Raw genomic sequence first — 57,671 nt, 5'->3', positions numbered from 1 at the left:
ATTATCAGCCGCTTCATGTAAAGAGAGAGAATTTAGAAGCAGCTGTAGCTGGACTTAAGGCAGTGGGAATTGAAGGTTTTAATGTGACAGTGCCTCATAAAGAAGCCATCATGCCATATTTAGATAAGATTGATCCATTAGCTAAAGCGATTGGCGCCGTCAATACCGTTGTGAACGAAGGCAGCGAGCTTGTTGGTTTTAACACGGATGGCAGTGGCTATGTAGAAGGTTTGAAAAAAGATCTGCCATGCTTTAGTGAAAAGCGTACGCTGATAGTTGGTGCTGGTGGAGCAGCAAGAGGTATTTATTATACATTGGCTGAAGCTGGTGTAGAGCATATAGACATTTGCAACCGCACTGTACAAAAGGCCATGAGGATGGTGGATGAATGTCCTTACTCTGTTCAATCCAAGATTTTATCCATCGATGAAGCGGAAGAACAATTATCTCGTTATGAGTTAATCATACAGACAACATCTATTGGGATGCACCCAAATATACAGGCAGTTCCACTGTCTCTAAGGAATTTAAGTGGAAATGCTTTTGTCAGTGATATTATTTATAATCCATCTGAAACAATCTTTTTGCAAGAAGCCAAACAAAAAGGTGCTTCTATCCAAAATGGTTTGAGTATGTTTGTTTATCAAGGTGCTTTAGCTTTTGAAAAATGGACAGGAATCATGCCAGACAGCGATAGAATGAGAGAAAATGTGTTAGAACAACTAGGAGGAAAATCATGTTAAAAGGTAAACAAAAACGTTATTTGCGTTCACAGGCGCATCATCTAAATCCTATTTTTCAAGTAGGTAAGGGCGGCGTGAATGAAAATATGGTAAAGCAAATAGGTGAAGCTTTAGAAGCGCGCGAGCTTTTAAAGGTTAGCATTCTACAAAATTGTGATGTAGATAAAAATACAGTTGCAAGTGAGATAGTAAAAGGAACAAGAGCTGAGCTGGTTCAAATCATTGGCAACATGATCGTTCTTTACAAAGAATCAAAGGAAAATAAACAAATTAAATTGCCATAACCTGTATATGAGGGGGAAGAGCCATGAAAAAAGTCGGGATTCTAGGCGGAACATTTGACCCGCCTCATATCGGTCATTTAATGATTGCCAATGAAGTGTTAAATGGGCAAGCGTTAGATGAAGTATGGTTCATGCCAAATCAAGAGCCTCCTCACAAAGTGAAATCGAATGCCATAAAAAATGAAGATCGGCTGGAATTATTAAAACTGGCCATATCCAGCCATCCTCGCTTTAAGATAGAGCAGATTGAGTTGGAAAGACAAGGTCCATCGTATACTGCGGATACAATGAGCATTTTGAAGGATCGCCATAGAGAGATAGAGTTTTTCTTTATAATTGGTGCAGATATGGTAGAGTATTTGCCGAAGTGGCACCAGATTGATCAATTGCTTAGTATGGTACGCTTTATTGGTGTAAAGAGACCGGAGTTTCATTTGCATTCAGACTATCCCATAATGTATATGGATGTACCTGAAATCGGGGTTTCATCAAGCATGATCCGGAACCGGATAAAAGAGGGGAAGACGATACGATATTTAGTGCCTGAGCAAGTGCGGGAATATATGGAGGAGAATCACTTATATGAATCGTGATCAAGCATTAGAAATCGTAAAAGAACAATTAACAGACCACCGTTATAAGCATACAATTGGGGTGATGGAAACAGCCATCTGGTTAGCTGAGCGATATGGGGCGGATCCAAAAAAGGCCGAGCTTGCTGCTATTTTCCATGATTATGCAAAGTTCCACCCTAAAGAGCAAATGAAGCAAAGAATCATTGAAGAGAAGATGCCAAGTGATTTGCTTGAATATAGCAGTGAACTATGGCATGCACCGGTAGGCGCCTATTTTGTAGAAAAGCTTATAGGTATACAAGATGAGGATATATTGAATGCAATTAAATATCATACATCTGGCAGAGTCGGTATGACCTTGCTAGAAAAGGTAGTTTATTTAGCGGATTATATGGAGCCGGGACGCCATTTTCCAGGTGTGGATGAAGTCAGGGAGCTTGCTGAAAGTGATCTGCATTCGGCATTAGTTAAATCTGTGCAAAACTCGATTATTTTTTTACTTAAAAAAAGTCAGCCGGTGTATCCGGTTACTTTTGATATGTATAACGATTTAGTGATGAATGGGAAGGATTGATTAGATGAGTGAAAAACAATTATTATTAACAGCGGTAAAGGCAGCGGATGACAAGAGAGCAGAAGATATTGTTGCATTAAACATGAAGGGTGTTTCCCTTATTTCTGATTACTTTGTTATTTGCCACGGGAATTCCGACAAACAAGTACAAGCAATTGCTAGAGAAATAAAGGATAAAGCTGAAGAACTTGGCCATGAAGTTAAGCGTATGGAAGGCTTTGATGAAGCTCGATGGATCCTAGTTGATCTTGGTGATGTTGTAGCCCATGTTTTTCATCGTGATGAAAGAAGCTATTATAATTTAGAGCGCTTATGGGGAGATGCACAATTGGAAGATATCCAAAGTGAGCTTCAGCAATGAGCTATCAGCAATTTGCGTACCTGTATGATCAACTAATGATCGATGCTCCGTATGATGAATGGGTGCGCTTGCTTGAAACGAAAGCTAAGGAATATGGTATGACCTCTGATAAGACGCTACTGGATCTCGCATGCGGTACTGGTGAGCTTTCCGTACGGCTCGCTCAAGGTGGTTTTGATGTGGTCGGTGCAGATTTATCAGAAGATATGCTTTCTGTTGCTCAAGCAAAGGCTGCAAAGAATCATGTTGCAATCCAATTTTTTCAGCAGAACATGGCTGAATTGGAAGGTTTAGGGCAATTTGATATCATAGGTATTTTTTGCGACTCATTGAATTATCTTGAAACAGAGGATGAGGTCATCCAAACATTTAAAGGTGTATTCGGGCATCTTAAAGATGAGGGTTTATTTATTTTTGATGTTCATTCTTTATATAAAATGTCAAATATCTTTATGAACCAGACATATGCTTTAAATGAGGATGAAATTAGCTATATTTGGCAAAGCTTCGCAGGCGAATATGAACACAGTGTGGAGCATGAGCTCTCCTTCTTTGTACTTGATGAATCCTCGGGACGTTATGACCGTTATGATGAGCTCCATGTTCAGCGGACTTACGCTCCTGAGATTTATCAGGCATGGCTCTCTGAATGTGGCTTTGAGGTACTTGAGATTTGCGCGGATTTTAAAGCTGGTCCAGTCTCGGAAGATGCTGAAAGAGTTTTTTTTATTTGTAAAAAGAAATAAGAAAAAGCCAATCTCAATGTCGGGATTGGCTTTTTGTGCAGGAAAACGATGAGGAAAGAGAGAATTAAATATGTGTATATTGCTTCTTTACATTTTCTAGATCTTCATTAAATTTTGCGTGTGTGGCCTGAAATAAATGTTCAAACATTTTTCCGATTTCTGCCTCTAAAACTTTGATCCCTTCACCTGTAACTCCACCTTTAACACACACTTTTTCCTGTAAAGTCGGCAAGGTGTAATGTCCTTGCCTCAGTAATTCTCCCATACCAATTAACATTTCACTTGCCAGCTTTGTTGCAGTTTCTTGATCAATTTCAGTTTCAGATACAGCTGCATTAATAAACCTTTGGGTCAAGTAACTGAAAAATGCAGGTCCGCAGCTTACAATATCCGAAGCGACTCTTGTGATATCCTCCTCTATTTGAATTGGAATAGATATATTTTCAAAAAGTAATTTTAAATGATTCACCCAATTCACATCACATTTATCTCCAAATGAAAGTAAAGATACCCCTGCTAACGCTCGATTGGTAATACTTGGAATAACCCTGGCCGATGAACAAGTGATAACAGATTCAAGCTGTTTGACGCCAATGGGACTTGTTATCGATACTACACATTTCTCATCAGATAGATAAGGTGTAATCTTTTTAATGACTTCATACACATCATGAGGTTTAACACAGATGAATATTAAGGATGCATTTTTTGCTGTGGTTGCTGCATCCACAGCCACATTCACCTCGCTGTAGTTTCTCTTTATTTCGATTGCCTTCTCTAATGTTCGATTAGTAATCGTCATGGAAGAAGGGGATATGGCTTTGCTGTCCAGCATTGCTTCCGCCAAAATCCTTCCCATGTTGCCTGTGCCAATTATGCCGATTTTCAATTGTTTTTTCCCTCCTTCACAAGCAAGTATTTCTCCTATAAAAGTATGAACAGTACAACTAAATTATGCTAAAAGAAAGGAATCGATCATGTTCGTTGAATGGATGAAAAAGAATCAATTATTTATTGCAGGCGGAATAGTAGGGGTGAGCGTGTTATTATTTTCATTTTGGCCAGAGGAGAAAGATGAAGCAGCAATTCAAAATGAATGGCTCTTCGAAGAACAGCAAAAACCACATGAAGAAGAGACAGTATCAGAAATACTCATTGTAGATGTAAAAGGTGCGGTTGAAAAGCCTGGAGTGTATGAGGCCAATCCAAATGATCGCGTGATAGATATCATTCAAAAGGCGGGTGGACTCATGGATGAAGCAGATGAGACTCAGGTGAATTTTGCAATGAGAGTGGAAGATGAGATGGTATTATATATTCCAACACGTGGAGAAACATCAGACATGGTGAGTGAGGCTTTAGGGGGGAGCCAGTCAAAAGGAGAGGATAAAGTAAATCTTAATACTGCATCATCTGCTGAGCTGGAGACGCTGTCTGGAGTGGGCCCTGCAAAAGCAGCAGCCATCATAGAGCATCGGGAAACAAATGGTCCATACAAAGATATTGAAGATTTAAAGAAAATTAGTGGGATCGGTGATAAAACATTTGAGAAATTAAAAGATCAAATCAAGGTAAAATAAGATTTTTATGTTATTTGACCATGCTGGCAAAGCGGATTAAACTAAAATGGGCGATAGGTAGAGAATTCATTGATAAGTTAAGCACAAAAGGAGAGAGTGAAAGTGGAAAGAATCTCATGGAATCAATATTTTATGGCACAAAGCCATTTACTTGCGTTAAGAAGTACTTGTACTAGACTTACAGTCGGAGCAACGATCGTGAGGGATAATAGAATGATTGCAGGGGGCTATAATGGATCGATTGCAGGCGGTGTTCATTGCATTGATGAAGGCTGCTATGTAATTGATAATCACTGTGTAAGAACCATTCACGCGGAAATGAATGCAATCTTACAATGCGCGAAGTTTGGAGTGGCGACAACGGGTGCAGAAATTTATGTTACTCATTTTCCTTGCTTACAATGCTGTAAAGCGATTATCCAAGCAGGCATAAAAACGGTATATTTTGCACAGGATTATAAAAATCATCCATATGGAATTGAGTTATTTGAACAGGCTGGTGTGGCGCTACAGAAGGTAGAGACGAATGAAATGAAATTAGAACTGCATCATCAGGAAAAGAAACAATTTCTAGAAAAGATATTTCAGGAATTAGAAAAAGATCATGGCAAACAAGCAGAGGTAGAAAAATTAAAAAGAGAAGCTGAACAGCTTTTCTCATAATGAAGATGATTCCATTCCATAAGTAAGGATTATCCCTTACTTATGGAAACCTTTTATTGTTTAGCTGCGGTGGCTAGCTCTTGAGGTCTTTAGCCACAAAAACCTCTCTCATTTCCTTCGCGTCATATGCTTGAGCGAGCCGTCTCCACATTTCATATAAGGGGGTTTTTATAGAATTGAAAGGTAAATGGACATATATAGCTTTTGCTGCCTTATTAGGTATTTTATCCGCGTTTATCTCACCGATTTTCTTTGTCATCATCGTGTTTCTTCATTTTTTTCTCATCAAAATCAAACAATTCAAGAAAAATCAAATAATCCTTCTTCTCTTAGTATTTGCTGGTTTTTTTCTTCGTACCGAATGGGCTGAAAAACAGAATATTTCGCAGTTTGCTGGAGCGGAAACTAATTTTCATATTTTATTTCACCGGGAATGGCAATTGAATGGAGATTTTTTATCTGCAGAAATCAAAGAGTTACATTCAAAAGAAAAAATGATGCTTAGATATAAAGTTAAAACAAAAGAGGAAAAGGAAGGTTTAATGGATCACTTACATGCTGGTTTTTCCTGCTCTGTCTCTGGTGTACTTACCCGCCCTTCCGCTGCTGTCAATCCAAATGGGTTCGACTACATGAATTATTTAGCACATAAGCAAATTTATTGGTTATTAGAAATAAATGAACTTGACACCCAGCGGTGCTCCTCGCAAAATCCATCCTTCTCAACTTTTTTTCAAAATCTCAGAAACAAAGGCATTTCATATATTCAAAATCAATTTCCAACGGATACGGCTCCTTTAGCTGCGGCTTTATTATTTGGTGATCGCGGGCTTATCGATGAGCAAACAATCGGTGCATACCGGAGACTGGGGGTAATTCATCTATTGGCGATTTCCGGCCTGCATGTGGGTATGCTGACAGGAATGATTTTCTATATGGGAATAAGACTGGGGGTGACAAAAGAAAGCATGACTAATTTTCTGCTATTCTTTCTTCCGTGCTATGCCATCCTCGCTGGTGCTGCCCCGTCTGTCCTTCGAGCGGTATGCATGTTAATGATTGCATTATTAGCTCGTAAGTATTTGTCTTCGTTACTTACGCAAGATGTCATTTCTTTAGTGATGATCGCTTATACGTTTGCTGCTCCTTATATCATCTTTCATGTGGGATTTCAACTATCTTTTGTCGTTACCTTTCTCCTTATCTTAAGCGCCCCGGTCTTAATCAAGCGAATCACTCATCCGCTTGGTTTGCTACTGGCCACCTCTTTAGTATGTCAACTGGCTGCAACTCCGATATTGCTTTATTATTTCTTTGAAGTATCTGTTGTTTCCATCATCGCAAATGCTATTTACGTCCCACTGTTTTCAGTCGTGATCCTTCCCGTTCTTCTCTTTTTATTCGTGGTACATCTTCTAGTGGGTGAGGTGCTCACAATCCCTCTTATTGTAACGAATCTTCTTTTCAAATGGTTGGATAAATTTAGCGGATCTTTTGCGGAAATTCCCTTTGCTGTCCTTACACTTGGACGCCCTCATCCACTTCTCATCCTATGCTATTTAATCGTGATTCCGGTCTTTTTTCTAATATGGGAAAAGAAGAGTGGATTCAGGTTTTTTATGCGTTCTTTGTTACTGCCGGTAATGGTTCTGTTCATACATTTCCTCTCAACAACCTATTCTCCATATGGTGAGGTTACCTTTATAGATGTAGGGCAGGGAGACAGTATTTTTATTAAACTCCCTTATGGACAGGGAAATTATCTAATTGATACTGGTGGTGTGCTGATGTTCGAAACAGAGGAATGGCAACGGCGGAAAAAGGGATATGATCCGGGGAAGGAAGTGGTCTTACCATTTCTTAAAAGCAGGGGAGTGAGGGTGATTGATAAGCTTATTTTAACTCACGGTGATGCAGATCATATCGGAGGTGCAAAAGCGATATTAAGTGAAGTGAATATAAAGGAGATCGTTATGCCTGTTACAAAGGAAGTGAGTGATCTTGAAAAGGCTCTCCTTACAGCTGCGAGTGAAAAGAAGGTTCCAGTACGCTTTATCCAATCAGGGGAAAATTGGGCAAGTAGTGATGCAAGCTTTTTTGTACTATCACCTGAGGAAAGAATAGCAAATAAAAATGATGGATCCTTAGTGATATATGGAGAGATGGGCGGCCTTACATGGTTATTCACAGGGGATTTAGAGGAAGAGGGTGAGAGGAGACTGATTGAGGTATATCCATCCTTAACGGTTGATATTTTGAAGGTGGGTCATCATGGTAGTAAATCTTCTTCCACTAATGAATTTTTAACGAGTGTAAACCCCTCCATAGCAATCATTACTGCTGGTAGAAATAATCGCTATGGGCATCCACATGCAGAAGTTGTTGACCGGTTGGGTGAGAAAGGTGTCCGAGTTTTGCGGACAGACCTACATGGTGCAATCACCTATAAATTTTCACGGGATGGTGGAACATTTTTTGTTGTCCTTCCATAGGATATTTTATCACTGAAGGTAAGACGAAAAGAAAGACTGCATTCACATGCAGCCTCGGAAAAAAGATAAAGTGGTTTGCTAAAAGCGCCTATATGTTCCTAAAAGGAAGATTATGTGCAACAGATGTCGCTGCTTTATGTATGATGCCTCTAAGCTGAATCCTGCTTTTTATAAGACCATATGGCCACTTTCGCTATTGTACTGATTGGGCAATTAAGCGCCAATCGCCTTAATGACTGTTGCAATAATGAACAGTATTGCAAAGAATCCGAAAGATGCAATGAATCCCATTGCAGAGTCACCAATATCGTGACGTTTTGATTGGACGTTTTTTTCAAATTCGTTCACAGGTCAACCCTCCTATTTCCTATTTAGTATAAGCGATTCCCTTGAAAAAATCTACACTTCAAAGATTCCTTTTCCTTACCTTACAAGAGTTGTCAGCTATAAGTAGAATGGATAAGGAAATATTAAAGTTATACCAGGTGCACCGCTATAGCGAGAGAAACCTAGGCCTCATCGCTTTAGCGTTCTATATAGATGTGGAAAAGGCACTTTTTTAAGTGTCTTTTTCTTTATTCAGCTAATAGACGCCTCTTGCTTTGCCGTTATTATGAACAGATTACTGATTTTTGATTCCACTTGTCAAAAAGGGTATGCTTCTATAGGATAGTAGTACATAAGCAAAAAAGAACGGAGCGAAGGTAAAGTGGCTTTTGATATATGGAAACAAATTAAAGCAGGGAGCTTTAGCCCACTCTATTTATTATTCGGGACAGAGCCCTATCTTATAAACGAAACGAAACAGCTCTTAATCAGCCATGCATTAAGTCCAGAAGAGGTGGATTTTAACCTCTCTTCCTATGATTTAGAGGAAACCCCGATTCAAACGGCATTAGAGGATGCAGAAACCTTTCCCTTTATGGGCGAGCGGAGACTCATTTTCTTACATAATCCCTATTTCTTAACTGCAGAAAAGTCTAAATCTAAAACAGAGCATAATTTAGCCATGCTTGAAGCTTATTTAAAGGACCCTTCGCCATACTCAATTGTTGTTTTTTCAGGTGCGTATGAAAAATTGGATGAGAGAAAAAAACTGACGAAACAAATAAAAAAATCAGCATCCGTTTTAGAAGCAAAAAAACTGACAGAGCCCGAATTAAAGGTTTGGATTAGAGACCGTGCAGCTTCAAATGGCGTACAAATCGACGAAGAGGCTGTAGAATTAATGCTCAGGCTTTCAGGCACCAACTTATTTATGCTTACCAGCGAAATGGATAAGCTTGCATTGTACGCTGAGGAAGATAAAAGAATAGACGTTAACATGGTAGAAAAACTTGTTTCTCGTTCTCTTGAGCAGAATATTTTTACATTAGTTGATAAAATTGTGCATAGAAATATTGAAGATGCACTGAGAATTTTCTATGATTTATTAAAGCAAAATGAAGAACCTATCAAAATATTAGCGGTTATTACTAATCAATTTAGATTGATTTACCAGGTGAAGGAATTAGCCAGAAGAGGGTACGGGCAAAATCAAATTGCCGGATATATTAAGGCGCATCCTTTTAGAGTAAAGCTTGCAGCCGGACAAGGGAAGCAATTCAGTGATGAAGAGTTAGCCCAGATCATGAATCTTTTAGCAGAGGCAGATTATCAGATGAAAACAGGTGGAATGAACAAAGCTTTATTGATTGAATTATTCTTGTTCAAGCTAAATCGGCATTCAGTTGAAACTTAAAGAATGAACATCCCGCTCATTAAAAGGTGAGCGGTTTTTTGTGTGCAATCGTAAAGAATTTGTTTTGAAAGAATAGACTCACATCCTATTTAGAGTAAGGTTTGTAAGAATAAATCCAAAAAAGCCGAGAAAACGCGTGATTCTCCGCTGAGTCAGAATGAAATTTTTAAAAAAGCCGAGAAAACGCGTAATTCTTCGCTAAGTCAGGATAGAATTTTTAAGATAGCTGAGAAAACGATTGATTCTCCGCTGAGTCAGGATAGAATTTTTAAGATAGCTGAGAAAGCGAGTGATTCTCCGCTGAGTCAGAATGAAATCCTAAAAATAGCTGAGAAAACGATTGATTCTCCGCTAAGTCAGAATGAAATTCCAAAAATAGCTGAGAAAGCGAGTGATTCTCCGTTGAGTCAGAATGAAATTCCTAAAATAGCTGAGAAAGCGAGTGATTCCCCGCTAAGTCAGGAAAAAATATTAAAAATAGCTGAGAAAACGAGTGATTCTCCGCTGAGTCAGGATAGAATTTTTAAGATAGCTGAGAAAGCGAGTGATTCTCCGCTAAGTCAGAATAGAATTTTTAAGATAGCTGAGAAAACGCGTGATTCCCCGCTGAGTCAGGATAGAATTTTTAAGATAGCTGAGAAAACGCGTGATTCTCCGCTGAGTCAGGATAGAATTTTTAAGATAGCTGAGAAAACGCGTGATTCTCCGCTGAGTCAGAATAGAATTTTTAAGATAGCTGAGAAAACGCGTAATTCTCCGCTGAGTCAGGATAGAATTTTTAAGATAGCTGAGAAAACGCGTGATTCTCCGCTGAGTCAGAATGAAATTCCTAAAATAGCTGAGAAAGCGAGTGATTCCCCGCTAAGTCAGGAAAAAATATTAAAAATAGCTGAGAAAACGAGTGATTCCCCGCTGAGTCAGAATGAAATTCCAAAAATAGCTGAGAAAACGCGTAATTCTCCGCTAAGTCAGAATAAAATATTAAAAATAGCTGAGAAAACGCGTAATTCTCCGCTAAGTCAGGATAAAATATTAAAAATAGCTGAGAAAACGCGTAATTCCCCGCTGAGTCAGGATAGAATTTTTAAGATAGCTGAGAAAACGCGTGATTCTCCGCTGAGTCAGAATGAAATTCCTAAAATAGCTGAGAAAACGCGTGATTCTCCGCTGAGTCAGAATGAAATCCCTAAAATAGCTGAGAAAACGCGTAATTCTCCGCTGAGTCAGAATGAAATCCCAAAAATAGCTGAGAAAACGATTGATTCCCCGCTAAGTCAGGATAAAATCTCCAAAGTAGCCGAGAAAGCGAGGGATTCAAGGTGGTTGAATGAGGTCCTTCCGCCTTTCAGTTTTCAAGGCAAAATAAAAAGGCTATCCGAGTTCAGATAGCCGTGAATCTTTAAAATTATGCGTTTAAAGAGTTCATTTTTTTCATTAAACGAGATTTTTTACGAGCTGCAGCGTTTTTATGGATAAGTCCTTTCGCAGCGGCTTTATCAAGTTTGCTTGATGCAAGTGCAAAGTTTTCTGTTGCTGCAGTAGCGTCGTTATTAACGATACCAGCTTCAACTTTTTTAACTGCAGAGCGCATGTTAGATTTAACTGTTACGTTGTGTGCTTTACGAGCTTCGCTTGTTTTTACACGTTTGATAGCAGATTTAATGTTTGGCATTCCATTCACCTCCTACAAAAAAGCATCGAGATTATATATACCCGACTTTCGCATTCATTAACAATTATTAAGAACAAGTGATATTTTATCAAACACGCACCGATAATGCAATACTCACCTTTCTAATTTACAAAGAGTCTCTTGTTTTTCTTCTGGATATTCATGAATGTTTTTGGTCGAAAAAGGTAAAGCTAAAAATAACTGTATTTTCTATTTATTAAATTCCATAGAAGACAAAATCGAATGTGAGGGCTATCGATGAAAGAACCTTTAGATTTAAGTAAATATGCGATTAGAACGGATTTAGCAGTGGAAGCAAGAGAATTGATTTTGGAAGAAAGGGGTATCCACAAGGAGGAAAACCAATCACAAATGGAAGGTGTCATCATAAAAGAAAAAGATGAAAATGGAATAAAAGTTTCTTTTGTGGAAGTCACTGCACAAGGTGCAGAACTATTAGGAAAAAAAGAAGGGAAATATTTAACACTCGAGGTTTTAGGTATCAGACAGCAAGATACGGACCTTCAATTGCAAGTTGAGAAGGTGTTTGCGCAAGAAATGGCACAGTTCATTAAACAGATTGGGATAAATGAAACGGCTTCTTGTTTGGTTGTTGGATTAGGAAATTGGAATGTAACTCCAGATGCTTTGGGACCAGAAGTATGTGAAAATCTCTTAATCACCCGCCATCTCTATGAATTGCAGCCAGAAAATGTAGAAGAAGGATACAGACCGGTAAGTGCGATCGCTCCTGGAGTAATGGGACTGACAGGTATTGAAACGAGTGATATTTTATTTGGGATTGTGGAGAAAACAAAGCCTGATTTTGTAATCGTGGTAGATGCCTTAGCTGCAAGGTCGATTGAAAGAGTTAATTCTACTATTCAAATCTCTGATACAGGTATTCACCCGGGATCCGGGGTAGGGAATAAGCGTAAGGAAATAAGCAAAGAAACCTTGGGGATTCCAGTTATCGCAATCGGAGTTCCAACCGTTGTGGATGCGGTTTCTATTACGAGTGATACGATTGATTTCATTTTAAAACATTTCGGAAAAGAGCTTCGTGAAGGGGATAAACCATCTAGAGCTCTGGCGCCTGCTGGCATGAACTTTGGAGAAAAGCGAAAGCTTACAGATGAGGATCTGCCTGAAGAAGAGCAGCGGCAAACATTTTTAGGAATAGTGGGTACTTTGCCAGAGGAAGAAAAGCGAAAGCTCATTTATGAGGTGCTTTCACCAATCGGTCATAACTTGATGGTCACACCGAAAGAAGTAGATGTCTTTATTGAAGATATGGCAAACCTTCTTGCGAGCGGTCTTAATGCAGCACTTCATAAAAGTGTGAATCAAGATAACGCAGGTTTTTATACGAGATAAAAAAGATTATTGGTTCTATCATCTCTAGTAAAGTCATAGGATTTACTAGACTTGCGGGATAGAGGTGAACGCGTGAAAACCCTGAAACAAAGTGGATTGTTGATTGAGGTGCAGTGGACAAGCTTGGTAAAAGGATTAATTGGATTTTTATTATTTTTGTTCATGATATTTTCGATCAGCGGAGCGTTAACTACCTTGAAGCCGGAATATAGAATATCCTCATCTTCTGTCAATACGGCAGCCAAGTCTATGACAGGAGACATGCTCTATAAATTGTTTGGCTGGGAAAATCATTATTTTCTTCAGAGTATTGAGGAAAAAACAGAAGCACCAAGTGTAGTGAGTGCGTTATTTCAATTATCGACCAATATTAGCTTCGATGATCCCCGAAGCCTTTTTGGAAGAGAATTGCCTGCGTTAACTATTTTCGATAGCGAGATAATTGTTGCTGGAGAAGGAACAGACTACACAAATATGCCAATAGAGTCTTCCCCTACGCTTGAAGTGTTACAAGCAAATGAACAAGCTGTTAATACAGCAGAGGTGAAGAATGAACCTAGTGATACAAATAAAGAACAAACTCCAGCAATGACGACAGGTGATAAAAAGGTGGCTTATATTTATTTCACACATAATACTGAAGCCTATCTTCCTTATCTAAAGGGAGTGGACAATCCTGATGGTGCCTATCATCCAGAAATGAATGTGACTAAAATCGGAGATAAGCTGCAGGAGGCCTTGGAGGGTAAAGGCATCGGCACTGTTGTCGAAAAAACGGATGTTCAAGCCAATCTAAGTAAAAAAGGACTGACATACGGTTATTCTTATCAGGAATCTAGAAAGGTAGTGGAGGCGGCAGTCTCTTCGCAGCGTGATTTAACCTATCTGATTGATATCCACCGGGATTCAAAAAGAAAGGAAGCAACGACAAAAAAATTAGATGGTAAAAATTACGCAAAGCTGGCTTTTGTTGTTGGCGGCGAACATGTAAATTATGAAAAGAATTTACAATTCGCTAATGAATTGCATCAAAGGCTGCAGAAAAAATATAAAGGTGTCAGCAGAGGGAGTTTTACGAAAGAAGGAAAAGGGACAAACGGCAAGTTTAACCAGGACTTATCAGATAAGGCTATTTTAATTGAATTTGGCGGCTTGGATAACACCTATGAGGAGCTTGATCGTTCAGCTGAAGCGCTGGCTGAAGTTATCAGCGAATACTATTGGCAAGCAGAGGAAGTTAATCAGTCGGCAGAACAGAAAGCAGATAAAGAATAAATGAATGTTAGGTGATAACCATGAAGATGTTTATGTTTAAGCTTTCCTGCCTTATTGCACTGATGTTTGTATCTGTTCTCTTCGGGATGCAAAAAGCCAATGACGGCATACACAATATGAGAGGCTACGAGGATCCGGCATATAAAAGCGCTTTGACTGTTGGGGAGACTGCAGATGGTGAATTACAAGCGGCGATACTAGGCGAGGACGTTTCAAGTCATGATTTAGAAGGGAAAAAGGATCAATTAGAAAAGATGCAAGTTTATAACTTCTTTTCATCCTTAGGAAAAGGACTATCCGAGGGAACACGCTCACTTACAGAAAAGGGGATTAATTATATCAGTGAGCTTATACAGGAGAAATAGCGACGAATGGAGGTCGCTATTTCTCTTTTTATGAACAAAACGTCGAGGCAAGAACGGCTGAGCGATTTCTCTCCTAATCGGATAAGCGTTGAATCTTCCTTTGGGTACTGATATAATCTACAATATGTATGTTCTCTATTAGGGAATGTGTAACGATGTAGAGTATAGACTTGCTCAATGTAAGATACTATAGTATCGCTATGTTTTTAATATAAACAGGATTCTATTAACTTACAGATAGAGGGATTTTTAGCTTTTAGCGTCTTAGGTGACTCCTTTTTGTGGGATTTTTAAAGAGTAAAAAACCATTGATGAGTGACCATAAGGATGATGAGACGCACTGCGCTTTAATATAGGAGTGAAATATAATTCATGAACAGAGAAGAGAGACTTAATAGGCAATCCAAGATACGGAATTTTTCTATCATTGCTCATATCGATCACGGTAAATCTACCCTGGCTGATCGGATTCTTGAGAAAACCAATGCTTTAACATCCAGGGAGATGAAGAATCAGCTCTTGGATTCCATGGACCTTGAAAGAGAACGGGGTATAACGATTAAATTAAACTCGGTTCAATTAAAATATAAGGCCAAGGACGGGGAAGTTTATACTTTTCATTTAATTGATACACCGGGGCATGTTGATTTTACATATGAAGTTTCAAGAAGCCTTGCTGCCTGTGAAGGTGCAATATTAGTAGTGGATGCTGCGCAAGGGATTGAAGCTCAGACATTGGCTAATGTTTATTTAGCGATTGATAATAACTTGGAAATTTTGCCAATTATTAATAAGATTGACCTCCCAAGTGCGGATCCAGAGCGTGTTCGTAATGAAATTGAGGAAGTGATCGGACTTGATGCTTCAGAGGCGGTATTAACGTCCGCTAAAGCAGGTATCGGTATTGAAGATATTCTTGAACAAGTTGTGGAGAAAGTGCCCGCACCGATTGGTGATCCTGAAGGCCCGCTAAAAGCGCTCATTTTTGATTCTCTTTATGATGCTTATCGTGGAGTTGTTGCCTATATTCGCGTAGTCGAAGGGACAGTGAAGGTCGGCGATAAAGTTAGAATGATGGCAACAGGCAAGGAGTTTGAAGTAACTGAAGTTGGTGTTTTCACACCAAAGTCCACTCCGCTCGATGAACTTTCCGTTGGTGATGTAGGCTTTTTGACTGCGGCAATTAAAAACGTAGGAGATACACGAGTAGGGGATACAATTACCAGTGCGAGGAATGGAGCAATTGAACCTCTTTCTGGTTACCGAAAAATGAATCCGATGGTTTATTGCGGTCTATACCCGATTGATAGCGCCAAATTCAATGATTTGCGTGAAGCGCTAGAGAAGCTTGAATTAAATGATTCCGCGCTTCAGTTTGAGCCCGAAACTTCTCAAGCATTGGGCTTCGGTTTTCGCTGCGGCTTCCTTGGATTACTTCATATGGAGATTATTCAAGAACGAATCGAACGAGAGTTTAAGATTGACTTGATTACAACGGCTCCAAGTGTTATATACGATGTTGTTTTAACAGATGGAACCGAAGTAAAGGTGGATAACCCTTCAAATATGCCAGATCCACAAAAGATTGATCGTATTGAAGAGCCGTATGTAAAAGCAACTATGATGGCGCCGAATGACTATGTGGGTGCGATTATGGAACTTTGTCAAATCAAGCGCGGGAACTTTATTGATATGCAATATATGGATGAAACCCGTGTGAATATCACATACGAAATTCCGTTATCTGAAATCGTTTATGATTTCTTTGATCAATTAAAATCCAATACAAAAGGTTATGCATCTTTTGATTACGAGCTCATAGGGTACAAACCATCTAAGCTAGTGAAGATGGATATACTTCTTAACGCAGAAAAAGTCGATGCATTAAGTTTCATTGTTCATAATGAGTTTGCCTATGAACGTGGAAAGATCATTGTTGAAAAGTTGAAGGAATTAATTCCGCGCCAGCAATTCGAAGTGCCGATTCAAGCTGCAGTTGGGCAAAAAATCGTTGCACGTTCAACGATTAAAGCGATTCGTAAAAACGTATTGGCTAAGTGTTACGGCGGTGATATTTCCCGTAAGCGTAAATTGCTTGAAAAGCAAAAAGAAGGTAAAAAGAGAATGAAGCAAGTTGGTTCAGTGGAAGTGCCTCAAGAAGCCTTCATGGCCGTCCTTAAAATGGATGATACTAATCCTAAAAAGTAAATCAATTGCTTTGTTATAATAGGTTAGGTATGCTTTCTCATAAAGCATGCGCTAACCTATTTTTGTTTATAAGATATTGAGTATAGATTTTTTAAATTTGAAAAATGTCTAGCACCAGCGTCGCCCTCTCGAGGTTTTAAGCAATCCTCCCAGAAAGGTAAAGAACACCTTTCTGTTGGCACGTCTTATGCTATGCCTGAGGCTGAGCAAGGTTGCCCAGCGCTTTTCTTAGTTACCATGAGAATTCATTGGAGAGTTCACATCCTCTTCAAATAATAAAGGTTGTGTAGAAATGATAAATGCGGCATATATTCATATTCCGTTTTGCGAACATATTTGCCATTATTGTGATTTTAATAAAGTCTTTTTGAAGGGGCAGCCGGTTGATGAGTATCTGGATTACCTGGATAAAGAGATCGAGCTTACATTAGTGGATGCACCATATACAAAGTTTAAAACGATTTTTATTGGCGGAGGGACACCGACCGCTTTAAACGTGCAGCAACTAGAAAAATTGCTATCAACGATTAATAAATACATGCCTTTTGCCGAAGACGTTGAATACACCTTTGAAGCGAACCCGGGAGATCTGTCAGCTGAAAAGCTTTCTTTGCTCCGTGCAGGAGGTGTGAACAGAATTAGCTTCGGTGTTCAAACTTTTAATGACGAGCTTTTAAAGCGAATTGGAAGAGTTCACCGTGCGAAGGATGTTTTTCAATCAATTGAAGCGGCAAAGAATGCAGGGTTTGAAAATATTAGCATCGATTTAATTTATAGTTTGCCTGGTCAAACCTTAGCAGATTTCAAAGAAACGCTGGCTACCTCCTTTACACTTGATATTCAGCACTATTCAGGGTATTCACTCATCATAGAACCAAAAACGGTCTTCTATAATTTAATGAGAAAAGGGAAACTGCCAACCCCGGGTGAAGACGCAGAAGCAGCGATGTATGAAACATTAATGGATGAAATGGAAAAACAAGGATTTGAGCAATATGAAATCAGTAATTTTGCCAAGCCTGGTTTTGAGAGCAAGCATAATTTAACCTATTGGGATAATGAATGGTATTATGGATTTGGAGCTGGTGCACACGGATATGTAAACGGATATCGGCGCTCTAATTACGGTCCGCTGAAAAAATATATGGATCCTCTTAAAGAAGGGAAATTGCCGATTATCGAAGAACAGAAACCGACAAAGGCCGAACAAATGGAAGAGGAAATGTTTCTTGGACTTCGTAAAATAAAAGGTGTTTCGATCAGCCGATTTGAAGAAAAATTTTCAGCCAATCCAATGCAATATTTTGGTGAAGAAATTCAAACACATATTGAGAAACAACTTTTACAACTAGACGGAGATGCTATTAAGCTCACTAGAAAAGGGTATTTGTTAGGGAATGAAGTTTTTCAATCATTTATTAAGTAAAGGGTTCCTCTAGATAAATATGCTCAAATGATTGACACTCATCGATTGTTTTGATAATTTATTAGTAGATTTAGCACTCGTTAGCAAAGAGTGCTAACAGAGGTGATTACTGTGTTAACAGATCGTCAATTAATGATCTTTCAAGTAATTGTTGATGATTTTATTCAAACGGCACAGCCGGTGGGTTCTAGAAGCTTGTCCAAGAAAAGTGAGATTTCTTTTAGCTCGGCGACAATTAGGAACGAGATGGCTGATTTAGAGGAGCTTGGATTTATTGAAAAGACACACACCTCTTCAGGGAGGATTCCTTCCGAAAAAGGGTATAGATATTATGTGGATCATTTGTTGTCTCCACAGCGGTTGAATAAACAGGAGGTTCATCAGGTTAAATCTATTTTTGTTGAAAGAATCTATGAGTTAGAAAAGGTAGTGCAAAAATCAGCAAAAATACTTTCTGAAATGACAAACTATACCTCTATTGTATTAGGACCAGCAGTAAGAGATAATAAATTAAAGAAAATACAAATTATTCCTTTGAATGATCACACAGCCATTGCCATCATCGTTACTGATTCCGGGCATGTAGAGAATCGCATGTTTCACTTGCCTGAAACTATGGACTCCGGAGACATTGAAAAGATGGTCAATATATTAAATGACCGCTTAACAGGTGTTGCGCTTGAAAGTTTGAATAACAAAATTTATAAAGAGGTCGCTGTCCTGCTTCGTCAGCATATCCATCATTATGATTTAATGCTCAGTTCTATTGTGGATACCATCAAAATGCCAGCAAGTGAAAAATTGTTTTTTGGCGGGAAGACCAACATATTAAGCCAGCCTGAATTCCATGATTTTGATAAGGTAAAGGGTTTGTTAAATATGATTGAACATGAAGAGGGCATTTACGATCTTATGCGTAAGAATGAAGCGGGGATAAGTGTGAAAATTGGCAGGGAGAATAACAATTCTGCCATGGATCATTGCAGCTTGATTACTGCAAGTTATTCAATAGGAGCAGAGCAATTGGGAACCATTGCGATTCTTGGACCAACAAGAATGGAGTATTCTCGAGTGATTAGCCTGCTTCAATATTTAAGCAATGGACTATCAATCGAGCTTTCAAAACTGTATCAGAACGAGTGAGCCTGGAGATATTGATTAATGGGTGGAATCAAGCTTTTCCACCCATTTAACTGTGATATCACGAAGGTTTAAACTAAACAACATGATTTGAGGGAGGTGAAAAAATTGGCAGAGAAAAAAGATGAGTTAAAAGAAGAATTGAATCAAGAGATGGACCAAACAACAGATGAAGCAAACACAAATGACACGATTGAGGAAGTATTTGAAGAAGCTGCTGACCTGAATACAGAAGATTCGAATGAACAATCTGAGGAAACTGCTGAGGTAGCTGATTTAAAAGCGAAAACAGCCGAATTGGAAAGCAAATTAGCTGATGCTGAAAATCGTTATTTGCGTCTTCAAGCTGATTTTGATAATTCCCGACGCCGCGCTAAATTGGATCGTGAAGCGTCTGAAAAATATAGATCACAAAGCCTAATCTCTGATTTATTGCCTGCAATCGATAATTTTGAAAGAGCATTGCAAACACAAGCTGACAATGACCAAGTTAATTCCTTAAAGCAAGGGATGGAAATGGTTTACCGCAGTTTAGTTGAAGCTTTGAAAAAAGAAGGTGCAGAACAAATTGAATCTGTAGGGAAAGAGTTTGACCCTCATATCCATCAAGCGGTGATGCAAGTGGAAGACGATCAGTTTGAATCGAATATTGTTGTTGAGGAATTTCAAAAGGGTTATATGTTGAAAGATAGAGTCATTCGCCCAGCGATGGTAAAAGTGAATCAATAATTACATAATTTGGAGGTATGGAACATGAGCAAAATTATCGGTATCGATTTAGGGACAACAAACTCATGTGTGTCCGTGTTAGAAGGCGGAGAAGCAAAGGTTATTCCGAACCCAGAAGGTAACAGAACGACACCTTCTGTTGTAGCATTTAAAAACGGTGAGCGCCAAGTCGGCGAAGTTGCCAAGCGTCAAGCAATCACAAACCCTAACACAATTCTTTCTGTTAAACGCCATATGGGTACAGATTTCAAAGTGGAAGCAGAAGGCAAAGAGTATTCACCACAAGAAATCTCAGCAATTATACTTCAATACCTAAAAGGCTATGCTGAGGATTATCTTGGAGAATCAGTAACTAAAGCGGTCATCACTGTACCTGCATATTTTAACGATGCTGAACGTCAAGCAACAAAGGATGCAGGAAAAATTGCTGGTCTTGAAGTAGAACGTATTATCAATGAACCAACAGCTGCAGCACTTGCATACGGTATGGATAAAACTGATGAAGACCAAACCATTCTAGTTTACGACCTTGGTGGCGGTACGTTTGACGTATCTATCCTTGAGCTAGGAGACGGTGTATTTGAAGTTAAATCAACTGCTGGTGACAATCGTCTTGGTGGAGACGACTTTGACCAAGTAATTATTGACTTTTTAGTAGAACAGTTCAAAAAAGAAAACGGTATTGATCTTTCGAAAGATAGAATGGCTCTTCAGAGACTGAAGGATGCTGCTGAGAAAGCGAAGAAAGATTTATCTGGAGTGACATCTACACAAGTTTCTCTTCCGTTTATTACAGCAGGAGAAGCAGGTCCACTTCACTTAGAAGTAACACTTTCAAAAGCAAAATTCGAAGAGTTGTCTTCAGATTTAGTTGAACGTACAATGGGACCAACTCGCCAAGCTTTAAAAGATGCTGATTTATCTGCATCTGAAATTGATAAAGTAATTCTAGTCGGTGGATCTACTCGAATCCCGGCAGTCCAAGAAGCAATCAAGAAAGAAATTGGAAAAGAGTCTCATAGAGGCGTAAACCCTGATGAAGTTGTTGCAATGGGTGCGGCGATTCAAGGTGGAGTAATCACTGGTGACGTAAAAGACGTTGTATTATTAGACGTAACACCACTTTCACTAGGTATCGAAACAATGGGTGCTGTATTCACAAAACTAATCGAACGTAATACAACCATTCCAACATCTAAATCTCAAGTGTTCTCAACTGCTGCAGATAATCAATCTGCTGTTGATATCCATGTGCTTCAAGGTGAACGTCCTATGGCTCAGGATAACAAAACATTAGGCCGTTTCCAACTTGGAGATATTCCTCCAGCACCACGTGGCGTTCCGCAAATCGAGGTATCGTTTGATATTGATAAAAATGGTATCGTAAACGTCCGTGCCAAAGATTTAGGAACAAATAAAGAACAAGCGATTACAATTAAATCTTCTACAGGCCTTTCTGATGATGAGATCGAAAGAATGGTAAAAGAAGCGGAAGAAAACGCGGATGCTGATAAATTGCGTAAAGAAGAAGTAGAACTTCGCAACGAAGCAGATCAATTAGTCTTTACTACAGAAAAGACACTTAAAGACCTAGAAGGTAAAGTGGATGAAGCTGAAGTAACTAAAGCAAATGCGGCTAAAGATGAATTGAAGGCTGCAATTGAGAAAAACGAACTTGAAGAAATTCGCACAAAGAAAGATGCTTTGCAAGAAATCGTGCAAGCATTAACGATGAAGCTTTATGAGGAAGCTGCTCAACAAGCACAAGCTGCTCAAGGTGCCGAAGGAGAAGGTGCACAAAAATCATCTGATGATGATGTGGTTGACGCTGAATTCGAAGAAGTTAATGATGATAAAAAATAAATAAACATTGTCTTAAAAAGTCAAAGTCAGGTTCCACTTGGCTTTGGCTTTTATTTTTTATAAACGAAAAGTAGAGAATTATCTACAGGAAAGCGAAGTGAAAGAAAGATGGATAATGGGCGAGCGACTTTTCTTTTCACAATGGGCCTAGCCCCTCGAGATCTTAAGTCAACCTGTCCGAGAGCTAATAAGCAAAAACCTACCAGCCGCTTTGTCTTAAGCTTGACGGGGCAGGTCGAGGCCTTTTCGCTTTTCTTTATTATTGCGTTTTCTGTTTGAGGAATGATACAATAAATTTTATGTGAAATGAATCGGGGAGTGGTAATCATGGATAAAAGGGATTACTATGAAGTCCTTGGAGTGAGTAAGAGTGCATCTAAGGATGAAATAAAAAAGGCTTACCGGAAGCTATCCAAAAAGTTTCATCCGGATATTAATAAAGAAGCAGATGCTGATCAAAAATTTAAAGAAGTAAAAGAAGCTTATGAAGTGTTAAGCGATGATCAGAAAAAGGCCCATTACGATCAATTCGGTCATACCGATCCAAATCAAGGTTTTGGAGGCGGCGGCGGCGGTTTTGAAGGCTTTGGCGGCTTTGAAGATATATTCAGCACATTCTTTGGAGGCGGTGGACGACGCCGTGACCCAAATGCGCCAAGACAAGGTGCAGATCTTCAATATAATATGACATTATCCTTTGAGGATGCTGCATTCGGTAAAGAAACAGATATCGAGATTCCACGTGAAGAAACATGTGAAACTTGTGATGGATCAGGAGCAAAACCGGGTACAAAGGCAGATACATGTAGTCATTGTCATGGTGCTGGCCAAATAAATGTTGAGCAAAATACGCCTTTTGGTAAAATTGTTAACCGCAGACCATGTAATTATTGTGATGGTACAGGAAAACAGATCAAACATAAATGTTCTACTTGTGGCGGAGACGGAAAAGTGAAGAAGCGCCGTAAAATTCACGTTAAAATCCCAGCCGGCATTGATGATGGACAGCAATTGCGCGTGAGTGCTCAAGGTGAGCCAGGCATAAACGGTGGACCTCCAGGAGATCTTTATGTTGTGTTCCATGTACGTTCTCATGAGTTTTTTGAAAGAGATGGCGATGATATTTATTGTGAAATGCCGATCACATTCGTTCAAGCAGCTCTTGGTGATGAGGTCGAAGTACCAACCCTTTACGGTAAAGTTAAGCTTAAGGTACCTGCAGGGACACAAACAGGCACGAAATTCCGTCTGAAGGGCAAAGGTGTATCAAATGTACGAGGATATGGTACTGGAGATCAGCATATCCTAATCAGAATTATTACTCCTACAAAGCTATCTGAAAAGCAAAAGCAGTTGCTTTCAGAATTTGCTGAAGTGAGCGGCCTAGCCCCTCAAGGAGAACAGGAAGAAAGTTTCTTTTCAAAAGTAAAAAGAGCCTTTAAAGGTGATTAAGAATTAGGGAGTGGTAGTAGTGAAATGGTCAGAAATTAGTGTTCATACTACAAATGAAGCAGTAGAGCCGATTTCAAATATTTTGCATGAAGCCGGAGCAAGTGGAGTGGTTATTGAGGATCCATTCGAACTAATTAAGGAACGAAGGGATCAATTCGGCGAAATCTACCAGCTCGACCCGCAAGATTACCCGACAGAAGGTGTCATTGTAAAAGCTTATCTGCCAATCAACAGTTTCTTAGGTGAAACAGTCGAAGAAATCAAAGAAGCGATTAACAATTTGATTTTATTTAATATTGATATTGGTAAGAATGAAGTAAGTATTAGTGAAGTGAATGAAGAGGAATGGGCTACCGCGTGGAAGAAGTATTATCACCCTGTAAAGATATCGGAAAGATTTACAATTGTTCCGACATGGGAAGAATACACACCTGTTAGCAGCGATGAGTTAATTATTGAGCTTGATCCGGGAATGGCGTTTGGAACTGGGACTCACCCAACGACCGTGATGTGCATTCAAGCACTTGAAAGAACGATCCAGGATGGGGACCAAGTGATTGACGTCGGTACAGGTTCTGGCGTTCTAAGTATTGCTGCTGCAATGCTTGGATCAGAGAAAGTGAAAGCCCTTGACTTAGATGAAGTGGCTGTTAATTCTGCAAGAATTAATATTAAGTTGAATAAGGTGCATGATCGTGTCGATGTGTCCCAGAACAACTTATTAGATGGTGTAAATGAACAAGTTGACGTTGTTGTTGCTAATATTTTAGCTGAAGTCATCCTGCGCTTTACAGATGATGTAGCTCGAGCTGTTAAAACAGGCGGTTACTTCATAGCATCTGGCATTATTCAACAGAAAAAACAAGATGTAAAAGATGCAATTGTAGCTGCAGGATTTGACATTGTTGAAACGATTCAAATGGAAGATTGGGTTGCGATTATCGGAAAGAAAAAGTAATTGTTGGTAGGGGGAAGCCATAATTTGTTCCCCCTATTTATTCGTTTAGTGAGGGATTTCATATGCAGCGATATTTTGTAAACGGAGTTATTAGCGAAAATCGTTTTGCCATAAATGGCGAGGATTTTCATCATATCAATAGGGTCATGAGAATGACTCAAAACGATAAAATTATCTGTGTTGCTCCTAACGGAAAAAGTGCCGAATGCACAATTGTGAAAATGACCGCTGAATCCATAGAAGCTGAAGTTGTACAATGGATTGAGAGCTCTTCAGAACTTCCAATCAATATGACGATTGTGAGCGGATTGCCTAAAGGGGATAAGCTTGAATGGATTATCCAAAAAGGAACAGAATTAGGTGCACATAGGTTTATCCCTTTTACATCAGCCCGTTCAATTGTAAAGTGGGATGAGAAGAAGGCTGCGAAAAAGCTAGATCGATGGAAAAAGATTGCAAAGGAAGCATCTGAACAATCCCACCGTACAATCATTCCAGAAATCAATAGCCCGCTGAATTTAAAAGAGATTCTTGATCATAGCAAAAGCTATGATATCAAATTGATCGCTTTTGAAGAAAAAGGAAAACAGGGGGAAGCTTCTGCTTTTTCTAAAGCAATCTCATCGATGGATATAGGACAATCACTTATGATTGTGTTTGGTCCAGAGGGTGGCCTGACTACGGAAGAAGTCTCTTTATTAGAGAAAAACGGATTTGTCTCTTGTGGATTAGGACCTAGAATTTTAAGAACAGAAACGGCGCCTCTTTATGTATTAGCAGCCGTTTCGTATCATTTTGAATTAATGGAGTGAATTAATATGCCAGCAGTAGCATTTCATACACTTGGCTGTAAAGTGAACCATTATGAAACGGAAGCCATTTGGCAATTATTTAAAGAAACAGGCTATGATCGAGTAGACTTCGAAACTTCATCAGATGTTTATGTGATTAATACCTGTACTGTAACAAATACCGGCGATAAAAAAAGTCGTCAGGTGATTAGAAGAGCCATTCGGAAAAATCCGGATGCGGTTATTTGTGTAACAGGCTGTTATGCGCAAACTTCTCCTGCAGAAATTATGGCCATTCCTGGAGTGGACATTGTGGTAGGCACACAAGATCGTGTGAAGATGCTTGAGTATATTGAGCAATTTAAACAAGAGCGCCAACCGATTAATGGTGTAGGTAACATCATGAAAAACCGTGTGTATGAAGAATTAGATGTACCATCATTTACTGACCGGACACGTGCATCATTAAAGATTCAAGAAGGCTGTAATAATTTCTGTACCTTCTGTATCATTCCATGGGCTCGCGGCTTAATGAGATCAAGAGATCCTGAAGAAGTAATTCGCCAAGCACAAAGCTTAGTGGATGCTGGATATAAAGAAATCGTGCTGACGGGTATTCATACTGGCGGATATGGTGAAGATTTAAAAGATTATAACCTAGCAATGCTGTTGAAAGATTTAGAAACCAAAGTCAGTGGGTTAAAAAGGATTCGTATCTCATCCATTGAAGCTAGTCAAATTACCGATGAAGTGATAGAAGTAATTGATCAGTCCAACGTAATTGTTAGACATCTTCATATCCCTATTCAATCTGGTTCTAATACAGTGTTAAAAAGGATGCGCCGTAAGTACACAATGGAATTTTTCGCAGAACGCCTACAACGTTTAAAAGAAGTATTGCCAGGTCTTGCTGTGACTTCAGATGTCATCGTAGGGTTCCCAGGGGAAACAGAAGAGGAGTTTATGGAGACATATAATTTTATAAAAGCGCATAAATTCTCGGAACTCCATGTATTTCCTTATTCAAAGCGGACTGGCACTCCTGCTGCGCGCATGGATGATCAAATTGATGAAGAAATCAAAAATGAACGCGTTCATCGCCTCATCAGCTTATCTGATCAGCTAGCTAAGGAATATGCGAGCCAATTTGAGAATGATGTACTTGAAGTGATTCCTGAAGAACCATATAAAGAAGCGACAGGCAGCGATTTATATGTTGGATACTCGGATAATTATCTAAAAGTCATTCTTCCAGCTTCAGAAGCAATGGTTGGTCAAATTGTAAAAGTAAAAATCACTAAATCAGGCTATCCTTATAATGAAGGTCAATTCGTTCGCGTGATGGATGAAATTGAAGGGGCAGCTGTATAATAAAAAGGAATTACCTTAACTGGTAATTCCTTTTTTGTTACTTGTGATTTGGTCTTTTTTCTAGGCTGTTTTCTAAAAGATTGTTGTTTTTTCATAGGTTTTGATAAGACAAACCATTGATAACAAAGTTGATTGGAACGGGTGTGGAGGGTCCTGAGGGAGCAGCGGGACAGGTGAGAGCCTGCAGAAGTCACCCGCCCCGCGGAAAGCGAGCACTTGATGAGGAAATCAACCACTACCTCGCGAAAAGCAACAAAGTATACGAAAACAGCCTTTTTCTAAAATTGATGTTTTGAGAATACCCTCGATATTTTTAAAATTAGATGGTATGATGAGGTACGTACAACTACATATAATATTGGAAGGAGTTTGATGACTTTGAATATCGCAAAAATGATTGATCATACATTATTAAAGGCAGATACAAAACAAGAACAAATTGAAAAACTATGTGAGGAAGCAAAAGAATTTAAGTTTGCTTCAGTATGTGTAAATCCTGCATGGGTCAAGCTCTCAAGTGAGCTCCTAGCTGGTACAGATGTAAAGGTTTGCACGGTTATTGGTTTTCCATTAGGCGCAAACTCTTCTGAAGTAAAAGCGTATGAGACGAGAAATGCCATCGAAAACGGTGCGACAGAAGTTGATATGGTCATTAATATTGGAGCCTTAAAAAGTGCTGACCTCACACTTGTGGCAAAAGATATCCACTCGGTTGTAGAAGCGGCAGCAGGTAAGGCTTTGACAAAAGTAATCATTGAAACCTGTTTACTAACGGACGAAGAAAAAGTCACAGCCTGTGAGCTATCTGTAAAATCTGGCGCAGATTATGTTAAAACATCAACTGGATTTTCCACAGGTGGTGCAACCGTCGAAGATATTAAATTGATGAGAAAAACAGTAGGCCCTGATATCGGTGTGAAAGCATCAGGCGGAGTGCGCAGTGCTGAAGATGTACAAAAATTGATTGATGCTGGAGCAACTCGAATTGGTGCCAGCTCGGGGATTGCTATTGTACAAGGATTAACAAGTGATTCAGATTACTAATGAAAAAAGCAGCGCCTCTATAGGTGCAGTTAGGCTGTCGAGACTCTGTCGACAGCCTTTTTTGGTTGTTACTTATAGAATAGCTTAACGGTCATGCAATTTAATAATGAAGCTGCTGAACCGGTGGGCAAACGGAAGCACGAACAGTGATGTAATCACGTTGAATAAAACGCTGACATGAGCCAATTGGACATCTATTTGATTGGCAGCATGCATTCCGATTTCTCCTAAGATGTTGATAAACGGAAAGAATAAGGCAACCCCAATGAAGTTTAACCAAATATGGGCATAAGCAGTGAGCTTGGCTTCTCTGCCCGCCCCAATCGCCGCTAACAAAGCATCTGCACATGTGCCGATATTCGCACCGAGCATGATAGCGATTCCCGTATCTAAGTTCATTGCACCTGCAGTTAAGAGGCCCATGATCATTCCTGTTGCTGCAGTGCTAGATTGGATAATGGCAGTGATGATAACACCAGCTAACACTGCATAAAAATGACTTCCATCAAGCGTAAGAAGGACCTCATTTATCCACGGGGTTTCTTTAATGGAAATAGCTAGGTATTCAAACCCCCTCATAGCAGCGAATACAGAAGAGATCCCTAATAGGCCAATACCGATGCTTTGTAACTGTTTATATTTCATAAAGGCCAAAACGCAGCCAGTTAAAGCAATGGGAATGAGAAAGGATTCTATATTAAAGGTAATGAGCTCAGTGGTGATGGTTGTTCCGATATTTGTACCTAAAATGATGCCAATTGATTGTGGAAATGTGAGGAGTCCTGCCGCCACTAAACCAATGGTAATGACCATGACAGCCGAACTACTCTGCATAATAGCTGTAATCACTATGCCAATGAAAAATCCCTTTAGGGGATTGCTGGTAAAAGCAGTTAGCCATCTTTTAGTTGATTCTCCTGATAAATGAAAAAGGGCTTTCCTAAGCAACGTCATTCCGAAAATAAAAATGCCAATTAGCAGTAAAAAAACTAATATTTGACCCAAGCTCTCTCCCCTCCTACATTTAATTAATATGGGCGACTCCCAGCGGACATGCATAGGAAGGAAAAAAGACAAAAAAAAATATAAATGCGTGTGATTTAGGATAAATTAAAAACAAACTTGTGCACAGGGCGAATTACAGTTGACCTTCAAACGCTGTTATATTATAATTGCAAAGTACATGGTATTCCATGTTTCTAATGTAAGTGTGTTGTGCTCGGAGGGAGGGAAAGAGAATGTCTAAAACCGTCGTTCGTAAAAACGAATCGCTTGAAGATGCTCTTCGTCGCTTCAAACGTTCAGTATCTAAAACTGGTACTTTGCAAGAAGCAAGAAAGCGCGAATTCTACGAAAAACCTAGTATTAAACGTAAGAAAAAGTCTGAAGCTGCAAGAAAGCGCAAGTTCTAAGAGAGGGTGTATGTAATTGAGTCTTCTCGAGCGTTTAAATGAAGATATGAAACAAGCGATGAGGAATAAAGAAAAAGAAAAACTCACTGTTATTCGGATGATCAAAGCTTCATTGCAAAATGAAGGGATTAAGCTTGGAACTGAGCTAACCGCAGATCAGGAGTTAACTGTCCTTTCTCGCGAAGTTAAACAACGCAAGGATTCCCTCCATGAATTTAACAAAGCAGGTCGTGAAGACCTTGTTGAAAAAATTCGTACTGAATTACAGTACGTAGATTTATATATGCCTAAACAGTTATCAGAAGAAGAAGTATCAAAAATCGTTGAAGAAACGATTTCGGAGACAGGCGCTTCCACAAAAGCTGACATGGGTAAAGTGATGGCTGCTATTATGCCCAAATTAAAGGGCAAGGCAGATGGATCACTAATTAATAAACTTGTACAACAACACCTTTCATAAAAAATGATGTACGAAAGACCGTAGCATTCGCTCACGGTCTTTTTATTGTTTTTTATGAAATGATAAAGATAGCAAATGAAAAACTCATCTTTTTATGATAGCTGTAAAAACCCTTTATTTCTACCGGTTTTCCCTGTTAATCAATATAGGATTCATGTACAATAAATAGTATAAATAAATAATGATGAAAAAGTTTGCTGAGTTTTGAAACCTTTTTTATATATAACCGTATAAAATGTGAAGGGTTAATTAGAAAGAAAGGAGGGAAAGAGTTGAAATTCAGAAAGCTTGCCATCATCCTTTCGTTTCTTAGTGCGTTAATTTTATTAGTAATCCCATTTAAAGGAAATGCTAATAATGAAGTTGTCTATATCGTCCCATTTGAAGAGACAGTTGAAAAAGGATTATTTTCTTTCTTAAGCAGAGCAGTGCAAACGGCTGAGGAAGAAAATGCTTCCGCAATCATTTTTGAAGTGAACACTCCAGGCGGCGAAGTAGACGCAGCAGGGAAAATTGGTCGCATGCTCTCTTCAACAGATATAAAGACAATTTCTTTTGTGAATAAACAAGCACTATCCGCAGGTGCATATATTTCGTTGAATATGGATGAAATTTATATGGTACCGGGAGCAACGATGGGGTCAGCAGCGATTATTGATCAGCAGGGAAATACAGCGGATCAAAAAGCTGTATCTGCATGGTTGTCAGCAATGACAGCGGCTGCTGAACAAAGTGGAAGAGACCCAATCATTGCTCAGGCAATGGCGGACGACTCAGTAGATTTACCTGAGCTTGGTGCACCTGAAGGGAAACTGCTGACTTTAACTGCTAGTCAGGCTTTGGAAGTCGACTATTCTGAAGGAACTTTTGAGACAAGAGCTGAATTATTAAAGCATCTTGGTTATGAAAATGCAGAAATACGCATGGTGGAAGAGAGCTTTGCGGAAAAGATTGCTCGGCTCATCACACATCCGGTAATTGTACCGATCCTTCTCTCAATTGGCAGTCTCGGTCTTATATTAGAGCTTTATTCTCCCGGATTTGGAATACCAGGTTTTATGGGGTTATCTGCTCTCTCTTTATTCTTTTATGGTCATCTCGTAGCTGGTTTAGCAGGATATGAATCATTAATATTATTTATTATTGGAATTGGCTTAATTATCGCGGAGATTTTCCTGCCGGGTGGCATTGCTGGTGTACTAGGAGTGGCAGCTATTATAGGCAGTTTGTTTATGGCTGGCGGCAATGTTCTTCATATGGGGATTTCCATTTTAATCGCAATGGTGGTTGCGATTGTGGCATCTATCTTAATGGTAAAGGTGTTTGGTAAAAAGATGAAATTTTTTAAGAAGCTCATTCTAAGTGATTCCACACATACGGAAAAAGGCTATATTTCTAATAAAACCCGGTCAGAACTTGTTGGCATGGAGGGTTATGCTTTGACGGGGCTCCGTCCATCAGGTACTGTTGTGATTGAAAATGAAAGAATTGATGTCGTCAGTGAAGGCGGTTTCATTTTGAAGGATGCGAAGGTCAGGGTTGTGAAAGCAGAAGGCACTCGCGTCGTAGTAAGAGAAATACCGAATTTAAATAAATAATTTTACAGGAGGCAATTACATGGCTTTAGATCCAGTTTCTATTTTTACAGTAGTAATCGTTATTTTAGCGATTATACTATTAGCAGTATTATTTACATTCGTACCAGTAATGCTGTGGATTTCAGCATTAGCAGCAGGCGTGAAAGTAAGCATTTTCACACTTATCGGGATGAGATTACGTCGGGTAATTCCGAATAGAGTAATTAACCCTCTAATTAAAGCGCATAAAGCCGGTTTAGATGTTACAAACAATCAGCTTGAGAGCCATTACTTAGCTGGCGGTAATGTTGACCGTGTGGTAAATGCATTAATTGCCGCTCATCGTGCGAATATGGAATTAAGCTTTGAACGCAGTGCTGCCATTGACTTAGCAGGACGTGACGTGCTTGAAGCCGTACAAATGAGTGTAAACCCGAAAGTAATCGAAACACCATTTATTTCAGGTGTTGCCATTAATGGTATTGAAGTAAAAGCAAAAGCGAAAATTACAGTAAGAGCTAATATTGATCGCCTAGTCGGTGGTGCAGGTGAAGAAACAATTATCGCACGTGTAGGTGAAGGGATTGTCTCTACAATCGGTTCATCAAAAAGACATACAGAAGTACTTGAAAACCCTGATATGATCTCACAGACAGTTTTGGCAAAAGGACTTGACGCAGGAACAGCATTTGAAATCTTATCCATTGATATCGCGGATGTTGATATCGGAAAAAATATCGGGGCAGAATTGCAGACAGAGCAAGCTGAGGCTGATAAAAATATTGCCCAAGCGAAAGCGGAAGAACGTCGTGCAATGGCTGTAGCGAAAGAGCAAGAAATGAAAGCGAAAGTTGAAGAAATGAGAGCGAAAGTTGTGGAAGCAGAATCTCAAGTTCCTTTAGCAATGGCAGATGCGCTTAAATCAGGAAATATTGGTGTAATGGATTATATGAACATCCAGAATATCACTGCAGATACAGATATGAGGGATTCTATTAGTAAAGTGTCCGATGATTCTAAAAAAGGACCTAAGAATGACTAATCATTCTTATTTTCAACAATCCCTTAGAAGGGAGGATTACTCTTCATGGAATTTTTACTCGATAATCCAATTCTGATTATCTTTATTATCGGGATCCTGACTTCTTTATTCGGTAATAAGAATAAAAAAGAACAGCAGAAACAACAAAGGCAGCCTCAAAAGCAGCCAGAGCCAGAGCCGGATCTAGATCCACTGCCTCAAGAGAGCAGACGGATGGAAGAAACTAGGAAACCGAGACAAACAAGACAATCAAGACATGCTGAAGCGACGCTTGTTGATATAAGTGAAGAACAAGTGAGGGAATACGCTAAAGATATTTCTGATAAAATTGAGCATGAATTTACAGATCGTAAGAAGGAAGCGGAGGAAAAGATTGCTGCGTTACGAAAGCAACGGCAGCAGGCGGCGAAAAAAGCGAGTGCTTTCTTAGCATCAACTGAATCGCAAGGAGTAACCTCTCCGATATCAAGTACTGTAAGCAAGCCTTCAATGTCCATTAAAGATCAAAAACTGGTGGATGGGATCATATGGTCAGAAATACTTGGACCGCCTCGATCCATGAACCCTCATCGGTCGATGAAGAGAAAATAATGATATTTGCCTTGAAAAAAGGTGCTAGAACCCCTTTTCATTTCATACATATGAGATGAAAGGGGGTTCTTTTTTTATGGCAAAAAAGTGGGGACATCTCTTACGTAGCTGGATGACAAATAATATGGAACTTCCTCAAGATGTCATGATGGATTTGCCCAGAATAACGATGATTGGACAAATCCATATTTATATCGAGAACCACCGTGGCCTTCTTGCGTTTTCAGATAAAGAGCTCAGACTGCTATTAAAACAAGGGCAGTTACTGGTAAAAGGAAATGCATTTGTAATAAAAACGATTTTACCGGAAGAAATATTATTAGAAGGTAAAATTGATCAAGTGATTTATATTAAATAAATCTTCTTTTGGGTCGGCTGGAGGGCGTTCATTAATGGCATAAGCAAGTAGGGCAAACAGACCGCTTTTAAAGGTGCTGAATATATGATCGGCACCTCTGTCTTTAGCGGTAGACTGCTTAGACCATAATCAATGGGAGGAAGATATGAAGAATCAATGGTTGGAATTCTATAAGGGAATTATTACAGTTAGGACAAGCGGAAAAGGAATAGAGCGTTTCATTAATACCCTGACACGAGATGGAATTTCGATTTGGAATGTAAAAAGCCACGGCACCCACATTGTAACATTTCAAATGAAACTTGATGATGTGAAGAGACTCCGCATTTATGCTCGGAAAAGTGATTGCAAAATAGAATTTATTAAACGCAGAGGATTTCCGTTTCTACAACAAAGAATACTAAGAAATGGCGGATTCTTAGTTGGTGCTTTGGCATTTTTAATCATCATTTTTATGTTATCCAATATGGTTTGGAACGTAGAGATTAAAGGAGCAAATCCTGCGACGGAATATAAAATGATGAAAGAATTAAAGGGGATTGGGGTTTCGAAAGGCAAACTGCAATTCTTTATTGATAAACCTGAGGGAATTCAGCGTCATCTTACAAATAATATAAAGGAATTAACATGGGTTGGTGTGGAATTAAAGGGGACAACCTACTATTTACAAGTGGTAGAAAAAAATGAACCAAAGAAAACGGAATTATTTAGTCCAAGAAATCTTATAGCAAAGAAAAAGGGTATGATTGTGGACATGTTTGTTGAGGAAGGCACACCAAAGGTTAAGATCAATGACTTTGTAAAACCCGGTCAAATTCTTGTTTCAGGTGCGATGGGAAATGAAGAGGAAGAGAAAGCGGGAACGAACACTGTCCCTGCAAGAGGGGAAGTTTTCGCAGAGACGTGGTACAAGTCAAAAGTCCAATTTCCGCTTAAAAAAACCTCACAAGTTTATACAGGTAATGAACAGATCAAGCATTATATAAACTTCGGGTCATTGCCGCTGCCCGTTTGGGGATTTGGAAAAGTGAAATATGAAGAGTTTGAAACGGAAGAAAATGTGAAGAATTTTAAGTTTCTAAAATGGGAGATACCTATATCCTATACAAGTAAAACATTCAGAGAAAGTGAGCAAATGACTAAGATCTATGATCATAAAGAGGGAATAGAAGAGGCGAGAAAATTTGCAAGGAATGCGATAAAAAATGATTTAGATGAAAATGCTACAATTAAAGGAGAAAATGTTTTGCACCAAGCAGTAGAGAATGGTAAAGTAACATTATCAATACATTTCCAAATTATAGAGAATATTGCTGAAGGACAACCAATAATCCAAGGAGATTCAGAATGACAGAGGATTTAAAAACACTAAATGTGCACTTTGAAGACCCTAATGAGGCTATTAGCTTACTAGGCAATGCAGATGTAAATGTAAAAATAATTGAAGAGCAGCTAAATGTCTCCGTAGTCACTAGAGGAGAAACAGTATATGTATCAGGGGAACCTGATGCAGTCGAACTTGCTGGAAAAGTGATTGAAAAACTGCTTTATGTGATTCGAAAAGGAATTAATATTAGCCAAAGAGATGTAATATACGCCCTTCAAATGGGGCAAAAAGGCACGCTTGAATATTTTCGTGATTTATATGAAGAAGAAATTACGAAAAATGCAAAAGGTAAACCAATTAGAGTAAAGACTTTAGGTCAGAGGCAGTATCTGATGGCGATGAAACAAAATGATTTAGTATTTGGTATCGGTCCAGCAGGTACAGGAAAAACGTATCTTGCCGTAGTGATGGCGGTTAACGCTTTAAAGAACGGTTTTGTTAAACGTATTATCCTTACGCGCCCGGCAGTAGAAGCTGGGGAAAGTCTTGGATTTTTGCCAGGAGACTTGAAAGAGAAGGTTGACCCTTACCTGAGACCTTTATACGATGCTCTTCATGATATTTTAGGAACAGAGCATACTCAACGATTAATTGAAAGAGGCACGATTGAAATTGCTCCTCTGGCTTATATGAGAGGAAGAACGCTCGATGATGCTTTTGTCATACTGGATGAAGCGCAAAATACAACACAGGCACAAATGAAAATGTTCCTCACACGCCTTGGCTTCGGCTCTAAAATGGTCATTACAGGTGACAGCACCCAAGTTGATTTACCAAGAGGTGTGAAATCTGGCTTAATAGTTGGCGAAGAAATCTTAGGTGGAGTAAAGGGGATTGCATTTATTCATTTAGAACAGAGTGATGTAGTTCGTCATCCATTGGTAGCCAGAATTATTCAAGCATATGAACAGAAAGAGGACTAAACCGCTGGATTCCAGCGGTTTTGCTGTTTAACGACGATTCTTTCTTGTTGCAAGCTTGTTGGAGCAGAACAGTCGCCTCTGCTTTTTATTTTGTCCAGCTCCGGTGGCTAGGGGCTCGAGGTCTTAAGTCGAAAAAACAAAAAAGGTAAAAACCAGCCTTTTTAGATTTTTCGCCCCTAAGCAAGCCACCTCCGCTATTCTGATTGTCTAGCTGCAGGGCCTAGCCCCTCGAGGTCATAAGTCAAGAAATCCAAAAAGGTGAAGGTCAACCTTTTCGAATTTCTCGTCTTATGCTTGTCAGGGCTGAGCAAGGCCCTTCCGCTTTTCAATTAACATTTGCTGAAAATAGGAAAATTAGGGTAATATAAGAAGGAATAGCTGATTGTTTTATTTGAAAATTTAGATGAAAGTTTTAAAGAAAGCTGATATTATTTTACATAATTGCAGTCGACTGCCACTGCTTATCTGGCACCTAATCCGCCAAGATAGGAGGAAAAATAATTGGAGAAAATCCATAAGTATATGGCAAAGATAAGAAATCTTTTAAAAATGACATTTATGAAAGTATTATTATTTCTCCTTCTTGGAATCATCATGTATGCTACGATGTTCTCTAACGTAAGACCGGAGAAATTGGATTTGAGTCTGTTTTCTGTGGCTGAACAAACCATTCGCTCTCCGATAACGATTGAAGATAAAGCAAGCACTGAAAAAAAGAAAAAGGATGCGGAGAATCAAGTTTCAGACGTTTATGTGGTTAAGAAAGAAATTGCCCAAAACCGTGTTGATTTGATTACTTCCATTTTTGATACTGCCTCTGAAGTAAATGATGAAATTGCTGAGGAAGAAAAGAAGGCAGCAGAAAAAGAGGCTGAAAAGGCCGAAGGGGAAGCGTCGACACCCAAAAAAATAGCGCAAGAAGAAAAGTTGAAGCGAACGAAGGATAAGCTAACCGAGGGTGTGACCAAGGAAGTTTCTGACGAAGTATTAATTGCGCTTCTTCAAGCAGAATCGAATGATCTATCCTTTGCCAAAGATGTCACAGTAACGGCTATAAATAATATTATGCAAGAGAGAATTCCAGCTGATGGTGTAGAAAATGCGAAAAAGAAGGTAGAGAATGAATTAAATTTAAAATCCTTTAGCTCAAATTTGAAATTAGCAGTTGTGGAACTTGGACGATACGCGATCTATCAAAATGAATTTTATGATCCTGTTGCGACCCAAGAGGCACGTCAAGCGGCTGTTGAAGGGGTTGAACCTGTCAAAATTCTTCAGGGACAGATTCTCGTTGAACAAAATCAATTAATAAGCAGAGATGTATATCGCCAGCTTGAATTAGTAGGCATGCTGGATAATGAAAACTCCATTCAGCCGTTTATTGGTCTAGGTGTCGTGATCATCATATTACTATCTGCAATTTACTACTATTTTCACGAACTGACTGTTTCTGAAGACGTAAAACAAAATTATTTATTGGTCTATAGCATAGTATTTGTTTTATCCCTATTGCTCATGAAGGGTATCAGTTATATTCAGGCCTTTGAATACTCGGAAATTGTCTATATTTTCCCTGTTGCAATGGGAGGGATGCTTATAAAGATTCTTATAGGCGAGAAGCTGGCCCTGTACTATACGGTCATATTGGCCATATGTGGAAGCTTGATTTTCAACAGCGGCATTACAGGGACATTTCATGTCACTGCTGCGATTTATATCATTTGCAGCGGGATTGCGGGAATCTTGTTTTTAAGTCAACATAACCAGCGTTCGAAGATTTTACAAGTGGGTTTATTTGTTTCGGTTGTAAATATTTTAGTCATTCTTTCACTCATGCTTTTGCGGAATGGTCAAATTGATTTAATGGAATATGGATTTTACTTTATTACAGGATTTATTTCAGGTATTTCGTCGGCTGTGCTGACAATTGGCTTCCTTCCATTTTTCGAAGCAGGATTTGGAATGCTTTCTGCGATGAAGCTGATTGAGCTTTCGAATCCAAACCATCCGCTTCTGAGAAAGATTTTAACTGAGGCGCCGGGGACTTATCATCATAGTGTCATGGTTGCTAACCTTTCAGATTCTGCTTGTGAAGCGATTGGTGCTAATGGATTACTAGCGAGGGTTGGGTGTTATTATCATGATATCGGAAAGACGAAACGCCCGCAGTTCTTTATAGAAAACCAAATGAATATTGAGAATCCTCATGATAAGCTGCCTCCACAAACGAGTAAAAATATCATCATTGCACATGCAGCCGATGGAGCGGAAATGCTACGTAAAAATAAAATGCCAAAAGAAATAGTTGATATAGCTGAACAGCATCATGGTACAACATTATTAAAATTCTTCTACCATAAAGCCAAACAGAATGGGCTGGAGGTTAAGGAAGAGGATTATCGTTACGCTGGTCCAAAAGCACAAACGAAAGAAGCAGCGGTAATTGGTATCGCAGATAGTGTTGAAGCGGCGGTACGCTCGATGTCCCACCCAACACCAGAGCAGATTGAGGACCTTATTAGAAAGATCATTGCCGATCGTCTTCAGGATGGACAGCTGAATGAATGTGATTTAACATTAAAAGAGATCGAGGTAGTAGCACACTCTTTTTGTGAAACTTTGAATGGGATATTCCACTCTCGAATCGAATATCCTGAAATGAATAATCAGAAGGTGAAGCAAGCATGAATTTGATGATAGATTTTTTAGATGAAACAAACGAGTTATTAGAAGCAAATATGACCGAGATCAACCAACTATTGAATTTCACTGCAAAATTAGAAAAGGTTGAAGCGGATACCGAAGTTTCTGTTACATTTGTAGATAATGATAGAATACAGGAGATCAATCGAGAATATAGAGATAAAGACCGTCCGACTGATGTGATTTCTTTTGCTATGGAAGAGCTTGGTGAAGGTGAAGTTGCATTGAGTGGGCTTGATCTTCCAAGAGTATTAGGGGATATCATCATTTCTATTCCAAAAGCTAGAGAACAAGCGGATGAATATGGCCATTCTTTTATGAGAGAGTTAGGTTTTTTAGCATTACATGGATTTCTACATTTATTAGGGTATGACCATGAAACGGCTGAGGAGGAAAAAATCATGTTTTCTCGCCAAAAGGATATTTTAGATGAGTATGGATTGGAAAGATAAACGACCGAATAGAAGCCGCAATCTGTTTGAATCCTTTTTTTACGCTTTTTCGGGTATATTTTCAGCTGTAAAAAAAGAAAGGAACTTACAAATTCATCTCATATCGGCTCTGTTTATTATTTTCTTAGGCTGGTTTCTTTCATTGACATGGATTGAATGGCTGTTCATCAGTTTTGCGATTGGTGGGATGGTGGCTCTTGAATTAGTGAATACAGCAATTGAAAGAGTTGTTGATTTAGCTACAGCCGATTTGCACCCCCTTGCAAAGCAAGCGAAGGACATTGCTGCTGGAGCGGTATTTATCTATGCAATATTAGCTATAATTGTGGGTTCTGTTATTTTTATACCAAAGCTTAGTCATTATTTTTGGTAGGTAAGGCTGGCCATCAGGTGAATGTACTTGTCACCTGTTGAGTCCAGTCTTTTTTATTGTCTTGCGGATTGCCTACTCCTTGAAAAGTACCTGATTTGAGTCAGAGTATTACGGATTGAAATTTACCAATTGGATAAGGACGATAATCATTTCCTGTTTGATAAACTGCATTGGATAAGCTAAAATGGCAGAACAGCTAAACATTATATGGGCTTATTTACTGAAAATTCAATTTTTTTATTACAAAATGACAACAACCCATGATTTTACAAAAGAAATGGTGTAAAATAAAAGAAGGCACTCGAGCCTTATAGGAAAGGAAGACGGACTTGAATATAGATCAATTAATTGCAGAAGCAAAAGTAGCAAGGGATAAAGCCTATGTTCCCTATTCTAAGTTTAAAGTTGGAGCTGCTTTATTAGCAGAAGATGGTACAGTTTTTCATGGCTGTAATATAGAGAATGCGGCATACAGTATGTGTAACTGTGCAGAGCGCACAGCCCTGTTTAAAGCTTACTCAGAGGGCGTGACCAAATTCACGGTCTTAGCTGTAGTTGCAAATACAGATCGACCTGTTTCACCTTGTGGGGCTTGCAGACAGGTCATAGCAGAGCTTTGCTCAAAGGATATGCAGGTTGTCTTAACCAATATGAATGGGGATATACAAAAACTAACAGTAGAACAATTATTGCCTGGGGCATTTTCATCGGAGGATTTAAATGAATAACGAACAAGGACATAAATCAGGGTTTATCTCAATCATCGGCAGACCAAATGTTGGAAAGTCAACTTTCCTTAATAGGGTCATTGGACAAAAGATTGCGATCATGAGTGATAAACCACAAACAACTAGAAATAAAGTTCAAGGCGTTTTAACAACAAATGAAGCGCAGTACATTTTCATTGATACACCAGGAATTCATAAACCTAAGCATAAGCTTGGAGACTTTATGATGAAGGTTGCACAGAATACCCTTAAAGAAGTAGATGCTATTTTATTTATGGTCAATGCTGAAGAAGGATTTGGGAAAGGTGAAGAATTCATTCTTGAGAAGTTTCAGTCTGTTCGCACACCGATTATTCTTGTAATCAATAAGATTGACCGAGTACATCCGGATCAATTGCTGCCAATTATGGAATCCTATAAAGACAAATATGATTTTAGTGATATTGTTCCTATATCTGCACTTGAAGGAAATAATGTCGACGGCCTTTTAAAACAAATTTATGGATATTTGCCTGAAGGTCCACAATATTATCCAGCGGATCAAGTGACTGATCACCCGGAAAGGTTCATTGTATCTGAATTAATAAGAGAAAAGGCATTGCACTTGACCAGAGAGGAAATTCCGCATTCACTTGCTGTTATCATTGATAAAATGCAACGTAAAAGTGAAAAGGATATCATCCATGTGATGGCGACAATTATCGTTGAGCGAGATTCGCAAAAAGGCATCGTAATTGGTAAGCAAGGCAAGATGCTCAAGGAAATTGGTCAAAGAGCCAGAGTCGATATTGAGAATCTTTTAGGAACAAAAGTTTATCTAGAGCTATGGGTAAAGGTTCAGAAGGATTGGCGGAATAAGATGACGCAGCTTCGGGATTTCGGTTTTAGAGAAGACGACTATTAATATTGGCCAGCCTTAATTAAATTATTTTACTTTGATGATTTTTATGCATGATATGGATTAACAAATTTTTCGTCTTATGATTTTCACAAGACAGGCTATGATAATGTTAAAGGAATATTTATTGCTAGTATTAACCGAAAGGTGGGGTTATCGATGAAAGATTTTACCTGGAAACTCTTTTCGCAAACGGGTAATATTGACACATATCTTCTTTTTAAAGAGTTGGAAAACGATAATCAAGATATACCCGATAGTCAGGATGAAGAACTAGCAGAGGTTGACTTTCCCATCTCATAGCTTGTCTAAATACAGGGATGGTGACATGATATGCTTGAAAAATGTGAAGGCATTGTCATTAGAACAATTAATTATGGCGAAACAAACAAAGTAATCACTCTTTTTACTCGCGAATGGGGCAAGGTTGGTGTGATGGCACGCGGAGCAAAGAAGCCGAATAGCCGGCTTTCCGCCGTCACCCAGCCTTTTACTTATGGATATTTTTTAGTGCAAAGAGGAAAAGGGTTAGGCGGGTTACAACAAGGTGATGTCATTCAGTCTATGCGTTCCATTAAAGAGGATATATTCCTAACAGCTTATGCAAGTTACATATTGGACTTAGCTGATAAAGGGACGGATGAGCGAAAACCTAATCCTTATCTGTTTGAGTTGATCCTCCAATCCATTAATTTGATTAGTGAAGGATATGATCCTGAGATTATCATCAATATTTTTGAAATGAAAATGTTGGATCAACTGGGACTTAATCCAATTTTAGATCAATGTGCGGTATGCAAAAGTGCAGACGGGGAATTTTCTTTTTCAATTCGTGAAGGTGGATTAATATGTCACCGCTGTCTTGAAAAGGATCCTTATCACTATAAGATATCACCTGCTACTGTAAAGTTGCTTCGGGTATTTTATTATTTTGATCTTTCAAGATTAGGCAATATTTCGGTTAAGGACACAACCAAAGAAGAACTGAAAAAAATTATCACAGCATACTATGATGAATATGCCGGATTGAACTTAAAAACAAAACGGTTTTTAAATCAGATGTCGAAATTTAAAGACCTCATGTAAAGTAGTTATCAAGTCTTACCTCTTTTTAGGATATTATTATTTTTAATTGACTTTCGCATTGAATTTCGCTATGCTTTTTTTAAATTCAACTAAATTGTTGTGGTGAAAGAGAAGAGTAATTAACTCACACTATCTAAGCGAGCCTGGGGCAGTGGAAGCCGGGTATAGAAGGTTAACGAAGGGCGCTCTGGAGCAACTAATACTTAATTATTGTTAAAAGTGGCTGCTTTTATGCAGCAAATAGGGTGGAACCGCGGGTTAACTCTCGTCCCTATGCCGGCAAATTACGGCATAGGGACGGGAGTTTTTTGTTTTTTATTTAAAGGGTTTAAAAAATGATTAATCATGAAACCAGTCTAGCTCCGGCGGCTAGAGATCGATTCCCTAATCTCTGTTATTCGAATGCCGTTCTATAGAAATAATGAAAGAGGTGTCTTATGAATATTCAAAACATGATTTTAACTTTACAAAAGCATTGGTCTGAACAAGGCTGTATTTTAATGCAAGCATATGATACGGAAAAAGGTGCAGGTACGATGAGTCCGTATACTTTCTTAAGAGCAATCGGACCGGAGCCTTGGAATGTAGCTTATGTTGAGCCTTCAAGACGTCCTGCGGATGGACGATATGGAGAGAATCCGAATCGATTATATCAGCATCACCAATTTCAAGTCATCATGAAACCATCACCAGATAATATTCAAGAGTTATATTTAAACTCATTAATAGCCCTGGGAATTGATCCGTTGAAACATGATATTCGCTTTGTAGAAGATAACTGGGAAAATCCTTCACTAGGCTGTGCCGGCTTAGGGTGGGAAGTATGGTTAGATGGGATGGAGATTACCCAATTTACATACTTCCAGCAAGTAGGCGGATTGGAATGTAAGCCAGTATCAGTAGAAATTACTTATGGAATTGAAAGGCTTGCTTCGTATATTCAAGATAAGGAAAATGTATTTGATCTTGAGTGGACAAATGGATTTACAGTAAGAGACATCTTTGGTCAGCCTGAATACGAACATTCAAAATATACTTTTGAAACTTCAGATGTTGATATGCTTTTCAATCTTTTTAATGTGTACGAAAAAGAAGCGCACAGACAAATGGATGAAGGACTTGTACATCCTGCGTATGACTATGTATTAAAATGCTCGCACACCTTTAATTTATTGGATGCTAGAGGAGCAATCTCAGTAACTGAGAGAACAGGTTATATTGGGCGATGCAGAACTTTGGCAAGAAAAATTGCAAAAACTTTCTATGAAGAGCGAGAAAAACTAGGCTTCCCAATATTGCAAACAAAGGAGGAAAACAGCCGTGACTAAGAAGGATCTCCTTTTAGAAATAGGATTAGAAGAAATGCCGGCAAGGTTTGTAACAAGCTCAATGAATCAGCTATCTGATAAGGTGCAGGCTTGGCTTCTTGAAAAGAAAGTGAGCTTTGATCATATTGATGCCTTCTCATCTCCGCGCCGTCTTGCTGTACTCGTAGAAGGAATCAATGAATCACAGGATGACATTTATGAAGAAGCAAAAGGTCCAGCAAGAAAGATTGCCTTAAATGAGCAAGGGGAATGGACAAAAGCAGCAATCGGTTTTAGCCGTGGACAAGGTGTAAGCACAGATGATATTTACTTTAAAGAAGTAAATGGCATCGAATATGTGCACGTGAAGAAGTTTACAAAAGGTCAAGATACAAAAGCTTTATTGCCAGAATTAAAGCATATTATTACAGCCATGACTTTTCCTAAAAATATGCGTTGGGCAAATCAAGAGCTTCGCTATGTAAGGCCTATTAAGTGGATAGCAGCTTTATTTGGTACAGATATCATCCCATTCGAAATCACAGGTGTAGAAGCCTCCAATCGGACACGCGGTCATCGTTTCCTAGGGAGTACGATTGAAGTGAAAGAGCCTAAGGAATATGTGAGGGCACTTTTAGGGCAGTATGTTATTGCTGATGCCAGCGAACGTAAGGAAGCAATTCTGACTCAATTGAAAAGAATTGAAGAAGACCAGAAGTGGATTATTCCAGTCGATGATGATTTATTAGAAGAGGTAACGAATTTAGTTGAATATCCAACTGCGTTATTTGGCCGATTTGAGGAAGAATATCTTGAGCTTCCAGATGAAGTATTAATTACATCAATGAAAGAGCATCAACGTTACTTCCCTGTTAAGTCTCCAGAAGGGACATTGCTGCCATTTTTCGTGACGGTACGAAATGGAGGACACGAGCATCTTGAAACGGTAGCTAAAGGGAATGAAAAAGTCTTAAGAGCAAGGCTTTCTGATGCAGACTTTTTCTATAAAGAAGATCAAAGAACAGAGATTGATACATCCTTAGCGAAGCTTGAGAAGATTGTCTATCATGAAGAAATAGGCACTTTAGCTGAGAAAGTTAATCGTGTGCGCCAACTCACCAATCAATTAAGTGAGTATTTATCCCTTAGTGATGAAGAAAAATCTGACGCTGACCGTGCAGCGGAAATATCCAAATTTGACCTGGTATCAAATATGGTATACGAATTCCCTGAATTGCAAGGCTTTATGGGTGAAAAATACGCCCTTCAAAAAGGCGAAAGAGAAGGCGTTGCCAAGGCGATAAATGAGCATTATATGCCGAGAAATGCTGAAGATGATACTGCCCCTTCAAAAGTAGGTGCTGTATTATCTATAGCTGAAAAAATGGATACGATTGCTTCTTGCTTTGCAATTGGAATTATTCCAAGCGGATCACAAGATCCATATGCCCTCCGCCGTCAAGCGGCAGGTATTGCTCAAACGTTATTAGATCAGAATTGGCATATTAATCTTGAGGAGTTTGCAGAAATGGCGATTGCGCTTACTGAGGCAGCAAGCATTAACAAAAGTAACAAGGAAGCTATTTCTGCTGAATTGATATCATTCTTTAAACTCAGATTGAAATATATTTTGCAAGAGAAGCATATTAGATATGACTTAATTGATGCTGTATTAGAAAATGAGATTGGCTCGATTCCTGCACTTATTAAACGTGCGGAAGTACTTAGTCAAGAAAAGGATTCAGAGGGCTTCAAAGAAAGCGTGGAGGCTTTGAGCCGAATTATTAATATTTCTTCAAAAGCAGAAGAGATTGGTGAAGTGAACATCAAATTGTTTGAAAATGATTTCGAAAAGCATTTATATGAAAAAGTTTTACATGTAGAAAAGGAACTTCAACAGAATGTTTCTGAACGTGAAGCCTTTTCACTGCTTGTTTCAATGAAGCCTGAGATAGATGCATATTTTGAGCATACGATGGTTATGGCTGATGATGAGGCAATTCGCGCCAACCGGTTAAGCCTGATGGCAAGAATGGCAAAATCCATTCAATCATTTGCGAATATGAATACAATACTTGTGAAATAACAAGCATATTGTTCGCATTTTATCTGTTATATGTAATAGAATAAGTAAAGAGTCTGTCTTTCTGCCGACAGACTCTTTCCGATTATTTGAAGACGACGAGATATGTCTTCTCATTCACTTTAAAAAAGCAAATTCTTTTCATTTCATTTAATTAGTATATAATAATTATATAAAAGTATAACCTTATTTATGCTGTTGGATAAGAAAATAGCATCGACTATAATAAGATACGTCATTCAAGTGCTTCCTACTATCCATAGCCATGTATCAGGCTCACGGTTTTTCAAGGTGCTTTCAAGTACTTAAAAATGAAAGCTTTAATTTAAGGTGGTGAGTACAATCGAATTAAATAAAAGGCAGGATAAAATTTTAGAGATTGTTAAAGAGAATGGCCCAATAACTGGAGAACATATTGCTGACAGGCTGAATTTAACGCGTGCAACATTAAGACCGGATTTAGCTATTTTAACAATGGCAGGTTTTTTGGATGCAAGGCCCCGAGTCGGGTATTTTTATACAGGGAAAACAGGTGCACAGCTGTTAACTGAAAATATGAAAAAGCTTTACGTAAAGGACTATCAATCAATCCCAGTGGTAGTCAGTGAAAGTGCTTCTGTGTATGATGCGATTGTGACAATGTTTTTAGAAGATGTAGGCACACTATTCGTAGTCGATAAGGAATCGCATTTGGTAGGCGTGCTGTCACGTAAAGACCTGTTGCGTGCAAGCATTGGAAAACAAGAGTTAACAGCGATTCCAGTTAATATTATCATGACAAGAATGCCTAATATTACGATGTGCAAGAAGGAAGATCTTCTAATTGATATTGCTCAGAAACTAATTGATAAGCAAATAGATGGCATGCCAATTGTAAGAGAAACAGATAAAGGCTTTGAAGTGATAGGCAGGATTACAAAAACAAACTTGACTAAAGCCTTTGTCGCTCTTGCTGGCGATCATTAATTGTTTGAAACTAGAGGAGATGATGTTGAGGGATGGGAAAAATGCCGATCATCTATGTTGTTTCCGATTCTGTCGGAGAAACAGCTGAACTTGTTACCAAGGCAGCTATCAGCCAATTTAATAATGGGGATGCGACAATCAAGCGCTTTCCTTATGTAGAGGATATCTCGCATATTGATGAAGTCATAGCTTTGGCAAAGCTGGACAATGGAATGATTGCTTACACACTGGTGAAGCCTGAAATACGCAAGCATGTATATGAACAAGCTAAGAAAGAACATATATTTGCTTATGACATTATCGGTCCGATCATGGATCAAATTCAATCTATTTGCGGCAAAGAGCCGCTCTTTGAACCAGGCATTGTCAGAAAGCTTGATGATGATTACTTTAAAAAGATAGAGGCAATTGAATTTGCTGTGAAATATGATGACGGCCGAGACCCAAGAGGGATTCTAAAGGCGGATATTGTCCTTGTTGGTGTATCAAGGACATCAAAAACTCCTCTATCTCAATATTTAGCACATAAGAGATTAAAGGTGGCAAATGTGCCTTTAGTACCTGAGGTTGATCCTCCGGAAGAGTTGTTTCTTGTACCGCCGGAAAAATGCTTCGGATTGAAAATCAGTCCAGAAAAGCTCAATCAAATCCGTCGGGAAAGGCTGATATCCTTAGGTCTTAGCGACAGTGCAAGCTATGCGAATATTGAGCGGATAAGAGAAGAAATTTCTTATTTTGAAAAGATTGTGGAGAAAATCAATTGTCCGGTTATCGATGTAACAAATAAAGCAGTGGAAGAAACAGCGAATTTAGTTTTAAATCATTATCGCAGAGGATTGCTTAAAGATTAGCACATAATGATCTTGATTATGTGCATTTTTCTTGTCTAGCTCCGCTATGGGGCTCGAGGTCTTTAGTTAAACTAGCGAGAAGGTAAAAAGCCAGTTCGTGTTAGGTTATTGTTCTGGGCAAGCCACTCGCACAATTTTTGGTTTACTTAGATATTGTAATTTTAATTTTCTGTAAAATGGTTATTAGAAGTAGAATCTCTGGAAATTATACTGTTCATATACTATAATAAAAAATTGTGATAAAAAATGTACCATAATAGGTTTAGACTTGACTTTTAACGAATAAACTATTTATTGAGAGAAGTCAAGGTTTCGGTTTAAAAAAAATTCGACATTGATTTCAGATAAAAGTTATCTTTTGAAAGAAGGAATATGCGGAGTGATGTAGAATTATAAGAACATTAGACAAACCAATGATATTGGTTGATGCAGATTCTTGTCCTGTAAAAAGTGAAATTGTCGAAATGGCTGATGCGTTTTCGGTCCCTGTTCTATTTGTTGCCTCCTATGCACATATGAAGAATGATTTAAGTGACACAGCTTGGAAGTTTGTGGATTCAACTAAAGAAGCTGTTGATTTATATATCATGAATCATGTGAAAGCAGGGGATGTGGTCGTAACGCAGGATATTGGCCTTGCATCTACTCTTTTACTTAATGGTGTTTACGTATTATCACCAAAGGGGAATTTATACGAAGAGAGTCAAATCCATACAGCCTTGGATATGAGATACTTATCTGCAAAAGCACGAAGAAGAGGCGTTTATGGAAAGGGACCAAAACCTTATAAAGCAGAAGATCGACGAAGGTTTGTTGATCAGTTGGCAAAAATATTGTCGAATTTTGAAGGAATTTAGGAATTTTTCTAGAATACCTCTAATGTAGCGGGAGAGTTGTTTTATGGCGGAGCGTATTGCTGAGGAAAAAATAAACGAAATTAGACAATCTGTAGATATTGTAGATGTTGTGGGTGACCATGTAAGTTTGACGAAGCAAGGAAGAAATTATTTTGGACTTTGTCCATTTCATGGTGAAAATACACCATCATTCTCTGTTTCGCCAGATAAGCAAATTTACCACTGTTTCGGTTGCCATGCTGGTGGGGATATCTTTTCGTTTCTAATGGATCTGGAAGGTTACTCCTTTCAGGAGGCAGCATTGAAGCTTGCTGAAAAAGGAAATGTTAAGCTGGATATAGATTCTGCCCTAATGAATCAATCAAAGACAGTTTCTCCTGACATTCAGCAAATGATAGAAGCTCATGAGCTTTTACGTAAATTCTACCATCATTTGCTAATCAATACAAAGGATGGTCAGCCCGCATTGGAATATTTATTAAATCGCGGATTTACAATGGAGTCCATCGTAAAATTCCAAATTGGTTATTCGCTTAACTCATGGGATTTTGTTTCAAAATTTTTACTCAAGCGAAAGTATAAACCAGAAATAATGGAGCGTGCGGGGCTGATTATTAAGCGGGAGAAGGACGATAGCCATTTTGATCGCTTTCGCCATCGCATTATGTTTCCAATTATGAATCGCAAGGGGAATACGATTGCTTTTTCAGGAAGATCTCTAGGGGACGATGAGCCCAAATATTTAAATAGTCCTGAAACAGTAATCTTTAATAAAAGTAAAACTTTATATAATTTTCAATTGGCGAGAGCCAGTATTAAAAAACTGCAAAAAGCCGTTCTTTTTGAAGGGTTTGCAGATGTGATTGCATCAGACCGCGCGGGTGTGGAAAATGGTGTTGCTACCATGGGAACATCTTTAACAGAAGAGCATGTGTCTTTATTAAGAAAGAATGCACAATCAATCACGATTTGTTATGACTCCGATAAGGCGGGAATTGAGGCCGCAAACAGGGCGCTTGAAATGCTGACAGATGCAGGCTGTCAAGTAAGGGTAGCTCTAATGCCTGAAGGTCTTGACCCGGACGATTATATTAGACAATTTGGCGAAGAGAAGTTTCGTAATGAAGTCATTGAGTCGAGCTTAACCTTCATGGGCTTTAAGCTGAGTTACTTGCGAAGAGGAAAAAGGCTTAATGATGAAGGAGATCGCCTCCTGTATATCGAAGAAGTATTAAAAGAGATCAGCAATTTAACTAAAGCAGTTGAGAGAGATCATTATCTCAGACAGCTTTCAGCGGAGTTTTCCCTTTCCTTGGAAGCTTTAAAAGAGCAGCAAAAGCAGCTTTATTATGCGAAAAAGAAGCAATTGCCTAATCAAAAGCGTAATGTTCAACAGCAGCATATGATGTCACTGCAACGTTCATCCGAGCTAAAACCTGCATTCCATACGGCTGAAAGAAGATTGCTCGCACATATGATAACTAATGGTGATATTGCTTTTAAAGTACAGGAATTGCTGCAAGGGAGTACTTTTCATATAGATGAGCATCAGGCTATTTTTACTTATTTATTGGGTTTTTATGAAAGCGGTCATACTTCTGATGTCAGTGCATTTATTCATTTTATCAATGATGACGGACTGCGAAGGATTGTCGCAGAGATCGAAATGATGCCTGTAAATAATGAGATAAGTGATAAAGAATTATCTGATTATATAAAACAGGTGTTGAATCAGCCAAAAATGATAATGATAAAAGAAAAAATGCTTGAAGAAAAAGAAGCAGAGCGTCAAAAGGATTATGCGAAGGCAGCATTAATCGCGATGGAAATTATTCAGTTACGGAAGTCGCTTTAGACTTTTAACAGTTGGACTTACTACTGCATCGTGTTAATTTTTATATAGACTGCATAAATTTGTCTTTATTTTAAAAGAAGTAATTTATAACAGACATTTATGCTGTTCCATGTTTATGTGATTTTTTGGAAGGAGGGGGACAAATGGCTGAAAAATCGGCCCGTTCAAAAGAGGTTGATACAGAGTTGACCCTGGAACAAGTAAAAGAGCAAATTGTTGAAACAGGAAAGAAAACAGGTGTTCTCGCCTATGACGATATAGCAGAAAGAATGGCCCACTTCGAATTGGACTCTCATCAGATGGATGAGTTTTATGAATTCCTTGGAGATCAAGGTGTAGAACTTGTTGGTGATAATGATGATTCTGATCCAAATCCACAACAATTGGCTAAAAACGAAGAAGAATTTGATTTGAACGACTTAAGTGTACCTCCTGGGGTGAAAATCAATGACCCTGTACGCATGTATTTGAAAGAGATTGGCCGTGTAGATCTTCTTACAGCAGAAGAGGAAATTGCTCTTGCTAATCGAATTGAACAAGGTGATGAAGAAGCGAAGCGACGTCTAGCTGAAGCCAATCTACGTTTAGTTGTAAGTATCGCCAAAAGATATGTTGGTCGTGGAATGCTCTTCCTTGATTTGATTCAAGAAGGTAACATGGGCTTGATCAAGGCGGTAGAAAAGTTCGATTACCGCAAAGGTTTTAAGTTTAGTACGTATGCTACTTGGTGGATTCGTCAAGCAATCACGAGAGCGATCGCTGACCAAGCTAGAACGATTCGTATTCCCGTTCATATGGTGGAAACCATCAATAAGTTGATTCGTGTACAACGTCAACTCCTTCAAGATTTAGGACGTGAACCATCTCCAGAAGAAATTGCGGAGGACATGGATTTAACACCTGAAAAAGTTAGGGAAATTTTAAAAATTGCTCAAGAACCAGTTTCTTTAGAAACGCCGATAGGTGAAGAGGATGATTCACATCTTGGAGATTTCATTGAAGACCAGGATGCAACATCTCCGTCCGAGCATGCGGCATATGAGCTGTTAAAAGAACAATTGGAAGATGTATTAGATACACTTACAGATAGAGAAGAAAATGTTCTTCGTCTACGTTTTGGCTTAGATGATGGCCGAACAAGAACACTTGAAGAAGTGGGTAAAGTTTTCGGTGTCACAAGAGAACGTATCCGACAAATCGAAGCAAAGGCATTGCGTAAGTTAAGACATCCAAGCAGAAGCAAGCGACTAAAGGATTTCTTAGAATAAAATAAGATATGAACAGCTGAAAAAATAGTTTACTTCTCCATGAAGTAAGCTATTTTTTTATTGGAACAGGAAAGCGTTTGCACTGGAAAATACGTAAAAAAGTGGAATTTCCATTTCGTTCAATGTTTGAATTATATGGAAGTGTATCTGATTTTTCTAATCCTACCATATATAATTTCTTTTTTCCAATCGCTTCAGAAAAAAATAACAGTAAATACCACTACTATTTAAAACTTATTTTACTGAATTGTTTATTATATTGCAAACTGGACTTTGTGTTTAAAATTAAGTTGAAAGATTTTTTTTATAATTATTATTTTATTAATAAAACGATTTTAAACATTCATTCATGCTAGAGAAGTAAAGGAAAGTGAAAGTATAAAGGGATTTTCTTTGAATCTTAGTTAAATAATATTAGTGGTAAATGATTAAATATTTTATTTTTGTATAATAAAATATTTTTAAAAATTTTTAAATCTTGTGAAAATTATATGATTCCCTATATAATAATAATGAAAGCGTATACAAATATTGTATCAAGGGGGATATTCATGAACTTTGACTTAACATCAGAACAGCGTATGATTTTAAAGACAATCCGTGAATTTGCGATAGAAGAAGTTGAACCGGGTGCTCTTGAAAGGGATCGAACGAAAGAGTTTCCATTAGAGGTTTTTAATAAAATGGCGGGCTTAGGATTAATGGGACTACCTTTTCCGGAAGAATACGGAGGGGCGGGTGCTGATACAATTAGTTTTGCAATTGTAACTGAAGAATTAAGTAAAGCTTGTGCATCGACAGGAATTACTTATTCGGCGCATATCTCACTGGGAGGAGCACCACTTTATCTTTTTGGTACAGAGGAGCAAAAGCAAAAATACCTCGTGCCTATTTGTACAGGAGAGAGTTTCGGAGCATTTGGACTGACAGAGCCTAATGCAGGCTCAGATGCTGGCGGGACAAGGACTACAGCAGTGGAGAAAGATGGAGAGTTTGTAATAAATGGAAATAAATGTTATATTACAAATGCAAGTTATGCAAAGAACTTGGCCTTAACAGCTATCACTGGCGAAACAAATGGGAAAAAAGAAATAAGTGCCATTATTGTTCCGACAGATGCTAAAGGGTTCTCTGTTATTGATAATTATGAAAAAATGGGTCTCCATGCTTCCAATACCACTGAGCTTGTCTTAGAGGACGTGTGCGTCCCTGCTGAGCACCTGCTCGGCAAAAAAGGGGAGGGTTTTAAACAATTCTTGATTACGTTAGATGGCGGAAGAATAGGCATAGGTGCGATGGCAGTAGGAATCGCACAAGCTGCATATGAAAAGGCACTTAAATATGCAAAGGAACGTCAACAGTTTGGCCGTTCTTTATCCCATTTTCAAGCGATTCAATTTAAGTTAGCAGATATGGCAATGAAGATTGAGTTGGCAAGGAATATGGTGTATAAAGCTGCATGGCTGAAAGATCAAGGAAGACCTTTTTCTAAAGAAGCATCTATGTGTAAGCTGTATGCATCTGAAATCTGCATGGAAATTACAGACCAGTCGGTTCAAATTCATGGTGGTTATGGTTATATGAAGGATTATCATGTAGAGAGATATATGCGAGATGGAAAGCTTACTGAAATAGGGGAAGGAACCTCAGAAATCCAACGAATGGTCATCGCACGTCAAATTGGCTGTTAATAAACATGTATAATATTCTTCAAATGGAAAACTCTATCGATATGATGGAGTTTTCCTGATTTTTATTCTTTGTTTTAGAATTTGGTATTAAATAGGTTCATTCTTTTATCTCTCTGGATTTGAAATTTTAAGATGTACATGCATTGGAGTGGTTTGCGTAGCGTTTTAAGGATACATGGACTTCTTCTCTTAGTTTCAAATGAATGCAGCCATCGGCATTTTCTTGGCATTCAAGCCAATGCTTATCAGTCTAAACAACCTCCATCCGCTTTTCTATAATTAAAATTATTTTGAACAGGATGTGACAAAGTTTACTTTAGGGCTTTTCCTATGGGGATTTTTAAAGTAAAATAGAGTTTGTTTGTATATACTTACTTATATTGAGAAGTACTTACATAAGGGAGGTTTAAACATTGAATCGTAATCCATTAATACCGTTTGCTCTTATTGCTATCCTAGGGATTGGCGCGATGTTCCTTGTGTCGTTTAAAGGTTTAGGCGATATGAAAGAACTAGCAGGTGAGGGAGAAGAGCCACAAACTGAAGAAACGGCGTCTGCAGATCCTGAAGAAATATATCAGCAAAGCTGTATCAGTTGTCATGGTGATCAATATCAAGGCGGTGTCGGTCCTGCTTTAACAGGCGTAGGCGACAAATTATCTGAAGATGAAATTGTTGAAATTCTTACAAATGGTAAAGGTGCCATGCCTGGTGGGCTAGTAGCAGGTAAAGAAGCCGATATGGCAGCTTGGTTATCAGAGCTTGAATAATGTTTTTAAAAGAAGTCCTTTGCATATGTAGAGGACTTTTTTTATACTATAAAAAGGTATCACTGATGCCATTGGAGTTTATACATAGTAAAGTGGTGAAGAAAATGAATACAGAAAGATTATCCAAACGCCTAGAGGCGGTTGTGAATTATATTCCTAAGGGCTATCGATTGGCCGATATTGGTTCAGACCATGCGTATTTACCTTGTTTCGCCGTGAAGCAGGGGATTGTTACCTCTGCAATAGCTGGAGAGGTTGTAGAAGGCCCTTATCAATCTGCCAAGGGCCAAGTTGCCTCAGAGGGTTTAACAGCTGCTATATCCGTACGGAAGGGTGATGGACTGGCGGTCATTAACAGCGGAGAGGTTGATGTTGTAACAATTGCCGGAATGGGCGGCGCGTTAATAGCCTCTATTCTGGAAAATGGGAAAAATCAGCTTGAGACTGTTCAAAGACTGATATTACAGCCTAATATTAGTGCCATCTCGATTAGAACATGGTTAAGAAATAACGGTTGGGAGCTGGTTGCTGAAGATATAATCGAAGAAGATGGAAAGATTTACGAAATATTAGTGGCTGAAAGAGGAGAAGTGGACAAGTCCTATGTACATTTGGAAGAGGGTTTATTATTAGGTCCCTTCCTGCTCAACCAGCAGCCCGCACCATTCTTGAAAAAATGGGATAGAGAAATGAGGAATTGGCAAAGAATTTTAAGTCAATTAGAAAAAGCTGCTGATTCAGAAGAAAATGCAATTAAAATAAAAGAGCTTCATGCAAAGATTCATTTAGTGAAGGGGGTATTAAAAGAAAATGAAAACAGTGAACGGACATGAAATCATTCAGTTGTTTGAGCAATTTTCGCCAAAAAGCTATGCAATGGAAGGCGATCCCATTGGTTTGCAAATTGGAAGCTTAAATCAAAAAGTGAAAAATGTGATGGTTGCCCTCGATGTGTTGGAAGAGGTTGTTGATGAAGCAATTAGAAATGATGTACAGTTAATCATTGCTCATCATCCGCCTATTTTTAGACCATTAAAGAAAATAGACACAGCTTCTCCAACTGGCCGAATGATTGAAAAACTGATTAAGCACGATATAGCGGTGTATGCTGCACATACTAATTTAGATGTAGCAAAAGGTGGGGTTAACGATCTTCTCGCGGAGGCTTTGCAGTTAACCAATACTGAGGTGCTGGTTCCTACATATGAGACTGTTCTAAAAAAGGTAGTGGTCTTTGTACCAGAAGAAAATGCAACTGAATTGAAGCAGGTTATTGGTGATGCAGGTGCAGGTGCCCTTGGTCATTATAGTCATTGTACTTTCTCTTCACAGGGTGTCGGGGAATTCTTACCCGATGAGGAAGCTAATCCGCATATCGGACAAGCGGGAACAATGGAGTCCGTTAATGAAGTGCGCATAGAAGCGATATTTCCAGCACAGCTGGAGAGAAAAATCGTGTCGGCGATGATTAAAGCACATCCCTATGAAGAGGTTGCCTATGATGTGTATGAACTCGATAATAAAGGGGAAATCCTTGGCTTAGGCAGAATAGGCGAAGTGGAAGATATGACATTAGGCGAGTTTGCTGAGCATGTGAAAGTAACATTAGAGGTTAAGGCTGTCAGAGTTGTTGGTGATTTAAATGCCAAAGTGAAAAAAGTAGCTGTACTTGGAGGCGATGGGAACAAGTACTTCTCTTCTGCCAAAATGAGGGGTGCAGACGTATATGTCACAGGCGATATGTATTATCATGTTGCACATGATGCGCTGACGATGGGCTTAAATATTGTTGACCCTGGTCATAATGTTGAAAAGGTCATGAAAAAGGGTGTGGCAAGAAAACTGGAAAAAATGAGTGCCGAAAAAGGGTATGATGTCCAATTCATTTCTTCAGTTATTCATACAGATCCATTTCAATTCATTTAATCTATAAAAGGAGCAGTCAAAAATAAAATGACTGCTCCTTTTATATTACACTGTTTTTGGTTTTCTTACTTTTGGTAAGATTTTTGATAACGGTACTTTCTTTTCGAGATTCCAAGTCGATTCATCTTCAGGATCAAACTGTTCAATGAATTGAATCACTTCTTTGGTAATTGGCGTAGGTGTTGATGCTCCTGAAGTAACCCCAACAGTTTTAGCATCTTTAATCCAATCAATTTCGAGCTCGGAAATATCCCCAATTCTATAAGCGTTCGTACCAGCGATTTCCTCTGATACTTGAGCAAGACGGTTGGAGTTGTTACTTTTCGGATCGCCAACAACTATCAATACATCTGCTTCGCCAGCTTGCTCTGCAACGGCTTCTTGTCTAACTTGAGTAGCCAGGCAGATTTCCTTATGAAACTCAGCGTGTGGATATTTTTCCTTGATTTGTTCCATCACATGGCCAACATCCCATTGACTCATTGTTGTTTGGTTTGTGACAAGGATTTTTTCGCCTTCGATTTGCAGACTATTGACATCTTCAATCGTTTCAACAAGGTGAACAATATCTGGTGCAACGCCAACTGCTCCTTCTGGCTCAGGATGTCCCTTTTTGCCAATATAAATAATCTGGAAACCTTCATCCTTCTTTTGGCTGATTAAATCATGTGTACTGCTCACATCAGGACAAGTTGCATCAAGTGTAACAAGCCCTTTTTCTGCTGCCCGCTGTTTTACTTGCGGTGACACACCATGTGCGGTAAAGATCACGGTACCCGAGTCGACCTGATCAAGGATATCTTCGCGATTTTTGCCATCTAATGTGATGATTCCTTCTTCTTCAAAAGCATCCGTTACATGTTTATTATGAACGATCATTCCGAGTATATAGATGGGTCTCGGCAAAGTTTGATCGAGAGCTGCATTCCTTGCAATAACCATCGCGTCTACGACTCCATAACAATATCCACGAGGTGAGATTTTAATGATTTTCATCGAGTATCCTCCCTGAATCTAGCTTTGTATCTGTAAAAATACATTAGAAATGTACCTGTAATTAAGATGGCTTCAAGTGTTCCATCTCTTCTAATCCATTATATAAGACATAACGTAATAATACAAAAAGGGAGTTTATATTTCCTTTGATGGACGGGCAAAATAAAAAGAATGCTAACTGCATTCTTTAATTTAAATATAAAGCTTCGGCGCGGATTCCCCTTTATTTGGGCTTTTTGCTCTTTTCGGCTTTTCATTAACGGTCTGGGTTTCGGATTCAGATTTTATCGCCAGCTTTTTCTCTTTTGGTTTTTTGCTTTTGCTCGTTTTCGATTTTTCCTCGGTGGTGTCTTCTGTTACATCTGCATCAGGCATATTCTTTAAGCTGCGATATAGCTTCCACATCGAAGGGATGTTTCTTACCATTGGTCCGTATTGTTGAACCATTGGCCCGATTTGTCCTGCGGTATTTAGAAACTTTTGTGTATTTGACAGGAACCCATTTATCGCTCCGGGATTTGTTAATGTTTGCAGTATTCCAGATCCACTACTACCAGCGCCGCCGATCGCTCTGCTTCCTAATGAGCTCGCAGCACCTGCTGCTCCTCTTGCTTGTGATCCCCCGCCAAGTATTCGTGAAAGCAAACCTCCGCCTCGGGCACCACCAGCAGCACCTCCAGCTCTAGGCATTGGTGCATTTCTCATCATTCCACCGCCAGCTTGAGGCCGTCCTTGCATCAGATTCATAAATTGATTAGGAGGCATTCCGCCTTGAAAGGGTGGTCTAGGTCCAGGAAACATATCCAATCTCCTCCTTTCGATCAAAAGTTGTATTTCTAGTCAATAGGGAAAATATCTATGTTATATAAAGTATGCAGTAAACTCAAAATGGTTTTAGGTATTATGCGGATGATCCCTTGTTTTCTTTTTGAATTCGAGGATTTTTGCCGATGATAAGAGTGGATAGTGAAGTATGGGTGGTTATTTAGGCCAAACTTTATTATAATAACATGATGAGTAAAAAAAAGCTGGATCGAATACGTTGCCAAGATTCTGTTTTCTATTCTCTAACATTCGATGAAATGTAAGGAGTTAATTATATGAACGAAACTAAATTTGATAAGTTTAATTTTCAGCCATTTATTATAGAAGCTGTTAACCATTTAGGTTTTTACGAACCAACTGAAATTCAAGAAAGGTTAATTCCTGCTATATTAAAAGGGGAGAGTGCAATCGGGCAATCCCAAACAGGTACAGGCAAAACCCATTCTTATGTTTTGCCAATGCTGCAAAAGATTGACCATGGTAAACAAGAAGTACAAGCTATTATTACTGCGCCTACTCGCGAACTTGCCAATCAAATCTATCAGGAAGTGTTAAAAATTACAGCGCATTGTCCTGAGGATGAGGCAATTACTGCCCGCTGCTATATCGGCGGAACGGACAAGCAAAGAACAATTGAGAAGCTTAAGAAACAGCCGCAAGTGGTTGTAGGTACACCTGGAAGAATTAATGATTTAATCAAAGAACAGGCCCTTCTAGTCCATACTGCATCTATGCTTATCATAGATGAAGCTGACTTAATGCTGGACATGGGCTTTTTAGAAGATGTGGATCAAATTGCAGCAAGAATGGCAGAAAAGTTACAAATGCTGGTTTTCTCTGCAACCATTCCAGAAAA

At 38.8% G+C, this 57,671-nt stretch carries 57 protein-coding genes and 1 other annotated feature (2 of these 58 running past the window's edge); of the genes, 51 read left to right on the top strand and 6 right to left on the bottom strand.

Annotation, left to right across the window (positions count from 1 at the left end):
* The 6 genes in view from aroE to J2S17_RS06755 are tightly spaced (at most 23 nt apart) and all read left to right on the top strand, a layout consistent with a single transcriptional unit that may run on beyond the window.
* Nucleotides 1-743 carry the 3' portion of a shikimate dehydrogenase gene (aroE, locus tag J2S17_RS06780; protein WP_307473161.1) on the top strand. Its footprint begins 97 nt before the window's first position, so 743 of the gene's 840 nt are visible here — the last part of the coding sequence; its start codon lies beyond the left edge, outside the window; it ends in the stop codon at nucleotides 741-743.
* Nucleotides 737-1,027 carry a ribosome assembly RNA-binding protein YhbY gene (gene yhbY, locus J2S17_RS06775; protein ID WP_307473160.1) on the top strand — a complete coding sequence of 97 codons (291 nt, stop codon included), beginning with the start codon at nucleotides 737-739 and terminating at the stop codon, nucleotides 1,025-1,027. Before aroE ends, yhbY begins: the two co-directional genes overlap by 7 nt.
* A gap of 23 nt (nucleotides 1,028-1,050) precedes the next feature.
* A complete protein-coding gene (locus J2S17_RS06770; protein ID WP_307473158.1) occupies nucleotides 1,051-1,620 on the top strand; it encodes a nicotinate-nucleotide adenylyltransferase in 570 nt (189 codons plus the stop codon).
* Nucleotides 1,610-2,176, top strand: a complete 567-nt coding sequence (yqeK, locus tag J2S17_RS06765) for a bis(5'-nucleosyl)-tetraphosphatase (symmetrical) YqeK (RefSeq protein WP_307473157.1) — start codon at nucleotides 1,610-1,612, stop codon at nucleotides 2,174-2,176. Before J2S17_RS06770 ends, yqeK begins: the two co-directional genes overlap by 11 nt.
* A gap of 4 nt (nucleotides 2,177-2,180) precedes the next feature.
* Entirely contained in the window at nucleotides 2,181-2,537 is a 357-nt protein-coding gene (gene rsfS / locus J2S17_RS06760; RefSeq protein ID WP_307473154.1) for a ribosome silencing factor, read from the top strand.
* Complete coding sequence (locus J2S17_RS06755; protein WP_307473153.1) at nucleotides 2,534-3,283, top strand: class I SAM-dependent DNA methyltransferase; 750 nt, start codon at nucleotides 2,534-2,536, stop codon at nucleotides 3,281-3,283. Before rsfS ends, J2S17_RS06755 begins: the two co-directional genes overlap by 4 nt.
* A 64-nt stretch (nucleotides 3,284-3,347) precedes the next feature.
* On the opposite strand, the gene comER is transcribed toward J2S17_RS06755, so the two are convergent.
* Nucleotides 3,348-4,172 (bottom strand): late competence protein ComER, encoded by an 825-nt coding sequence (gene comER, locus J2S17_RS06750; RefSeq protein WP_307473151.1) that lies wholly within the window; start codon nucleotides 4,170-4,172, stop codon nucleotides 3,348-3,350.
* Between the two features lie 103 nt (nucleotides 4,173-4,275).
* On the opposite strand from comER, the gene J2S17_RS06745 reads away from it, so the two are divergent.
* The 3 genes from J2S17_RS06745 (at nucleotide 4,276) to J2S17_RS06735 (ending at nucleotide 8,018) form a co-directional block, all read left to right on the top strand.
* Nucleotides 4,276-4,863, top strand: coding sequence for a helix-hairpin-helix domain-containing protein (locus J2S17_RS06745; protein WP_307473149.1), 588 nt, complete (start codon nucleotides 4,276-4,278; stop codon nucleotides 4,861-4,863).
* A gap of 102 nt (nucleotides 4,864-4,965) precedes the next feature.
* Nucleotides 4,966-5,526 (top strand): ComE operon protein 2, encoded by a 561-nt coding sequence (locus tag J2S17_RS06740; protein ID WP_307473147.1) that lies wholly within the window; start codon nucleotides 4,966-4,968, stop codon nucleotides 5,524-5,526.
* Between the two features lie 176 nt (nucleotides 5,527-5,702).
* Entirely contained in the window at nucleotides 5,703-8,018 is a 2,316-nt protein-coding gene (locus J2S17_RS06735; RefSeq protein ID WP_307473145.1) for a DNA internalization-related competence protein ComEC/Rec2, read from the top strand.
* Nucleotides 8,019-8,231: 213 nt separating this feature from the next.
* Here J2S17_RS06735 and J2S17_RS06730 read toward each other — a convergent pair whose 3' ends face one another.
* The gene (locus J2S17_RS06730; RefSeq protein ID WP_307473143.1) at nucleotides 8,232-8,366 is read right to left on the bottom strand and encodes a YqzM family protein; all 135 of its coding nucleotides are present in this window, start codon (nucleotides 8,364-8,366) and stop codon (nucleotides 8,232-8,234) included.
* A gap of 361 nt (nucleotides 8,367-8,727) precedes the next feature.
* On the opposite strand from J2S17_RS06730, the gene holA reads away from it, so the two are divergent.
* Both holA and J2S17_RS06720 read left to right on the top strand, forming a co-directional pair.
* Nucleotides 8,728-9,759 carry a DNA polymerase III subunit delta gene (gene holA / locus J2S17_RS06725; RefSeq protein ID WP_307473141.1) on the top strand — a complete coding sequence of 344 codons (1,032 nt, stop codon included), beginning with the start codon at nucleotides 8,728-8,730 and terminating at the stop codon, nucleotides 9,757-9,759.
* Between the two features lie 402 nt (nucleotides 9,760-10,161).
* Nucleotides 10,162-11,148 (top strand): hypothetical protein, encoded by a 987-nt coding sequence (locus J2S17_RS06720; RefSeq protein WP_307473138.1) that lies wholly within the window; start codon nucleotides 10,162-10,164, stop codon nucleotides 11,146-11,148.
* Between the two features lie 16 nt (nucleotides 11,149-11,164).
* On the opposite strand, the gene rpsT is transcribed toward J2S17_RS06720, so the two are convergent.
* Nucleotides 11,165-11,431 carry a 30S ribosomal protein S20 gene (gene rpsT, locus J2S17_RS06715; RefSeq protein WP_307473136.1) on the bottom strand — a complete coding sequence of 89 codons (267 nt, stop codon included), beginning with the start codon at nucleotides 11,429-11,431 and terminating at the stop codon, nucleotides 11,165-11,167.
* Between the two features lie 258 nt (nucleotides 11,432-11,689).
* Between rpsT and gpr the strand changes: the two genes are divergently transcribed.
* The 13 genes from gpr to deoC all read left to right on the top strand — a co-directional run bounded on the left by gpr (nucleotide 11,690) and on the right by deoC (nucleotide 27,430).
* The gene (gene gpr, locus J2S17_RS06710; protein WP_307473134.1) at nucleotides 11,690-12,808 is read left to right on the top strand and encodes a GPR endopeptidase; all 1,119 of its coding nucleotides are present in this window, start codon (nucleotides 11,690-11,692) and stop codon (nucleotides 12,806-12,808) included.
* Between the two features lie 72 nt (nucleotides 12,809-12,880).
* Nucleotides 12,881-14,083 carry a stage II sporulation protein P gene (gene spoIIP / locus J2S17_RS06705; RefSeq protein ID WP_307473132.1) on the top strand — a complete coding sequence of 401 codons (1,203 nt, stop codon included), beginning with the start codon at nucleotides 12,881-12,883 and terminating at the stop codon, nucleotides 14,081-14,083.
* A 20-nt stretch (nucleotides 14,084-14,103) separates the two neighbouring features.
* Nucleotides 14,104-14,448, top strand: coding sequence for a YqxA family protein (locus tag J2S17_RS06700; RefSeq protein WP_307473130.1), 345 nt, complete (start codon nucleotides 14,104-14,106; stop codon nucleotides 14,446-14,448).
* A gap of 372 nt (nucleotides 14,449-14,820) precedes the next feature.
* On the top strand, nucleotides 14,821-16,656 hold the full coding sequence (gene lepA / locus J2S17_RS06695; RefSeq protein WP_307473128.1) for a translation elongation factor 4: 1,836 nt from the start codon (nucleotides 14,821-14,823) through the stop codon (nucleotides 16,654-16,656).
* 292 nt (nucleotides 16,657-16,948) lie between these two features.
* Nucleotides 16,949-18,082, top strand: coding sequence for a radical SAM family heme chaperone HemW (gene hemW, locus J2S17_RS06690; protein ID WP_307473126.1), 1,134 nt, complete (start codon nucleotides 16,949-16,951; stop codon nucleotides 18,080-18,082).
* A gap of 111 nt (nucleotides 18,083-18,193) precedes the next feature.
* Nucleotides 18,194-19,225, top strand: coding sequence for a heat-inducible transcriptional repressor HrcA (gene hrcA, locus J2S17_RS06685; RefSeq protein ID WP_307473125.1), 1,032 nt, complete (start codon nucleotides 18,194-18,196; stop codon nucleotides 19,223-19,225).
* Nucleotides 19,226-19,375: 150 nt separating this feature from the next.
* Nucleotides 19,376-19,951 carry a nucleotide exchange factor GrpE gene (gene grpE / locus J2S17_RS06680; RefSeq protein WP_307473264.1) on the top strand — a complete coding sequence of 192 codons (576 nt, stop codon included), beginning with the start codon at nucleotides 19,376-19,378 and terminating at the stop codon, nucleotides 19,949-19,951.
* A gap of 24 nt (nucleotides 19,952-19,975) precedes the next feature.
* A complete protein-coding gene (dnaK, locus tag J2S17_RS06675; protein ID WP_307473123.1) occupies nucleotides 19,976-21,814 on the top strand; it encodes a molecular chaperone DnaK in 1,839 nt (612 codons plus the stop codon).
* Nucleotides 21,815-22,141: 327 nt separating this feature from the next.
* Nucleotides 22,142-23,266 (top strand): molecular chaperone DnaJ, encoded by a 1,125-nt coding sequence (dnaJ, locus tag J2S17_RS06670; RefSeq protein ID WP_307473121.1) that lies wholly within the window; start codon nucleotides 22,142-22,144, stop codon nucleotides 23,264-23,266.
* 19 nt (nucleotides 23,267-23,285) lie between these two features.
* Nucleotides 23,286-24,224 carry a 50S ribosomal protein L11 methyltransferase gene (gene prmA, locus J2S17_RS06665; RefSeq protein ID WP_307473119.1) on the top strand — a complete coding sequence of 313 codons (939 nt, stop codon included), beginning with the start codon at nucleotides 23,286-23,288 and terminating at the stop codon, nucleotides 24,222-24,224.
* Between the two features lie 62 nt (nucleotides 24,225-24,286).
* The gene (locus J2S17_RS06660) at nucleotides 24,287-25,036 is read left to right on the top strand and encodes a 16S rRNA (uracil(1498)-N(3))-methyltransferase (protein WP_307473117.1); all 750 of its coding nucleotides are present in this window, start codon (nucleotides 24,287-24,289) and stop codon (nucleotides 25,034-25,036) included.
* Between the two features lie 6 nt (nucleotides 25,037-25,042).
* A complete protein-coding gene (mtaB, locus tag J2S17_RS06655) occupies nucleotides 25,043-26,386 on the top strand; it encodes a tRNA (N(6)-L-threonylcarbamoyladenosine(37)-C(2))-methylthiotransferase MtaB (protein ID WP_307473115.1) in 1,344 nt (447 codons plus the stop codon).
* 372 nt (nucleotides 26,387-26,758) lie between these two features.
* A complete protein-coding gene (deoC, locus tag J2S17_RS06650) occupies nucleotides 26,759-27,430 on the top strand; it encodes a deoxyribose-phosphate aldolase (RefSeq protein ID WP_307473113.1) in 672 nt (223 codons plus the stop codon).
* 84 nt (nucleotides 27,431-27,514) lie between these two features.
* On the opposite strand, the gene J2S17_RS06645 is transcribed toward deoC, so the two are convergent.
* Nucleotides 27,515-28,435 carry a Na/Pi symporter gene (locus J2S17_RS06645; protein ID WP_307473111.1) on the bottom strand — a complete coding sequence of 307 codons (921 nt, stop codon included), beginning with the start codon at nucleotides 28,433-28,435 and terminating at the stop codon, nucleotides 27,515-27,517.
* A gap of 233 nt (nucleotides 28,436-28,668) precedes the next feature.
* Between J2S17_RS06645 and rpsU the strand changes: the two genes are divergently transcribed.
* The 26 genes from rpsU (at nucleotide 28,669) to J2S17_RS06515 (ending at nucleotide 54,994) form a co-directional block, all read left to right on the top strand.
* The gene (gene rpsU / locus J2S17_RS06640) at nucleotides 28,669-28,842 is read left to right on the top strand and encodes a 30S ribosomal protein S21 (RefSeq protein WP_066201342.1); all 174 of its coding nucleotides are present in this window, start codon (nucleotides 28,669-28,671) and stop codon (nucleotides 28,840-28,842) included.
* Between the two features lie 16 nt (nucleotides 28,843-28,858).
* A complete protein-coding gene (locus J2S17_RS06635; RefSeq protein ID WP_307473109.1) occupies nucleotides 28,859-29,302 on the top strand; it encodes a GatB/YqeY domain-containing protein in 444 nt (147 codons plus the stop codon).
* A gap of 272 nt (nucleotides 29,303-29,574) precedes the next feature.
* Nucleotides 29,575-30,900: an NfeD family protein gene (locus J2S17_RS06630; RefSeq protein ID WP_307473107.1), complete on the top strand. Its 1,326-nt coding sequence runs from the start codon at nucleotides 29,575-29,577 to the stop codon at nucleotides 30,898-30,900.
* 19 nt (nucleotides 30,901-30,919) lie between these two features.
* Nucleotides 30,920-31,921: a flotillin-like protein FloA gene (gene floA, locus J2S17_RS06625; protein WP_307473105.1), complete on the top strand. Its 1,002-nt coding sequence runs from the start codon at nucleotides 30,920-30,922 to the stop codon at nucleotides 31,919-31,921.
* 45 nt (nucleotides 31,922-31,966) lie between these two features.
* Nucleotides 31,967-32,512 carry a YqfB family membrane protein gene (locus J2S17_RS06620; RefSeq protein WP_307473104.1) on the top strand — a complete coding sequence of 182 codons (546 nt, stop codon included), beginning with the start codon at nucleotides 31,967-31,969 and terminating at the stop codon, nucleotides 32,510-32,512.
* A gap of 76 nt (nucleotides 32,513-32,588) precedes the next feature.
* On the top strand, nucleotides 32,589-32,870 hold the full coding sequence (gene yqfC / locus J2S17_RS06615; RefSeq protein ID WP_307473102.1) for a sporulation protein YqfC: 282 nt from the start codon (nucleotides 32,589-32,591) through the stop codon (nucleotides 32,868-32,870).
* Between the two features lie 145 nt (nucleotides 32,871-33,015).
* Nucleotides 33,016-34,221: a sporulation protein YqfD gene (yqfD, locus tag J2S17_RS06610; RefSeq protein WP_307473100.1), complete on the top strand. Its 1,206-nt coding sequence runs from the start codon at nucleotides 33,016-33,018 to the stop codon at nucleotides 34,219-34,221.
* Nucleotides 34,218-35,180 carry a PhoH family protein gene (locus J2S17_RS06605; protein ID WP_307473098.1) on the top strand — a complete coding sequence of 321 codons (963 nt, stop codon included), beginning with the start codon at nucleotides 34,218-34,220 and terminating at the stop codon, nucleotides 35,178-35,180. The genes yqfD and J2S17_RS06605 overlap by 4 nt, the downstream gene beginning before the upstream one ends.
* Nucleotides 35,181-35,729: 549 nt before the next feature.
* Nucleotides 35,730-37,868 carry an HD family phosphohydrolase gene (locus J2S17_RS06600; RefSeq protein ID WP_370874970.1) on the top strand — a complete coding sequence of 713 codons (2,139 nt, stop codon included), beginning with the start codon at nucleotides 35,730-35,732 and terminating at the stop codon, nucleotides 37,866-37,868.
* The gene (gene ybeY / locus J2S17_RS06595) at nucleotides 37,865-38,335 is read left to right on the top strand and encodes an rRNA maturation RNase YbeY (RefSeq protein ID WP_307473095.1); all 471 of its coding nucleotides are present in this window, start codon (nucleotides 37,865-37,867) and stop codon (nucleotides 38,333-38,335) included. The genes J2S17_RS06600 and ybeY overlap by 4 nt, the downstream gene beginning before the upstream one ends.
* On the top strand, nucleotides 38,319-38,708 hold the full coding sequence (locus J2S17_RS06590; protein ID WP_307473093.1) for a diacylglycerol kinase family protein: 390 nt from the start codon (nucleotides 38,319-38,321) through the stop codon (nucleotides 38,706-38,708). The genes ybeY and J2S17_RS06590 overlap by 17 nt, the downstream gene beginning before the upstream one ends.
* Before the next feature lie 329 nt (nucleotides 38,709-39,037).
* Nucleotides 39,038-39,436: a cytidine deaminase gene (locus tag J2S17_RS06585; protein WP_307473090.1), complete on the top strand. Its 399-nt coding sequence runs from the start codon at nucleotides 39,038-39,040 to the stop codon at nucleotides 39,434-39,436.
* Nucleotides 39,429-40,340: a GTPase Era gene (era, locus tag J2S17_RS06580; protein ID WP_307473088.1), complete on the top strand. Its 912-nt coding sequence runs from the start codon at nucleotides 39,429-39,431 to the stop codon at nucleotides 40,338-40,340. The genes J2S17_RS06585 and era overlap by 8 nt, the downstream gene beginning before the upstream one ends.
* A 153-nt stretch (nucleotides 40,341-40,493) precedes the next feature.
* Nucleotides 40,494-40,637 (top strand): YqzL family protein, encoded by a 144-nt coding sequence (locus J2S17_RS06575; protein ID WP_307473086.1) that lies wholly within the window; start codon nucleotides 40,494-40,496, stop codon nucleotides 40,635-40,637.
* Nucleotides 40,638-40,667: 30 nt separating this feature from the next.
* Nucleotides 40,668-41,420, top strand: coding sequence for a DNA repair protein RecO (gene recO, locus J2S17_RS06570; protein WP_307473084.1), 753 nt, complete (start codon nucleotides 40,668-40,670; stop codon nucleotides 41,418-41,420).
* A 93-nt stretch (nucleotides 41,421-41,513) separates the two neighbouring features.
* Nucleotides 41,514-41,696, top strand: a binding site (T-box leader).
* 161 nt (nucleotides 41,697-41,857) lie between these two features.
* Entirely contained in the window at nucleotides 41,858-42,748 is an 891-nt protein-coding gene (gene glyQ / locus J2S17_RS06565; protein ID WP_307473082.1) for a glycine--tRNA ligase subunit alpha, read from the top strand.
* On the top strand, nucleotides 42,741-44,813 hold the full coding sequence (gene glyS, locus J2S17_RS06560; RefSeq protein WP_307473080.1) for a glycine--tRNA ligase subunit beta: 2,073 nt from the start codon (nucleotides 42,741-42,743) through the stop codon (nucleotides 44,811-44,813). Before glyQ ends, glyS begins: the two co-directional genes overlap by 8 nt.
* Before the next feature lie 327 nt (nucleotides 44,814-45,140).
* The gene (gene ccpN, locus J2S17_RS06555; protein WP_307473078.1) at nucleotides 45,141-45,776 is read left to right on the top strand and encodes a transcriptional regulator CcpN; all 636 of its coding nucleotides are present in this window, start codon (nucleotides 45,141-45,143) and stop codon (nucleotides 45,774-45,776) included.
* A gap of 32 nt (nucleotides 45,777-45,808) precedes the next feature.
* Nucleotides 45,809-46,627 carry a pyruvate, water dikinase regulatory protein gene (locus J2S17_RS06550; RefSeq protein ID WP_307473076.1) on the top strand — a complete coding sequence of 273 codons (819 nt, stop codon included), beginning with the start codon at nucleotides 45,809-45,811 and terminating at the stop codon, nucleotides 46,625-46,627.
* Nucleotides 46,628-47,040: 413 nt separating this feature from the next.
* The gene (locus tag J2S17_RS06545) at nucleotides 47,041-47,484 is read left to right on the top strand and encodes a YaiI/YqxD family protein (protein ID WP_307473074.1); all 444 of its coding nucleotides are present in this window, start codon (nucleotides 47,041-47,043) and stop codon (nucleotides 47,482-47,484) included.
* Between the two features lie 43 nt (nucleotides 47,485-47,527).
* A complete protein-coding gene (dnaG, locus tag J2S17_RS06540) occupies nucleotides 47,528-49,339 on the top strand; it encodes a DNA primase (RefSeq protein ID WP_307473072.1) in 1,812 nt (603 codons plus the stop codon).
* 143 nt (nucleotides 49,340-49,482) lie between these two features.
* Nucleotides 49,483-50,607 (top strand): RNA polymerase sigma factor RpoD, encoded by a 1,125-nt coding sequence (gene rpoD / locus J2S17_RS06535; RefSeq protein ID WP_307473070.1) that lies wholly within the window; start codon nucleotides 49,483-49,485, stop codon nucleotides 50,605-50,607.
* Between the two features lie 551 nt (nucleotides 50,608-51,158).
* Nucleotides 51,159-52,298 (top strand): acyl-CoA dehydrogenase family protein, encoded by a 1,140-nt coding sequence (locus J2S17_RS06530; protein WP_307473068.1) that lies wholly within the window; start codon nucleotides 51,159-51,161, stop codon nucleotides 52,296-52,298.
* Between the two features lie 413 nt (nucleotides 52,299-52,711).
* Nucleotides 52,712-53,068 carry a cytochrome c550 gene (gene cccA / locus J2S17_RS06525; RefSeq protein WP_307473065.1) on the top strand — a complete coding sequence of 119 codons (357 nt, stop codon included), beginning with the start codon at nucleotides 52,712-52,714 and terminating at the stop codon, nucleotides 53,066-53,068.
* A gap of 104 nt (nucleotides 53,069-53,172) precedes the next feature.
* Nucleotides 53,173-53,901, top strand: a complete 729-nt coding sequence (locus tag J2S17_RS06520; protein WP_307473064.1) for a tRNA (adenine(22)-N(1))-methyltransferase — start codon at nucleotides 53,173-53,175, stop codon at nucleotides 53,899-53,901.
* Complete coding sequence (locus tag J2S17_RS06515; RefSeq protein ID WP_307473062.1) at nucleotides 53,879-54,994, top strand: Nif3-like dinuclear metal center hexameric protein; 1,116 nt, start codon at nucleotides 53,879-53,881, stop codon at nucleotides 54,992-54,994. The genes J2S17_RS06520 and J2S17_RS06515 overlap by 23 nt, the downstream gene beginning before the upstream one ends.
* 45 nt (nucleotides 54,995-55,039) lie before the next feature.
* Here J2S17_RS06515 and J2S17_RS06510 read toward each other — a convergent pair whose 3' ends face one another.
* Entirely contained in the window at nucleotides 55,040-55,990 is a 951-nt protein-coding gene (locus J2S17_RS06510) for a 4-hydroxy-3-methylbut-2-enyl diphosphate reductase (protein WP_307473060.1), read from the bottom strand.
* 192 nt (nucleotides 55,991-56,182) lie between these two features.
* Nucleotides 56,183-56,791, bottom strand: coding sequence for a VrrA/YqfQ family protein (gene vrrA, locus J2S17_RS06505; RefSeq protein ID WP_307473058.1), 609 nt, complete (start codon nucleotides 56,789-56,791; stop codon nucleotides 56,183-56,185).
* Nucleotides 56,792-57,090: 299 nt separating this feature from the next.
* Between vrrA and J2S17_RS06500 the strand changes: the two genes are divergently transcribed.
* Nucleotides 57,091-57,671, top strand: the start of a protein-coding gene (locus tag J2S17_RS06500) for a DEAD/DEAH box helicase (protein WP_307473056.1). The gene runs 730 nt beyond the window's last position; 581 of the gene's 1,311 nt are visible here — the first part of the coding sequence; the start codon lies at nucleotides 57,091-57,093; its stop codon lies off the right edge, out of view.

It is taken from the genome of Cytobacillus purgationiresistens (assembly GCF_030813235.1).
Taxonomy (GTDB): domain Bacteria; phylum Bacillota; class Bacilli; order Bacillales; family Cytobacillaceae; genus Cytobacillus; species Cytobacillus purgationiresistens.
The sequence above is the reverse complement of the archived record's forward strand: the minus strand, read 5'-3'. Positions and strand labels throughout refer to the sequence as shown.

Excerpts from the sequence above, each read along its gene's own strand:
- era (WP_307473088.1), top strand. The coding sequence starts at position 39,429 with ATGAATAACGAACAAGGACATAAATCAGGGTTTATCTCAATCATCGGC.
- J2S17_RS06605 (WP_307473098.1), top strand. The coding sequence starts at position 34,218 with ATGACAGAGGATTTAAAAACACTAAATGTGCACTTTGAAGACCCTAAT.
- ybeY (WP_307473095.1), top strand. The coding sequence starts at position 37,865 with ATGAATTTGATGATAGATTTTTTAGATGAAACAAACGAGTTATTAGAA.
- J2S17_RS06745 (WP_307473149.1), top strand. The coding sequence starts at position 4,276 with ATGAAAAAGAATCAATTATTTATTGCAGGCGGAATAGTAGGGGTGAGC.
- J2S17_RS06600 (WP_370874970.1), top strand. The coding sequence starts at position 35,730 with ATGACATTTATGAAAGTATTATTATTTCTCCTTCTTGGAATCATCATG.
- yqfC (WP_307473102.1), top strand. The coding sequence starts at position 32,589 with ATGGCAAAAAAGTGGGGACATCTCTTACGTAGCTGGATGACAAATAAT.
- vrrA (WP_307473058.1), bottom strand. The coding sequence starts at position 56,791 with ATGTTTCCTGGACCTAGACCACCCTTTCAAGGCGGAATGCCTCCTAAT.
- J2S17_RS06660 (WP_307473117.1), top strand. The coding sequence starts at position 24,287 with ATGCAGCGATATTTTGTAAACGGAGTTATTAGCGAAAATCGTTTTGCC.
- J2S17_RS06515 (WP_307473062.1), top strand. The coding sequence starts at position 53,879 with ATGAAAACAGTGAACGGACATGAAATCATTCAGTTGTTTGAGCAATTT.
- yqfD (WP_307473100.1), top strand. The coding sequence starts at position 33,016 with ATGAAGAATCAATGGTTGGAATTCTATAAGGGAATTATTACAGTTAGG.
- hemW (WP_307473126.1), top strand. The coding sequence starts at position 16,949 with ATGATAAATGCGGCATATATTCATATTCCGTTTTGCGAACATATTTGC.
- rsfS (WP_307473154.1), top strand. The coding sequence starts at position 2,181 with ATGAGTGAAAAACAATTATTATTAACAGCGGTAAAGGCAGCGGATGAC.
- J2S17_RS06575 (WP_307473086.1), top strand. The coding sequence starts at position 40,494 with ATGAAAGATTTTACCTGGAAACTCTTTTCGCAAACGGGTAATATTGAC.
- lepA (WP_307473128.1), top strand. The coding sequence starts at position 14,821 with ATGAACAGAGAAGAGAGACTTAATAGGCAATCCAAGATACGGAATTTT.
- dnaJ (WP_307473121.1), top strand. The coding sequence starts at position 22,142 with ATGGATAAAAGGGATTACTATGAAGTCCTTGGAGTGAGTAAGAGTGCA.
- J2S17_RS06700 (WP_307473130.1), top strand. The coding sequence starts at position 14,104 with ATGAAGATGTTTATGTTTAAGCTTTCCTGCCTTATTGCACTGATGTTT.
- J2S17_RS06545 (WP_307473074.1), top strand. The coding sequence starts at position 47,041 with ATGATATTGGTTGATGCAGATTCTTGTCCTGTAAAAAGTGAAATTGTC.
- J2S17_RS06520 (WP_307473064.1), top strand. The coding sequence starts at position 53,173 with ATGAATACAGAAAGATTATCCAAACGCCTAGAGGCGGTTGTGAATTAT.
- J2S17_RS06530 (WP_307473068.1), top strand. The coding sequence starts at position 51,159 with ATGAACTTTGACTTAACATCAGAACAGCGTATGATTTTAAAGACAATC.
- J2S17_RS06620 (WP_307473104.1), top strand. The coding sequence starts at position 31,967 with ATGGAATTTTTACTCGATAATCCAATTCTGATTATCTTTATTATCGGG.
- J2S17_RS06590 (WP_307473093.1), top strand. The coding sequence starts at position 38,319 with ATGGATTGGAAAGATAAACGACCGAATAGAAGCCGCAATCTGTTTGAA.
- glyQ (WP_307473082.1), top strand. The coding sequence starts at position 41,858 with ATGAATATTCAAAACATGATTTTAACTTTACAAAAGCATTGGTCTGAA.
- floA (WP_307473105.1), top strand. The coding sequence starts at position 30,920 with ATGGCTTTAGATCCAGTTTCTATTTTTACAGTAGTAATCGTTATTTTA.
- dnaK (WP_307473123.1), top strand. The coding sequence starts at position 19,976 with ATGAGCAAAATTATCGGTATCGATTTAGGGACAACAAACTCATGTGTG.
- J2S17_RS06755 (WP_307473153.1), top strand. The coding sequence starts at position 2,534 with ATGAGCTATCAGCAATTTGCGTACCTGTATGATCAACTAATGATCGAT.
- rpsT (WP_307473136.1), bottom strand. The coding sequence starts at position 11,431 with ATGCCAAACATTAAATCTGCTATCAAACGTGTAAAAACAAGCGAAGCT.
- deoC (WP_307473113.1), top strand. The coding sequence starts at position 26,759 with ATGACTTTGAATATCGCAAAAATGATTGATCATACATTATTAAAGGCA.
- yqeK (WP_307473157.1), top strand. The coding sequence starts at position 1,610 with ATGAATCGTGATCAAGCATTAGAAATCGTAAAAGAACAATTAACAGAC.
- J2S17_RS06510 (WP_307473060.1), bottom strand. The coding sequence starts at position 55,990 with ATGAAAATCATTAAAATCTCACCTCGTGGATATTGTTATGGAGTCGTA.
- J2S17_RS06770 (WP_307473158.1), top strand. The coding sequence starts at position 1,051 with ATGAAAAAAGTCGGGATTCTAGGCGGAACATTTGACCCGCCTCATATC.
- rpsU (WP_066201342.1), top strand. The coding sequence starts at position 28,669 with ATGTCTAAAACCGTCGTTCGTAAAAACGAATCGCTTGAAGATGCTCTT.
- dnaG (WP_307473072.1), top strand. The coding sequence starts at position 47,528 with ATGGCGGAGCGTATTGCTGAGGAAAAAATAAACGAAATTAGACAATCT.
- rpoD (WP_307473070.1), top strand. The coding sequence starts at position 49,483 with ATGGCTGAAAAATCGGCCCGTTCAAAAGAGGTTGATACAGAGTTGACC.
- recO (WP_307473084.1), top strand. The coding sequence starts at position 40,668 with ATGCTTGAAAAATGTGAAGGCATTGTCATTAGAACAATTAATTATGGC.
- mtaB (WP_307473115.1), top strand. The coding sequence starts at position 25,043 with ATGCCAGCAGTAGCATTTCATACACTTGGCTGTAAAGTGAACCATTAT.
- yhbY (WP_307473160.1), top strand. The coding sequence starts at position 737 with ATGTTAAAAGGTAAACAAAAACGTTATTTGCGTTCACAGGCGCATCAT.
- grpE (WP_307473264.1), top strand. The coding sequence starts at position 19,376 with ATGGACCAAACAACAGATGAAGCAAACACAAATGACACGATTGAGGAA.
- J2S17_RS06550 (WP_307473076.1), top strand. The coding sequence starts at position 45,809 with ATGGGAAAAATGCCGATCATCTATGTTGTTTCCGATTCTGTCGGAGAA.
- gpr (WP_307473134.1), top strand. The coding sequence starts at position 11,690 with ATGAAAGAACCTTTAGATTTAAGTAAATATGCGATTAGAACGGATTTA.